Here is a 56,871-nt window from a genome sequence, read left to right as displayed (position 1 = left end):
CCGCTCGCCGAACGGCGGCAGCACCTGCGGCGCGGCGTCGACGAGCACCACCCGCGCCTGGCGGCTGGAGATGTTCTTGAAGTCCTTCTTGAGCGTACGGCGGGCGAGCTCGGCGATCTGCCCGGCGAGCTCCACACCGGTGGGGCCGGCACCGACGACCACGAAGGTGAGCAGCGCCTCGGTGTCCTCGCCCCGCGCGGCAGCGATCTCGGCGAGCTCGAAGGCCCCGAAGATGCGTCCGCGCAGCTCCAGCGCGTCATCGACGCTCTTCATGCCGGGCGCGAACTCGGCGAAGTGGTCGTTGCCGAAGTAGGACTGTCCGGCGCCGGCCGCCACGATCAGCGAGTCGTAGGGGGTCTCCAGGGTGCGGTTGAGCAGTTCGGAGACGACGACCTTGCGCTCCAGGTCGATCGCGGTGACCTCGCCCATGAGCACCGTGGCGTTCTTCTGACCGGAGAGGACCTCGCGGGTCGGAGGAGCGATCTCGCCCTCGGAGAGGATGCCGGTGGCCACCTGATAGAGCAGCGGCTGGAAGAGATGATGACTCGTCTTCGCGATCATCGTGACGTCGACGTCGGCGTCCTTCAACTCCTTGGTGCCGAAGAGGCCGCCGAACCCGGAGCCGATCACGACCACCTGGTGGCGTCCCGAGCTGTTTCCCTCTGCTGCACTGGCTGCCATGCCACACCCTTCCTTGGGTTGGAACCTTCCAAGCCATTGTTGCGCTTCCCGGACCCGCGCGGGTAATCAGGTGACCGCGACCTCACCGAAGACGTCACCGAGGACCTCACCGGATCGAGCGGCGGGGCGGCGTACGAGCTTGTGGTTGAGGTCTCAACAGATACCCAAGATGAGCCGGTTTTGCCGGTGAGGCCGCGGGGTATACCGGACTCAGTCCGCTCTTCACCCCCTCGGAGATCTCACGTGCACACCCCACCCACCCTCGCCCTGGGTTCCGGCCCGGGCGGCGTGCAGCAGGCGCGCCGGTGGGTCGTCGACGCCTGCCGGGGGTTGGGCCGGGCGGATCTCGCCGAGGCCGCCGAGCTCGGCGTCTCCGAGCTGGTGACCAATGCCCTCCTGCACGGGGCGGAGCCGATCGAGCTGCGCCTGCGCGGCACCCGTGAGCACCCGCGGGTCGAGGTCTTCGACAGCTCGACCGAACCCCCCGAGCTACCCGGCGAATCCGACCTGGACGCCTTCGATCTGGACGCCTTCGACCCCGACTCCCCCGTGGACGACGCCGCGCTGCTCACCTTCGGCCGCGGCCTCGCCATCGTCGCGCGCGCCGCCGACGCCTGGGGCGCCGACATCGAGTCGACCGGCAAGGTGGTCTGGTTCTCCCCGGCGGCCGAGATCAGCGAGGACGACGGCGTCGAGGGCGTCGTCACCGGCCTCGACCCCGCACTGCCCGGCGCGCGTCCTGACCTGGTCGACCGCGTCGAGGTCGCCGTCCTGGGCATCCCGCTACCGCTCTACATCGGCTTCCAGCAGCACTTCCGCGAGCTACGCCGCGAGGTCCGTCTGCTCGCCCTCGCCCACGAGGTCGACTACCCCCTGGCCAAGTCCCTGTCCGACCTGTTCGGTGCCCTGGAGCGACAGCTTCGCGGCGGCCTGGGGATCACCGCCTCGGACGCCGCGCTCGCGGGGGCCCGCAGCGTCGCGGATCTGCATGTGCGGATGCCGCGGGAGGCAGCCGGGAGCGTGCAGCGTTTCATCGACCTGCTGGACCTCGCCGACGAGTTCTGCCGGCAGGAGCGTCTCCTGGCGCTCGCCCGCACCCCCGAACAACGCGCCTTCCAGCACTGGTTCCTCGGCGAGTACGTCCGGCAGGCACGTGGCGCACGGCCGACTCCCTGGTTCGACACCACGCCCGCCCGTCGCCACGCCGCACACTGACGGCCACACCCTGCGTCGGAGCCCGTTGGACGATCCGCGGCTGCGGCGCGCCGTCTCGCGCCATCGTCTCCCCGGAGCCCGCTGGAGGATCCGCGCGGCACGCGACGACGGGTGCAGCCGGCAGCGTTCGCCCCGGTCGTGTCGACCCGTCATGCCCTGCACCTCGGCGGCCTCGCCGTCGTACGCCGGCCCCCTCGCGCTCGCCCGCCCTGGTCAGCACTCTCCTAGGCTGCTGCGCGTGACTCATCGCAGGACGCTGGCGCTGGTCGCGCTGGGCGGCGCCCTCGGGTCCCTGGCGCGCTACGCACTGACGGTCGCCCTTCCGCATGAGGACGGCTCCTTCGCGTGGTCCACCGTGCTGGCCAACCTCAGCGGGTCGCTGCTGCTGGGGATCCTGATGGGCCTGCTGGCCACCGTCTGGGCGCATCGGCACTGGCCCCGGCCGCTGCTGGGGGTGGGGGTGCTCGGCGGCTACACCACCTTCTCCACGGCTATGTTCGACCTGCACGCGATGTTGCTGGCCTCACCGCCCACGGCGTTCGCCTACCTCGCTGCGACGATCGCGCTCGGCCTCCTCGCGGCCCTCGCGGGCGTGCTGCTGGGTCGGCAGCTCGGCGCTCGGGCCACTCATCGGCCCGCACCCCGGAGAGGCTCCCCGCGATGACCGTGCTGCTCGTGCTCGCCGGCGGAGCGGTCGGCGCCCCCGCCCGGTGGGCCGTCGACCGCTGGGTGCAAGCGCGGCACGGGACCGGGCTGCCGTGGGGCGTGTTCGTGGTGAACGTGCTCGGCTCGCTGATCCTCGGCCTGGCGGCCGGAGCCGCGGCGGGCGGCGCCCTGGCCGGCTGGGTCCTCACCCTGGTCGGCACCGGCTTCTGCGGCGCGCTGACGACGTACTCGACCTTCGCCTACGAGACCGTCCTCCTGGCCGAGCGCCGCGCCTGGGCCCAGGCCGTCCTCAACGTCGCCCTGTCCCTGGCCGTCGGCCTGGCCGCCTGCTCCTCGGGCTGGTGGGTCGGGCTGACGCTGGCCGATCTCGGCTGATCTCGGCCGGCGGGTGCCAGCGGACCGGGCGATCAGGCGTAGCCGAGCTCGTGCAGGCGGGCGTCGTCGATGCCGAAGTGGTGGGCGACCTCGTGGACGACGGTGATGCGCACCTCCTCGACCAACTCCTCCTCGGAGTCGACGAAGTCCATCAGCGGGCCGCGGAAGACGAAGATGCGCGCAGGGAGCTCGCCACCCTGGGGATCGACGCCGAGCGGTAGTCCGTCGTAGAGCCCGAGCAGATCCGGCGGCTCCCCCTCGGCGGGCTCGTCCTCCACCAGGACCACGAGGTTCTTCACCAGCCGGGCGAGCTCGTCCGGGATCGTGTCGAGGGCGTTGTCGACCAGCGCGTCGAAGCGCTCGGGCGGGATCTCGATCGGCACCCGACCATTGTGCCGGGGCGAGCCCAGCGCACCCGAGGGTGCGCCGGCCGTGACCGCCTGCCGAGCCCGCCCACTCCCCTAGGGCGGGAAATGAGTGAGAGGCTCAGGTCATCGACCTGAGCCTCTCAGCTGCGACCCCGACGGGACTCGAACCCGCGGCCTCCGCCGTGACAGGGCGGCGCGCTAACCAACTGCGCTACGGGGCCTTGCGTGTGCTCCTTGCGAAGCGGTGAAACAGTAACCCACGCCCTGCCGGAACCACCAATCGGGGCCGCACCTCCGCCGTACGACGCCGCCCTCGAGTGGATCCTCGGCCCCGACGCTGTCGACGCCCGCCACCGGATCCCTCCACCTCACGACCTCGAGAAGGACCCGGCGGACCGGGCGGAAGCGTCGGCGGATCGACGCGATCGGACTCGTATCCATAACCCCGCAAACGATTGACAATGCCCGAGCACCGAGCATTAGGTTGGCGTCGAAACGTGATTGGCTTCGATTTCCCCAGATCACGGAGTATCAATTCATCTCGTCGACGAGGAGAGATCAAGGTGCCTGCCTCACCCCTGCCCGAATTGGGTTTCTATGCGCTCGCGGGCGGATCCCTCAATCCGCGAGATGCGATCAACGAGGTGAGGGATGCCGAGGAACTCGGCCTGGGCACCGCTTTCCTCTCCGAGCGCCTCAATGTCAAGGAGAGTTTCACGATCACGGGCGCCCTCGGCGCGACGTCGACCTCGATCGGCATCGCCACCGGGGTCACGAACTTCAACACCCGGCACCCACTGGTGACCGCCGCGCACGGCGCGACCATGCAGGCCCTGACCGGCGGCCGGTACACCCTCGGCATCGGACGCGGCATCGACCTGATGCTCCGCCCGATGGGCCTGCGGATGGCAACCACGGCGCAACTGGAGGACTTCGCCCACCTCATCCGCCGACTCTGCGACGGTGAGGTGATCCAGGACCATCAGGGTCCGGCCGGCTCCTGGCCGCTGCTCCGAGTCTCACCGGCGCCGTCACAGGGGGTTCCGCTTCTCATCACCGCCTTCGGCCCGAACACCCTCAAGCTGGCCGCCCGCGCCTTCGACGCCGTCGTCCTGCACACCTTCTTCTCCGACGAGACCACGCGGCGCTGCGTCCAGACCGTGCGCGAGGAGTGCGAGCGCATCGGGCGGGACCCGGCGTCGGTCCGCATCTGGTCGTGCTACGCCACGGTCCGCAACGACCTCCCCGAGGAGACGTTCCTGCTCAAGACGACCGGCCGGCTCGCCGGCTATCTCCAGGGGTACGGCGACCTCCTGGTCGCCACGAACGACTGGGACCCAGCCCCGCTGGAGCGGTTTCGCGCCGACCCCACGGTCCGGTCGATCCGAGGTCCGATCGACTCACTGGCCACCCCGGCACAACTCGAGCACATCGGTTCACTCCTCCCCGAGGAGTGGCTGGCCTCGGCCGCGATCGGCACCTCGCAGGAGTGCGCGGCCGCCGTCGACGCCCAGTTCGATCTCGGCGTGGACGGGGTCATCATGCATGGCGCGACCCCCGAGGAACTGGCTCCCGTCGTGGACGCCTACCGCGCCGTTCGCCGACATGGACGCGCAAGCGCGTCAGCGGCAGTCACCGCGTGACGTGTCAGGCACGAGTCGACGAGGGCAATTTCCGACAATTGACGAAATGCACTTTTCCGTCAGGACGAGTGCCGAGATATCACCTTGACGCGTGACGTCCGTCACTGTACGTTCGAGCGCGCAACAGGGGCATTTCTCATATATTCGGCACATTTCGCCCAATTCCGCGAATGGCCGGATTATCGGGCGCGACCGGGCACCGGGCGCATCCTTGCGGATAGGGGCGTTGGACATTGCGTGTCACTGAGGTCAACAGCACGTGGCTGGCCGGTTTGCTGGAGCTTCCCGAAAACCACATCGCCGACGTCACCGCGACGCCGGTGGGCACGGGTCAGGTGGCCGACACCTACCGGGTCGCTTTCACCGCCGGTGGCACCCCTCGCTCGCTGATCGCCAAGCTGACCTCCGAGGACGAGGTGAGCAGGGCCACCAGCGCCAACCTCCTCACCTACCTGCGCGAGGTGCGGTTCTATTCCGAGATCGCGCCGATGCTCTCGGTCAACGTCCCGACCTGCCATCACGCGGAGGTCGATGACACGGGGGTCGACTTCGCGCTGGTGATGGGCGACCTCGCGCCTGCCGTCCAGGGCGACCAGTTGGGGAGCAGCACCCTGGCGCAGGCACGCGCCGCACTCGACCAGGCCGGCCGCCTTCACCGGGAGACGTGGAACCGAGGTGACCTCTCCTCCCTCGGGTGGCTGGCGACTCCGCAGGAGGCCGAGGGCGAGGCACCCGACTACCAGCCCCTGCTCGACGAGTACCTGCGGCGCTACCCGCAGCACGACACCGAGGAGTTCACCCTCCCCGCCCGGGCCTTCTTCGCCCGTGCCGAGACCTATCGTCGACGCGCAGCTAACGCGACCCCTCGGGCCCTGGTCCACGGGGACTTCCGGCTCGACAATCTGCTGTTCGATCCCGGCACCGACACGGCGACGGTCGTCGACTGGCAGACCGCGCAGGCCGGATCCCCGATGATCGACGTCGCCTACTTCATCACCACGTCGTTCCCGCCCGCCGCTCGGCGCCTCCATGAGACCGATCTGCTCCGGAGCTACCACCAGGATCTGGTGGCAGCAGGGATCACGGACTACTCCTTCGAGCAGTGCTGGCAGGACTACCAGTGCCACGTGTGGTTCTCCCTGTGGATGGCGGTCGTCTCGGCGGTGCTGGTCAAGAGGACCGACCGCGGCGACGCCATGTTCACCACGATGGCCTCGCGGGCGATCGCGGCGGCGCGCGACCACGATTCCGTCCGGTTCCTCGACTGAACTCCGGACCTCAGCAGAGCCGACTCCCGAAGAAAGGTCAGCACGTGCGCGACTCGATCCAGACGGCACCATCCCTCCGCGTCGACCCGGCCGACGAGGGACCCCATCCCGAGGATCCCGCGGTTCCGCTGTGGAGTGAGAGCTACTACCTCGACGGCATCACCGACGATGGCGCCCTCGGCTTCTACATCCGGGTCGGCGACACCCGCAACCTCGGCACCAGCATGGTCTCCCTGGTCATCGCCCGCCCCGGCCGCCCCTCGATCATCCTGTCCACCCAGGAGGCTCCGCCGCTGGCCCATGAGGGCACCTCGGCCACCGTCACCACACCCGCCTACACCGCGACGTTCGACGTGAAGGATCCTCTGCAGGAGTACGCCATCACCTTCGACGGAACCGCCCAGACCTTCCCCGATGAGGGTGCGATCCTCCGCGGCGAGCAGGGGGAGCCGATCCAGGTGACCGCGGATCTGACCTGGACGACGACAGGGCTGGACTACCGCTGGCCAGGTCTCGCCGACCGTTACGAGATCCCCTGCCGCGTCACCGGCACCATCACGGTGACAGGTGAGGAGTTCCCCTTCGTCGGCAACGGCCAGCGTGACCACTCCTGGGGCAACCGGGACTGGTGGGCCAACTCGTGGATGTGGAACGCGTTCTGGCTCGACGACGGAAGCCGGACCCACTCCGCCGTGGGCCGCGGAGGGGTCTGGGCGCGCGGCTACTGGCAGCGGGGCGAGCGTCTGGTCGACCTCAGCCAGGGCGACTGGGTCGCCGACTACGACGGGGACGGCCGGATGCGCGCGGCGTCGTTCCGCCTCGACGAGGCCGGGGTCGAGGTCACCGTGGAGCCGACCGCCTACGGCAACCTCCTCCTCATCTCACCTGAGGGCACACCCGCTCATTTCGTCCGGGCGATGGCCGACTTCACCACCGCCGACGGCCGGACCGGCCGTGGCTGGATCGAGTGGGAGTGCCTCCTCGGACCTGACGGCGAGATCCACTGACCGCCCCCCTCCGGCCGGCCATCGCCGAATGCGGCGAGCCCGGTCCCGGACTCCCGACCCGCCACCGGTGGCGGGTCGGGAGTGCGGGGCTTCGGCGCCGCGACGTCGGGGCACGATCAGCGGAGAGGGCCGGACTCAGCTGCGAGTTGGTCCGACCTCGATCTGGGCGGCGATGCCGGTGACGTACTGCTCGAGGGTGGTGCGGTCGGGAGCAAGGAACGGCCTGTCCGTCACGAGCACGTAGTGGAGCGCGGCGGTGATGAAGAAGCCGAACGCCTCGACATCGACGTCGCCGCGCACGGTCCCTCGCTGCTGCCCCGCGCGGAGGAATTCGGTCATGACCGTCGCCCACGATCGGGTCGCGCCGTCATCGACGGCCTTCTGGAGGATCTGGCCGCCACGTGAGTCATGGCCGAGGTGCGCCACGAGAGCGGGCGCATCCGAGGCAGATTGCAGGTCGGCGAACTCCATCAACCGGTCGGCGAGCGCCCCGCCCGGTCGTGCAGCCCACTCTTCGATCTGGGCGGCCAGCTCATGCAGCGAGGACCGAGTCAGCTCGCGAAGCAACTCATCGCGCGAGGCGAACGCCTTGTACGACATCCCGACTGCCGTGCCTGCCTGGCCGGCCAGGGACCGCATGGTCAGCCCGTCCACTCCATCGCGGGCGATCACAGCGCGGGCGTGTTCCAGCAACGAGCCGCGCAATGCCTCGGTGTCGGTGGGTGGTCGAGGTGCCATCGGGGACCTTTCAATTGCCGTTGACGAGACATCATAGGTGAACTAGCGTTCATGAACGCGCGTTCACAAATCGCGCGCCTCACCGACTCCCACTTTCCCCTCGGCCACACTCCGCAGGAAAGGCAGGAACCCATGGCGCACTCTCTGCACAGCACCTCGACGCCTCCCGTCGCCGCGGGCGGCGACCGCCACACCCAAGGCTGGCTCAAGGGGTGGCCGACCGTACTGGGACTGGGCACCGCGACCCTGCTCCTGATCACGGGGGCCGCAAGTCGGGACACCCTGGCCATCGGTGCCACCGCAGCGGCGTGGTGCTACCTCGCTGCCGCAGCCTCCGGTCGACCCTGGGTCGCCTGGGTCGCCATACCCGGATCCTCACTCGTGGTCGTCCTCAGCGAAGTGATGGGGATGCCGTGGTGGGCCGGACTGGCCCTCGGGTCGCTGATCCTGGTGGTCGTCGCCCTACGCCGCGAGCGTCCCGACGCTGTCCTTCTCGCTCAAGCGGCGGCGTTCGCCGCGATCGGCCTGCTCGCCGTGCTCGCCCTGAGCCTCGACCCGCGCGCCGGCGTAGTCCTGGCCGGCCTCGTGCTGGCCTCCCATGCCATCTGGGACGCGATCCACCACCACCGGCGGATCGCCGTACCGCGCTCACTGGCCGAGGCGTGCTTCAGCCTCGACCTCCTACTCGGCCTCGGCCTCGTCGCCGTCGTCGTCTTCGCGTGGTAGCCCGACACGTCGCACCCGAACGACCCGCTGACCGGAGTTGCGACCCCGGCGTGACCCTTTGACCGGGGGCATCCGGTCCCGAGCGCTGCGTCGACGTACCGCGGCGCGATGCTCGCCGCGGTACGTCGAATCGATGGTTGACGCCCCTCAAGCCCAAGCCTTTAGTGCTAGGAGCCCAGTCCAATGGAGTGAGAGCGATGATCGAATTCCATCTGGACCCGCGCTCCGGCGTCTCGCCGTACCAGCAGCTCGTCCAGCAGGTCCGCAACGCGCTCCGACTCGGCCTCCTCGAGGATGGCGATCAGCTGCCGACGGTCAAGGACGTGGTCGCCGACCTGGCGATCAACCCCAACACCGTGCTGAGGTCTCGGCCCGCCACACCGACCGGCAGTCGACGTATCTGGTCCGCACCGATCAACCCGTGCGCGATCCCCGCTGGACGGTCGGCAGCCTCGCCCTCGAGGACCTGGTCCTGGCCTAGATGACCGACGCTCGCACATCGGCCCGCCCGGCTCGCCCGAACCTGGAGGTGCTCCGATGATCTGGCTGGCATGGCGCCAGTTCCGGCTCCAGATGGCCATCGTGTACGCCGTCCTGCTCGCGCTCGCGGTCAGCGGCCCGAGGATCGCCGACCTCTACGCCGCGGACGTCGAGACGTTCCTCGACCGGCTCGGGTCCGCGGACGGCGACCGGTTCCTGTATCTCGCAGGGGTCGTGGTGCTCTGGGTCCTTCCCGGCGACGTCGGCGTCTGCTGGGGCGCACCCCTGATCGCTCGCGCACTCGAGGTCGGAACCCGCCCTGCACGGGCTCCAGGCGAGCGGGCCGGGCGAGCCGGTCGACACGCTCCAGGTCCGCCACCACGACTACGGCGGGTGGGTGCTCGACAGCGCCACCGTCAACGCCGCCGGCAAGGGCGTCGCGACCTTCCCGACCTGGGTGGAGCACTGTCTCCCCGACCCCGGGGGATCCCCGAACCCACAGGTCGCCGCCTGCTTCGACCGGCTGGCCCAGGAGGGCTACCAGCAGGAGGTCGTCGCCCACCCGGGCAGCCATTCTGGGCCTTGCAGTGGCGAGACCGGCGTACTCCTCGGACTGACCGCGCTTCTGGGCGGATTCTGCTTCTGGTGGCTCCGACGCCTGTCCCGACTCGGCCCCGGCGAGGAGGGCTCCATCGCCGAGCCACTCCGACATCCCCCGGGACGGCACCGAAGGACGGGCTCCCCTCATCAGAGACATCGACTCGATCGATCACCCTCCGCGGGAGAGGGGGCCCAGGTGCTCGCTGACCCGGCACGCCTTTCACGTCGGCCGTCGCACGCGGACATGCAGGGCTTCAAGGACTTCACGGACTTCACGGACTTCGCCGAGGGGAAGGACACCCGCAAGGCGCGGTGAACCGCGCCGGCAACGGATGCCGACCACAGGGCATCATCGCGGCCCGCGTCAGTGGCGGGAGGGGTACGCCAGTGCCTCGAAGAACAGGCGCCCGACCTCGCGACGCTGATGCTTCGTCGCGTCGACCGGAGCGGCGTCGAACGGCACGAAGTAGACGAAGTAGCGGGGCCGCATGACCTCGATCGCAGTGAGCGCCAGCGGAAAGGGGCTGACCTCGCTCAGGGCGACCTCCTCGTCACCTCGCCACACGCGGGCGAAGTCCTCGTCGAGGGCCAGGAAGGGCACCCGAACGACCAGCCACGTGCCCGGACCGCCGCAGACCGGCACCACCGGGTGCACCCGGTCGAGGAGCTCCTCGACGTGGTGGAGCCTCCCCGGTACGCCCTCGGCCGCGAGCCGGTGATCCAATGCCGCGTTCAGCCGGGCCGGGAGCTCACGGAGCAGCGCGGTCACGGCATCCCGGCTGGCGGGGTTGCGCGGGTGCGCTGCGTCGGTAGGTCCCCCGATCGGGAGTGCCTCGATCAGCCGGGACACCGTCGCGCGGTTCTGGTCGGCCCGGGCCAGGAACTCCTGATAGTTGCGCCAGGCGGGCACGGGTGAGAGCGAGAACGAGTCGCACACGGCGAGCAGGGCGAGCGTGGCCCGTGCCTTCAGAGTCACCGCCGGCTCCTCGGAGGACGCAACGAGCGCCTCGAGCGCGGGCCGAGATCGGCGCAGCCAGGCGAAGCAATCGTGGTCGTCGCTGACGCGATCCCCTGCCCGGTGGCCGTTCCCCGCCGCGGAGAGATAGTCGAGATCGGGTGAGGCTGCGGAGGCGCCCCGGGTCAGTTCGTAGACGTTGCGAACGGCATGCTCCAGGGCGGCGTCGGCCGCTACGACGGCGTAGTGATGGACGACCCAGCGGTACTGCTGTGCCCGTTGCACCAGGAGCGTCTCGAAGGCGGACACGGCCCGGGCGCCCAGCCCGATCCTCCAGCCGCCCTCGGCACGGTGCAGTTCGAGGCTGTGCAGCAGTCGATCGACGTCGATCGCCCCGAACTCGGTGCCGCTGTTGACCGCATCGCGCACGAGATAGTCGAGTCGGTCGACGTCGAACTGTCCGTCGATCAGGTGATGCAGGCTGGAGGCCCAGCCTGTCTCGGAACGGTCCGAGAGCACCCGCCGGATCAGTGTCCGCGGCAGCCACTCGAACACGGACCCGTCGATCGCGTCGAAGATGCGCAGCCCGGCCCACTCGTGGAACTGGACGCGCCCGGACGCGTCGGCGCGGTACTCGGAGAACGACCGCAGCTGATCCTCGCCGAGTATCGCTGAGGCATGCGCCTCGTAGAACGGCTCGAGGATGTGGGAGAACGGCGGATGACCGAGGTCGTGCACGAGGCCCACCGCACCCACCACGAGGCCGATCACGTGCTCGAAGTCCTGCCACAGCTCGGTGTCCTCGGCGTCGGTGGTCTCGCCCGCTTCCACCAGAGCCGCGGTGCGCGGGTCGAGCACCGCGGGGTCCAGCTCCCGCAAGGAGGTGATCACGTCGTGGCGGAAGGCGTCCCTCGTCGCACCAGGCGTGCAGCCGTCCGGCGCGACCGTGTTGCGCCAGCTCGAGCGCCAGCCCCGAACCGCCAGATGCATCGTCCCGAGGGCGTGTTCGAACCGGGAGCCGCCCATGGAGGGGTACCGCACGACGGCCCGCGAGTTCTGCGCGACGTTCCGCAGCCGCTGCACCTCCGGAGCCCGTACCAGGGCGTCGAGTTCGCCCATCACCTCGACGTACCCGAGCACCGGGTCGCGGATGACTCGGGCGCGTGGTCGGGAGTCTGCTGCGGACGGCCCACGCTGCTCCATGACCCTCAGTGTGTCGGAACCGGCGGATGCCATGGGCGAATTCCCGACGGTTACGCCCGCGCTCCCCTAGCATCAGGACATGCTCACCGTGGAGCGGGTGGCCCACCTCCGCCGGGTCGCGCTGTTCTCCGCCACCCCCGACCGGGTGCTGGCCGGTGTCGCGGGGGTGCTGGACGAGGTCTCCTTCGCCAAGGGCGAGGTGTTGATGCACGAAGGCGATATCGAGGACTGGCTCTTCGTCGTCGTGCGCGGCCGGGTCCAGGTGACGCGGGTCGATCGGGTCGTGGAGATGGGCGACGGGTCGGTGGTCGGTGAGCTCGCTGCGCTCGATCCCCGACCGCGGACCGCGACCGTGACCGCACTGGACCCGGTGACGGCGTTCCGGCTGACCAAGCCCGCCTTCGACGAGGCGGTCCGGACACGTCCCGAGATCGCTCTGGGAGTGATCACCGAGTTGGTGCGTCGAATCCGCGAGACCCATCGCCCGCCCGCGAACGGATGAGGCCTCGGCTGCTGCTTCTCGCCGGCCAGACGACCCTCCTCGGGGTGATGGTCGCCTTCCTGGTGGTGCCGGCGAGCGCACTCTTCCTCGCCGAGTACGGCGCGGAAGCCCTCCCCTACGCCTACCTGACGGTGGCGGTGGCAGGGATCGGCGTCTCTGCCGCGATGCGGCGCGCGCAGTCCCGTCTCACGCTGGCGCGGCTGGCGGGGAGCGTGCTGGCTGCGTACGTCGTCGTGGTGGCCCTCGCCTGGGCGGGGCTGGCGCTCTTCGACGGTCTCTGGGCGACGTTCCCGCTGTTGGTGCTGTTCCCCCTCATCATCCCGGTGGGATTCGTCCTCATCGGCAGCCAGGCCGGTCGACTTCTCGACGTCCGGCAGATGAAGGCCCACCTGCCCCGGGTGGTCGCGGGCTTCTCGGTCGGCTTCGCCGTCGGCGGGCTGGCGGCGGCGCTGCTGGTCGGACCGTTCGGCGGGCCGGTGCACCTTCTCGGGATCGATGTCGCCTCCGGGCTGTGCCTGCTGATCCTGGTGGCGGAGACCTCCCGTCGATTCCCCACCGAGTTGCGCGCCGCACCGGCACCACCCGTCGCCGGGCCGGGTCCCCGCAGCACGGCCCGCGCTCTGGTCCGGAGCCGCCTGGTCCTGGTCGTCTTCGGATACCAGGTGTTGTCCGCGGCGGCCACCCAATTGCTCGACTTCCTGGTCTGGGAACAGGCATCGGTCCGCTATCCCGACGCCGCGGACCTGGCACGGTTCCAGGGACTCTTCGGCGCCCTCATCAATGTGGTGTCCATCGTGTTCGTGGTCGTGTTCGCCGGGCGGCTGCTGACCCGATGGGGGGTGGGCTTCGGCCTGGTCGCCAATCCGCTCGCGGTGGTCCTCGCAGTCGCGGCCGGAACCCTCATCGGCTACGGCAGCGGGACCCAGGTCACCGCCTTCTTCGTCATCGTGTGCGTGCAGCAGATCCTCGACATCGCGCTCACCGACGGCATGACCCGGACCTCGATCAATGCGACCTACCAGGCGCTGCCCGCAACGGCACGGCTGCGCGCCCAGACGGCCGTGGAGGGGGCGGGCGTGCCACTCGCTCTGGGTCTGACCGGGGTCTTCCTGCTGCTCCAGCAGGCGTTGGGGCTGGACGTCCGCGTCGTCGAGCTGATCACCCTGCTGGTGGCCGCGACGTGGGTGGCCCTCGGCTGGTGGGCCTATCGGGAGTACGGCGCCGGCCTGCGGGAACTCCTCGGCACCCCCCCATGGACCCCGGTGCAGCCGTGGGGGATGAGCCCCGCGGATCCGGCTCCTGAAGCCGGGCACGAACTCCGGGCCGACCTGCTGACCGAGGCCACCCGGGTACGCCGGGTGCTCCAGGTACTGGACGGTCTCGACGGGGCCGCCGCACTGCAGCCGCTGCGGAGCGCCCTGCGCGACGAGATCGACGCCTGCGCGCAACGCGTCACGGAATCGCTCGCGCGCGCCCACGGACGGGAGCCGATGGTCCGAGCGGTCGCCGCGCTTGCGTCCACGGTCGAGCACGATCGCGGCATCGCACTGGAGATGATCGAGGTGACCTGTGGGCGGTCCGCCCGGATGGTGGTCGCCCTGGTCGACCCGACGCTCGACGAGGACGAGCGCCGGACCCGCCTCGGCGACCCTGCACCGAGGCGACCCGACGACCTCTCCGACCAGATTCGGGAGTTGGTCGCCGACCCCGAGGGCTGGTGGGCCGAGCCGTGGCTGCGGGTCTGCGCGCTCTACGCCGCACCCGTCGTCCTCCGAGATGCCGCAGCGGAGATCGCCGGCGCCTGGGTCGATGATCCGGATCCGGCCGTAGCGGAGACCGCGCGGTGGGTGACACGATGAACCTCAGACCGGGCCCACCGAGGACTCCGGGAGAGCCGGACCTGACAAGCTCGGCGGTTCAGCCCGCTGGCGCCTGCGGCGCTCCTGCTCGCAGCGAGGCGGTGACCATGACCTGTTCGGCGTGCGGTGCGACCATCAGCCGGAGTGCGCGCTTCTGCTCCTCATGTGGCGCTGCCCTGGCCCTGGACGGCGGCGCGCCCGACGTACCGCGGGACGGTTGGACGACGTCCCCCGGGGACGCGAGCAGGCGACTCGCGGCGGCGTACACCCCCCGGCACCTCACCGACGAGGTGCTCACCTCGCCCTTCGCCCTGGAGGGTGAGCGCAAGCAGGTCACCGTGCTGTTCGCCGACCTGATCGGATCCACCGAGCTCGCCTCCAGGGTCGGCGCGGACGCGATGCACACCGTGCTCGACTCTCTCTTCGAGGCGGCGGCCAGGGCCGTCCACCGCTACGAAGGGACGATCAACCAGTTCCTGGGCGACGGGTTCATGGCGCTGTTCGGTGCGCCGATCGCCCACGAGGACCACGCCCGCCGCGGCGTGCACGCCGCTCTGGACCTGCAGGAGGAACTGCGGCGCGCAGACATCCGCGCAGGCGGGATCCATCTCACCGACCTGCCCGTGCGGATCGGTCTCAACACCGGTGTCGTCGTCGTGGGCGCCATCGGCGACGGCAGGCGCATGGACTACACCGCCATCGGCGACACGACCAACCTGGCCGCGCGAGTCATGAGCCTGTCCGGCGCAGGCCAGGTGCTCGCCACCGACACCACGGCGCGTCTGGCCGGCCCGGCTTTCCGCTGGAGCGATCAGGGCAGCCGTCAGGTCAAAGGCATCAAGGAGCCGGTGAGCGTGCGGCTGGCCGCCGGCCGGACCGTCTCCGCGACCACGCCCCGCGCCGACACCTTCGCGCAGACCCGATTCGTGGGTCGCGCCGCGGAACTCGACCTGTTGACGCGCCGGTGCGCCGCGCTGGGCAGCGGCACTGGTGGGTTGGTGAGCCTGGTCGGCGAACCCGGGCTGGGCAAGACCCGGCTGCTCGGCGAGCTGCTGGGTCGGGTCGCGACCCCCGGCTCTGCCGGTCTGGCACCGCTGTGGCTGGAGGGGCGTTCGTTGTCCTTCGGCGAGTCGCTGGGTTACTGGCCCTTCCAGGACATGCTGCGCCGTTGGCTCGGGGTCTCCGAAGGGGATGCGGCCGACGACGTGACGCTCCGGCTCCGCGAGGCGGTCACCGACGTGGCTCCCGAACGGGCCGCACAGATCGTGCCGTACCTCTTGATCCTGCTCGGACTGCCCGTCCCGGACGACCTCGATGACCGGGTGCGCTATCTCGACAACCAAGGCAGCGGCGCGGCCGTCTTCCGCGCGGTGCGCGAACTCGTCGACCGGCTCGCCGCCAAGGGCCCCGTGGTCCTGGTCTTCGAAGACCTGCATTGGGCAGACCCCGCGTCGGTGGAGCTCCTCAAGCATCTGATGCCGCTGGTCCGGACACGTCCGGTGCTCGTGCTGGGGGTGGCCCGCCCGGAGCAGCACAGCCCGGTGGCCTCGTTGAGGAGCCTGGCACTCGAGCAGTTCTCGGACTGCTTCACCGAGGTACGCCTCCGCCCGTTGAGCGACCACGACGGCCTCGAGCTACTCGACGGCCTGCTCACCGGGGATGGACAGCACGCGCTACGGCAACGCATCGTCGAGCGGGCGGAGGGCAATCCCTTCTACGCGGAGGAGATGGTCCGCGCCCTCGCCGCCGAGGGGAGCCTGGTGCGTGACCACGGCGCGCGTGCCTGGCGACTGCACGCCGACCCCCGCGAGATCGCTATCCCCGACTCCGTACAGGCCGCCATCAGCGCCCGCATCGACCGGCTCGACGACGAGGTCAAGCGGGTGCTCAAGGTGGCCGCGGTCATCGGCCGCACCTTCCTCTACCGGATCCTGGAGGCGCTCGCCGATCCGGATGCCGATCTCGCCGACGACGTACGCCACCTCACGCTCGTCGAGCTGATCCGAGAACGACGCAACGATCCCGAACTGGAATTCGCCTTCACGCACGCACTCGTGCAGGAGGCGACCTACGACAGCGTCCTCCTCGAGGCTCGACGTCGGCTGCACCGGCAGGTCGCGGAGTCCGTGGAGAAGATGTTCCACGACCGTCTCGACGAGTTCGCCGGGATCCTCGCCTACCACTACGCGGCTGCCGAACGGTGGGACAAGGCGCAGGAGCACCTGCTCCGAGCCGCTGACAACGCGAGCCGGGTAGCAGCCGACTCGGTGGCTCTCGCGCAGTACCAGCAGGCCATCGAGGCCTACGGGCGCGCCTTCGGCGATCGATGGGATCCACTCGAACGGGCCCGGCTCGAGCGCAAGGTGGCCGATGCGCTCTTCCGGATGGGTCAGCATGGCCGGGCCATCGAGCATGCCCAGGAGGCCTCCCGGCTGCTCGGCACGAGCTACCCATCGACCCGGGGCGGGCTCCGACGGGCGATCGTCCGGCAGGCCCTGGTGCAACTGTGGCACGTGCTCCGCCCGCAGGCGTGGCGGCGCAAGCGGGACGAGCACACCGCAGCCGTCCTGACCGAGCGGTGCGCGCTCGCCGACCTGCTCGGCTGGATGGACTTCTTCCTCGACCCTGAACGGTTCGTGCTCGACGTCCTGCTGAGCCTCAACAACGCGGAGCGCAGCGGTGCCCGGGCGGACATCGTCAACGGAGCCGTCGGTGTCGCGATCGTGCTGTACACCGTCGGCCTCACCCGCTGGGGAGCGAGCTACGTCCGCCGGGCGACCAGGATCGCCGAGGGCCTCGACGATCCCCGTTCGATCGCCTACGCCCTGCTCGGGGAGGCACACCGGGCGTCGTACGAAGGTCTGATCACCAAGGCCAACTCCGTGACCGAGCGGGGCGCGCAGGCGTACCGCAGGATCGGCGACATCCGCAAGGAGAACGCCTGCTCGGCGATGGGCATCCAGTTCGCCCGAATGACCGGCGACATCCGGCTCGCGCAGGAGCGCGGGAAGCATGTCTACAGCGACGGTCTGAACAGCAACGACTCGATGCTGGTGGCCTGGGGGGGACAGAACCTCGGCTTCATCGGCTCCTCGCTGGGCACCATCGACGAGGCTCGCGCGTACCTCGAGGACTCGCTGGCCACCTATCTCACCATCCCCTCCTGGAACTCCGTGTCGGAGGTCCTCGCCGACCTGGCCGTGTGCGACCGGCGCGAGGGGCTCCTCGACGAAGCTCTCGCACGACTCGACGAGGCCGACGGCTACATCAAGGAGTACGGGCTACGCGGTTACAGCGTCGCCTACCCCGTCCTACGCCGTGCCCAGGCCTGGCTCTGCAAGGTGGAGACGAGCGAGGACGCGCAGAGGCGGCAGGCGGTGATGACGGCCAAGGCCGCAGTCAAGGACGCGCGCCGCCTGGCCAAGACGGTGCCGCTCGCGCGGGCCTGGGCGCGGCAACTGGAGGGCACTGCCGCCTGGCTGACCGGCGAGGAGGGCAAGGCGCTCAAGGCGTGGAATGCGGCGCTGGCCGCCGCGACCGAGCTGGAGGCGCCGTACGCCGCCGCGCTGGCGTTGCTCGACCGAGGCCGCTTCACCGGATCGGCGGGCGATCTGCAACGCGCCGCGCGGATCTTCGACGACTGCCTGATGCGGATGGATGCCGACGACGCCCGAGCGGCGCTGGCGAGTCTGGACAGCTCGGAGGAGGCCGCATGAGCTCGACCCCGCCCCTGCCGCTCGGCGCCGATGGGTGCTACCACCCTGCCGAACTCACCGATGTACAGGCACTGACGACCTACGCGACGAGCACCGGGCGGCAGCTTCGGGTGCTCGGCTCGGGTCACTCCGTGCCTGCCGCGATCGGCACCCCAGCCCCGACCGGCCTCAACGTCCGGTTGGACCGGATGACCGCCGTGACGATGTCCTCCGGCGGCATCACCGCGCAGGCGGGCTGCCACTTGGGCCCCGATCCACGCGACCCTGCCTCGACCGTCGCGAACTCGCTGCTGGGCCAGATGACGGCCGCCGGTCTGGGCCTGGCGGACACCGGGGGGATCACCCACCAGACCGTCGGCGGCTTCCTGTCCACCGGGTCGTCGGGTGGCTCGCTCACCCATGCCCTGGAGAGCCAGATCGCGGCGATCACGCTGGTCGACGCGACCGGGCAGGTTCATCACCTCACCTCCGACGCCCCGAGCCCGCCGCGCGCCGACAATCCCTTCTATGCGGCAGGCGTGTCCCTCGGCCTGCTGGGGGTGGTCACCGATGTCACCTTCACCCGGGCGAATGCCTTCCAGATCATCGGTCAGGAGTCCGTGACGACGGAGGCCGACTGCGCCGTCGACCTGTTCGGCCCGGGTGCGGGCGACAAGCCGTCGCTGGCCGGATTCCTGCGCAGCACCGACTACACCCGGCTCACCTGGTGGCCGCAGCGCGAGGTCGGTCGCGTGGCGCTGTGGCGGGCCGAGCCGCTCTCCGGGCCGTTCCCGAAGGGCGCGCCCCAGCCGTACCAGGAGCTGGGGTCCTACTTCGACGTGGCCGGATTGGCAGAGGCGCTGATCGAGGGCTGGCACATGTGGACGCGCCTGCTGTCCAGCCTCGAGCGGCACTGGCCGGAGCTCGAGAAGCGGTACCGGGCCGACGCGACCCGACTCGGCGCGACGGGCGTCGATCTGGCTCGGCAGCTCACCGAGATCCTCCAGGCCGAGACGGACGAGGACAGGCTGAAGGTCCTCGGGATGTTCCTGCTGAACCAGGACCTCCAGCAGGTCCTGGTCGGCCTCTACTTCACGCTCCTGGGCCACCGCTCCGCCGGTGGGCTGTGCGAGCGGATCTTCACCGAGACCTTCGAGAACGAAGGGGTCTTCGAGCAGAAGTGGTCGCCGATCATCATGAACAAGTTGTTCCTCACCCTCGACAAGGACAAGCTCGGAGCGCAGCGCGGACAGCCTCAGCGGTTCTGGGACCATGCCTGGACCGGGCTGCCGATGGACAACCAGATCTCCGACGACCTCATGCCCACCGTGTTCACCGAGCTCTGGATCCCCATCGATCGAGCACAACAGGTGATGACCACGCTGCGCGAGTTCTACGCCGGCGGGGGCTATACCCGCACCGGCACCTATGCCTGCGAGATCTACGGCGCGAAGGCCAGTGACTTCTGGCTCAGCCCGTCCTACGGCACCGACGTCGTGCGCGTCGACCTCTACTACTTCGGCCGCAGCGCGACCCCTCCCGACCAGACGTTCTACCCGCAATTCTGGGCCGATGAGGTGCTGGGGCAATACGCCTACCGCCCCCACTGGGGCAAGTACCTCCCCGCGGGCGAGGATCCTGACTTCGGTGCGGCCTACCTGGCCTCGGCCTACCCGAGGTTCGACGACTTCATGCAACTTCGCCAGGAGTGGGATCCCGACCAGGTCTTCGTCACCGACTACTGGCGATCGCACCTCGGCATCCGCCGGTGACCGGTTACGAGCTCATCGGGGCGCACGAGTCCCGCCTCACGGTGGTGCGGCGGGCTTTGAGCAACCGCGATCTGCGCCGCGCGCTCGTGGCGTACCTGGCCTTCAACATCGCCGAGTGGGCCAGCTACATCTGCCTGCTCGTCTGGGCGTTCGACCGCGGTGGGGTGCGTGCTGCGAGCGTGATGGGACTTGTGCAACTTATCCCCGCCGCGCTGCTCGCCCCGGTGGGCGCGAGCCTCCTCGCGCGGATGACCCGTGCAGGTGCCCTGGCGACGGGCTATGCGGTGCAGACGGCGGCGTTCACGGTGTGCGGATGCATGCTGCTTGCGGAGGCCGGCTATCCGGCGGTGGCGGTGAGCGCAGCGCTGGCGGCGTTCGCCGTCACACTGACCAGGCCCGTGCACAACGCGCTGCTGCCGGAGATCTCGGCCTCCACCGCGGTGCTGACGGGGGGCAACGCTGCGTCCGGCACCATGGAGGCCGTCGCCGTCTTCCTGGGCCCGCTGCTGAGCGGGCTGCTCATCGTGACCCTCGGGCCGGGCGGTGTCCTCCTCGTGCTTGCTGGTCTGACGGCGCTGAGCTGCGTCGGGTGCCTGTTCCTGACCAGGAGGCCGCGGCTCCGACCGCCCCACCGCGGGCCGCCGCAGCCCTCGACGCTGCAGATCGTGGTCAGGGCGCCCGCCGCGCGGCTGTTGCTCCTGGTCGTCGCAGCGGAGTACCTCCTCGTCGGGCTCATCGATATCCTGCTCGTGGTGCTCGCTCTCGACGTCCTCGACATGGGCCTCGGAGGACCAGGCGTACTCAACGCCTCGATGGGGATCGGAGCTCTGGCCGGCGCAGGTCTGGCGGTCCTCCTGGTCGGACGGCGGCGGCTGGCATCTGCCGTCCTGCTCGGCGCGGTCGTGGCCGGCGTCCCCTTGTCCATCGCCGGATCCGCACCCGTCGTGGTGCTCGCCTTCGCCATGCTCGCTCTCTGCGGAGGAGGAAAGCTCTTCTTCGACGTGGCCTTGAGGTCGTTGGTCCAGCGTGCCCTTCCGGACGCTCAGCTCACCGCGGTCTTCGGCGTGAACGAGGCGGTGATGATGACCGGAATCGCCGCGGGTACGGCGATCGCTCCCGGGCTGGTGTTGCTGTTCGGGCCGCAGGGCGCTCTCCTGGCTGCCGGTGTGCTGCTGCCGGTGGTGGCGCTGCTGGCCCTGCCGACCATGCGCCGCCTCGACGCGGAGGCGGCGGTGCCTGCCGCACCGCTCGCCAGGATGTCCCAGGTGCCGTTCCTTTCGATCCTCTCGGGTCGCGTGCTGGAACGGCTGGCAAGGAGCGTCCGGATGGCGACCGTCCCGGCCGGGCACACCGTGATCCGCGAGGGCGAGACCGGCGAAGACTTCTACATCGTGGTCTCCGGTCACGCAGCGGTGCTCATGGGCGGCGAACACATCCGCGAACTCGGTCCTGGCGACTTCTTCGGCGAGCTGGCCCTGCTCCGAGACGTTCCGCGGACGGCCACCGTGCGAGCGACGTCCGAGCTGGAGGTCGATGTCCTGCAGCGGGTGCCCTTCCTCACCGCCGTTCTCGGGACGACGGACGCGGTACGGCGCGCCGAGGAGGCCGCGGAGCACTACCGCTACTCGGGCCCGGGGCGTGGATGAACGGGGGTCGCCGATCCCGATCGCGGGCCAGCCCCCGCCGCGCGGGTCGGTCGGCGCTTCAGCCCGACGCCGCGGCGCGTCCCAGCACTCGATGTCGTTGCCGTACGGTCGGACAACGCCATGCTCTTGAGTCGGCTCGGCTTCGTCCCCCCGGCGTGATCAGCCGCTCCGACTTCGGGCTCGTCTTCAACCTCCCGCCGGACGGCGGCAAGGTCGTCATCGGCGACACGGGCATCCTCGATCAGCGTCCCGGCCGTCCTCACCCCCGAGACCGATCAGGCGTCGTCCCGGGCCGGGCCGCATCCTCGGGCCGGCCTGATGGTCGTGGCCACCCCGGATTCGTCCCGCCGTTCACCTTGCTGAACACCGAGCCGAGCCCAGCACGGTCGAGTTCGCTGCCATCAAGGCGAAGACCTCCTGATCCGCTGGCGCAGGTCAGGAGGTCTTCGTGATGCCGCACCCCCAACCGGATTCGAACCGGCGCTACCGCCGTGAAAGGGCGGGGTCCTAGGCCGCTAGACGATGGGGGCCCGCACACCGGCGTACCGGCGTGCCCGCACATCCTAGGGCGCATCCGCTCTCGCTGCGAAACCGATCCCCCCGCCAAGGCCGCGGGACCCCGATTCGTGATCGTCGCTCCCGTCGGGTAATCTCTCCTCCGCTTGGGCAGGTAGCTCAGTTGGTACGAGCGTCCGCCTGAAAAGTGGAAGGTCGGCGGTTCGACCCCGCCCCTGCCCACAAGCAAAGCCGCAGGCCAGACACCATGTCCGGCCTGCGGCTTCTTTCTTCCCCGGCCGGCCGACAGCCATTTCTGACAGCAACGCAGTCATCCGAGACGCCTCCCGAGCCGGTTGAGCGCCTCGCGCTTCTCATCCAGGGATGCGTGCGCGTAGATGGTCATGGTGACGTCGATGGCACTGTGACCGACGATCTGCTGGACCACGTGCGGTGGTGCGCCCTCGGCCAGGAGAAGGCTCACGCATGTGTGCCGCATGTCGTGGAACCGCGGCGCCGGCTCCCCCAGCACCTTGCGAGCCTCGTACCAGCTGCGCGACAAGTTGTCCGGCTCCATCGGCGTCCCGATCGTCGTCGAGAACACCATGTCTTCGTCACACCAGCGGGGGCCGGCCTTCAGCCGCTCTTCCCCCTGCTTCACCCGGTGCGACTTGAGCGCGTCGACGCACGGAGCCGGCAGCGGGATCGTCCGTCGCGACGACCGGGTCTTGGGTGCCTTGAAGATCAGGTCGCCGTCGACGCGCTGCAGCGTGTGCGTCACGACGAGGAACTCCTGGTTCAGGTCGACGTTGGACCAGCGCAGGCCGAGCAGCTCGCCACGGCGTAGGCCGAGGTAGACGGCCAGCACGTAGAGCGCGTGCAGTCGGTCGCCCTTGCTCTCGCGCATCAAGGTGCGCGCCTGCTCAACCGAGAGCCCGTGGCCGACGTCGTACCGAGGCGTCTTGACCTGCACCAGCTTGGCCACGTTCCGCATCACCAGCTCGTCACGCATGGCGCTCTGCAGCGCGTTGCGGAGTACGGCGTGCACCTGCTGCACACCCCGTGTGGACATGCCGGACTCCTCCAGCGAACCCACCAGCTGGCGCACGTCCGGCACCGACAGCGTGTTCAACCGCTTGCGGCCCAGCTGTGGAACGATGTGGAGCCGCACGATCAGCTCGTAACCCTGGTACGTCTTGGGGGCCCGGTGCGGCTTGACCACGTGCGTCAGCCAGTGCTCGAGGTACTGCCGCACCGACCACTTCTCCTCGGGAACCCGAACACCGCGGTCGAGCTCACGCTGCAGCGCAGTCAGTTTCTGGCGCGCCTGCTCGCGAGTCTTGCCATAGACCGTCACCCGCTTACGACCGCCGTGGTTGGTCGCCGCGTAGACAGCGCCGGCCCACCGACCATCGGACCGCTTCCACAGCGAGCCCTCACCGTTCGCGCGCCGGCTCATGCCACTGCCTCCTCCTCGAGGAGCCGGTCGACCAGCTCACGACAGGCGTCGACCGGGATCCGGCGGCGACTGCCGATCTTGACCGAGCGAAGCAGCCGCATCCGGACCAGGTCGTAGACCGTGGACTTGCCGACGCCGAGAACCTCTGCGGCCTCCTCGACGCTCAACAGGATCTTCTCCATCTCTCTCACTCCTTCTGTCTGTGTGGGCTTCGAACTGACGGCGACTCACTGGTCTGCGCGGGCCATCGCGGCGGAACGTACGGCGGCTGCTGCCTGGTCGAGGTCGAGGTAGCCCTGGCCGGCGAAGATCCAGGAGGAGACGACCTCGAAGCCGTCGGGGACGTCGGTGTCGTCGTCGAGGATCTGGCGGATGTCAGCGTCTGGATCGAGGCCGGGGTCGCGGCGGTAGGCGCGGCGCGAGCGGCGGATCTGGCCGAAGGTGATCGAGTAGGCGTGGGACTTGGTGATGGGGTGCCCGCGATAGCCAAGTGTTGCGAGTCGATCGGCCAGGCGGGTGTAGTCCTGCAGCGTCTCGAGCTGCGTGTGCTGCTGCTGCAGCTCCGCGGGCAGCTTCCCGGGCTCGTCCCCCTCGTCCTTCTGGACGGATGCCCGGTGGGCGGCGATTCGGGCGTCGAGGCGGGTCTGGAGGGGCCGCGCGAGCTGGTCGGCCTGCGCGGCGAGGTCGAGAGCCGCCTGGATGATCCGGACCGCGTGCGGAGAGGCGCCGGCGGCGCGGGCGTGGAGGGAGTTGCGGACCTTGGCGGGGAGGCCGAAGTCCTCGGTCGTCTTGGTGAGGTACTTGGCCAGGTAGGCGGCGACCTGCTCGGGATGAACCCGGGGCGCGGCGCGGTGGGTGTCGCGCTCGGCGTCGCCCGTGATGGAGCGGCAGTCGATCTGGTCGCCCCAGCGCAGCTCGACGCTGACGGGGCCTGAGCGGACACCGTCGCCCAGAGGAAGGGTGCGGTAGCGGACCTGCGCGGCGGCGAATTGGACGGCTTGTTCGAGCAGGCTGGTGGTGACCGGGACCTGTGGGGGTTGCCCGTCCGGACCGTCGGAGCCATCGAGCCGGATGGGCGCGTGGAAGTGCACGATCCCGCGGGCTTGGAACTCGACCACCTTGGAGTAGGCGATCCGGCACCGTTCCCGGAATGCTTTGACGGTAAGGCCGCACAGGTGGGCGAGGTGCCGCTGCAGGGCGATGGTGAACCGGCGCCACAGCTCGGGGGCGTGCCACTGCCACAGCACGTGCCCGGTGTAGTCGTAGCAGTCTAGGCACAGCGGCTCACCGAGTCGGGGGTCGCCGGGTTGGTGGCGGCGGTTGCACCACGCCGGCCGGCCATGAGGGCAGACCGGCTTGTCCCGCCGTGCCCGGCAGGGGCCCTTCTGCCGAATGCCGTGGACCGCCCCGAAGGAGGGGGCGGTGAGGGTGGCGAAGGTGGCGGGCCGGTCCGCGACGTCGGCGGAGATACCGCGGCCGCCGGCCAGGCCGCACATCAGCAGGTGCCACGCGTCGCCCTTGTACTCCCGGCTGCACGAGGGGCACACCGAGGCGCGGCGGTTGCCGCAGCGCACGTAGGTGTACCCGTCCAGCTCGTCATCGGAGGAATAGGCAGTGTGTACCTCCCCGGTGGTGGTGTCGACCAGCATCCGCGACCCGCGCAGCCGGACCGGGTTCGCACACCCACGGGCACGCTGCTCCGCGCGCTCCAGGCCGGCCTCGGCCAGGAACACCGGATGCCTGCCGGGATCCAGGACCGGATCGAGCGCGGGGGCGGTGGTCACGACCAGTATCCCTGCCCGGCGATGACCGACTGCGCCCCATCGAGCATGAGGCCAAGCTCTCGCGCCGCTCGGGCTGCCTGGGTCAGGGCCGTGGACGCGGCCTCAAGGTGGGCAGCCGGGTCGCCGCCGTCGGCCTCGTACAGGTCGTACTCCCTGGGCGAGGCGGCCAACCGGTCGGAGAGTTGCAGTGCCGCCTGTTCCAGGCCGTAGCCGAGCTGGCGCAGCGATCCGAGGACCTCATAGACGCTGGGAGCAGGCAGGGATGGGCCGGTGATGGTGACGTGGTTGATTCCGCGGACCGCCTGCGCGGCGTCGTCGGCCAACCGGGCCAGTCGGTCTTCTCGGGCCTCGAGTGCCTCGCGGTCGCTGCCCATCATGCATCTCCTTTCACCAGTTGCAGCGGCGGCTGGTCAGTGGCCACCGCAGGTGGGGCGAACTCGTCGACCATGCGGGCCAGGTCGTTGTCGTCGATGTGAGCGGCGCGGACCCGCACGGGTTCGCGGATGCCCTCGATGACGACGTAGCCGACTCCGGGCAGGCTGGGCGGGATGCGGTCGCAGGCGGCACCTCGGGCGCGGGCGGAGCGGCCAAGCACCATGTCGATCTGGGTGTCCTCCAGCAGTCGCAGTGCCACCCGGGTCGGGAACAGGTCCCGGTACGGGAGCACGTCCTTGCCGGGGTCCTGCAGAGCGGCCACGACCAGCACGCCGGCTGCGCGGCCCTGGGACAGCAGCAGCTGGAGGGCAGCGTCGGCGCGCTTCTTCAGCTCCCGGTCGCCCACGTAAGCCGTCAGCGAGGCCAGCTCATCGACCAGCACCACCACCAGCGGATCCTCAGGAGTGGGTTGGTGAAGCCGCAGCCCGGCCTGGCGGAGCCGTTCGGAACGGTGCCGCATGAAGGCCACCGCGTCCTCGAGCAGCTCGACCATCGCGGCCGGGCCGGCGTAGGCGAACCACGCGAAGAGCCCGGCGCCGGGGGTCAGCTCCATCCCGCCCTTGGGGTCGACCGCCCACACCTGCACGCTGCGATCCCGGAGCGCCGGGCCCAACGCCCGGATCAGGGACCACAGCACGGAGCCCTTGCCCGAACCGGTCGCGCCCGCGATCAGCAGGTGAGTGCCGAGCAGCCGCAGCGTCCACGGCGTGCCGTCCTCCCGTGTCCCGACCGGTAGCGCGGTCAGGTCGGGCGGCTCGGCCGGCGCCAGGGCGGGCACGACCTCGACGAGAGGGTCGGCGTGGGTGAACTCCAGCCAGATACGGCCCGGTCGATCCGCGACCACCCGGCACTCCGTGGCCTCGAAGGTGTGCGCCAACTGCGAGGTACGGGCCTCGAAGTCCTCCGGTGCCTGCCCGGACAACAGCTCGACCAGCAGCCGGTCCCGGCACGTCTCGGAGACCACCCGGCGGATCTCGGGCAGATACTCCCGCTCTCCCACCGTGGTGGCAAGGCCGCAGGTCACCATGGCCGGTTGCCACAGCCGCCGGTACACCACCAACGCCCGCCACCGCGAGGCCAGCACTCGGCGGAACGAGGCCGGCCAGCGATCCCGCCACACCACCAGCCCCGCTGCCAGCCCGACCGTCCCGGCCAGAAGGACGTGCGCGACGCCGGTGGTGCCGAGCAGGCGCAGCAGCACGACCACCGCCAGCATCGGTCCCGTGACGAGGGGGTGGTGGCACAGCCAGCGCAGCAGCCGCCCGACCAGGCGGGCGGCGTTCACGACGACGACCGTGCCCAGCGTGGGGCGGGGCTGGACCGTCACCAGCTGTGGTGTCTGCCGCCCCCGCATCCCGCCCAGGCCCGTGTTGTGACTCGTGACTCTCATCCCGGCCATCCCAGTCACAGATTCGCTAGCGATTGGTCGACCCAGATGCCGGCCTGCAGAACCGCGGACTGGATCGGCGGCCCCGCCGGCCCGGCGGCCAGCAGGACGCCGAACAGGATGCACACCAGACCCGACATGGGACGCACCCACTTGGCCTTGACGAACAGCGCGATCAACGCGCCGAGGACCACCGCGATCGCGAGCAGAGACATCAGGCCGCCTTCTCCCCACCGGTTGATCGGCCCCCACCGCTGGTGCTGCCGGTGTTGCCCGCCTGACTACCGGACCCGGTGCTCTTGGAGGTCTCCATCAGCCCCTCGGCCGACCAGTACTCCGCGAACCCACCGGCCTTGTTCGTGCGCACCTCCACCCGCAGACCGGTGAACCCGATCGGGGTCAAGGGCGCCACCCTCGGCTCCTCCTCGTGACCTACCGTCACCTTGGCCGTCACCGTCGATCGACGGCCGAATGAGGACTGGACGTAGAGCACCTCCACCGCCCACAGCGGCATCCCGGTGTCCTCGGACCGGGCCTGCACGTCACCCGGACGGCGCCGGCCCTCCGGAGTCTCGACCCACTCCATCACCGGCTCGACGATCCCCGTCCCCGTGAACGGCTGCCGGATGCTGTCAACTGCGTAACTGGGCATCATTTCTGCTCCATTCCTTGCCCTCGTGTGGGGCTGTCGGGTTCACTCATCACCGACGCTAGATACGGCTTTGCTCGGGGACCCGGAAGAAAATTCCGGGGACTGTCGGAGGGCGGTGCGACGCTTACGTCATGCGAGGAATGACGACGCAACTCACGGTCGGCGAGCGAATCGCCTGGTACCGGCGGCGGCGCGGACTCTCGCAGGACGTTCTGGCCGGCCGCGTGGGACGTACTTCGGACTGGCTCAGCAAGATCGAGAACGGTCGCATCGAGCTCGACCGGCTCTCGGTGTTGCGCAATATCGCGCACGCCCTCGACGTGGCTCTCGGCGACTTGGTCGCCGAGCCGTCGCTGATGGAGTGGACGAAAGATTCGGGGCAGCAGACGGTCCCGGCGCTCCGTTCGATTCTCATGGACTACCGCCAGGTGGCCCGACTCGGCGACGGCGGCTCGTCGAGGAGCGAACCGACGTCACTCGACGCGTTGAAGCGTGACATCGACGACGTGTGGAACGCCTACCAGGACGCGCGATTCGGCTACGTGACCCATCGGCTACTGACCGTCATCCCGGCAGCCAAGGAGGCCGTGCGTACCCATGTCGGTGATGAGCAGAGACTCGCGGCCGGCCGGCTAGCCCTGGCGTACCAGGCGGCCGCGAGTGTGCTGACCAAGGTGGGCGAGGCGGACCTCGCCTGGAGCGCATCGCACCGCGGCATCGATGAAGCACACCGCAGCGAGAACCCGGTCATCATCGGGTCGCTTCTCCGCTCAGTAGCACACTCGCTCCTATCGACCGGGGCGTACGGCGACGCCGTCAGGCTCACGCACGAAATCGCGAGCATGCTCGACCCAGACATCCGGAAGGCTGGCCCGACCATGCTGTCGGTCTACGGCACAGCCCTGCTGGTGGGTGCCATGGCCGCGGCCCGCAGCGAGGACCGGCAGTCCGCCCGGGACTTCCTCGACGGAGCTGAGGGGACCGCCGGTCGCCTGGGCTCCGACCAGAACCGGCTTTGGACTGCCTTCGGGCCCACCAACGTCGCGATCCACCGTGTGTCCACGGCGATGGAGCTCGGCGATGTCCAGGTCGCGGTCGACTTGGGACCTGGTATCGACACCACCGCGGTGCCCACCGAAAGACGCGTCCGCCATGCACTCGAGGTCTCCCGGGCGTTCAGCTACTCCAACCAGCGCGACGACGCCCTGGCGACGATCCTCGAGGCGGAGAAGGTCGCTCCCGAGCAAGTGCGCTACCACTTCCTCAGCCGCCACCTCGTCCAGACGTGGATCCGAACCCAGCGCAGTAAGCCGAGCTTCCAACTTGCCGGCTTGGCTGACCGCCTCAACGTGGCCTGACCCCACCCGTCCTAGGGTCGTGGGCATGGTCGCGGAGCAGACACCCCCCATGTCACATCCCAGAGTCGCCGCAGGCGCGCTCTTCTTCGATGATCTGGGCCGGGTCCTGCTCGTGAAGCCGACCTACAAGGAGGGCTGGGAGATCCCCGGCGGCTACGTCGAGCCAGGCGAAACCCCCATCGAAGCCTGCAGGCGCGAGGTCCAGGAGGAACTGGGCCTCGACCGGACCGTCGAAGACCTGCTCGTCGTGGACTGGGCCCCCTCCGACAAAGAGGGCGACAAGATCCTCTTCGTCTTCGATGGCGGCGTACTCGGCCCCGACGACATGACCACGGTTGTGCTCCCACCGGATGAGCTCGAAGCAGCCGAGTTCCACGAGCGCACCGAGCTGCCGTCGCTGCTCATCGATCGGCTCGCGCGCCGCATCCTCGCGGCTCTCGACGCACGCCAGGCCGGCCGAGTCGCCTACCTCGAGCACGGACGTCCGGTCATGACCAGCGAGCCCCGGTAGTACCTACCGAGGCGACCCCAAACGGATCGGGCGAGCGTAACCGCCCGCAGAGCGGCAGATGAGTGCGTTTCTGGCGGCCAGTCGAAGACCAGCGTTCAGACGTAGCGGAGTGCCGTCACGTGAGCCCCTCGGGCGTCACTAGGCAGAAGGGATGGCCGGCGGGATCGGCGTACACACGGAAGCCGATGGGCTTGTCAGACCCGTCCAACAGCGTGCCTCCAAGGCTCAAGACCTGACCTTCGGCATCGTCGAGATTGTCGACGAGGATGTCGAGGTGCATTTGCTGGGGTGGTTCACCAGAAACCCAGTCAGGAGCGCGGAACTTATCCGTGCGCTGCAACGAGAACGACGGGTGACCACCGTCTACTGCGAGAGTCACCCATTCGGCGCTGTCCTCGACCCGCTCCGCGCCGAGTAGCACCTCGTAGAACCCTGCCAGCGCACGAGGTTCAGGGCAGTCGATGACGATGCCCGCGAGCCGTCCAATCATGCCGGGAGTCTCCCACTACCGTCGGACAGGTCCGACGAAGGCGACCGAACATCGGCAGGACCGCACGGAACGCGGCAGAAGAGGACGATCGCGGCGGGACGCGGACCTGGAACTCAGTCTGAACCTGCGGGAGGAGAGGGGTCGGCGGTCTACTCGATCAGCGAGCACGCCTGCCTGTTTCTGTCGGTGCGCCATTCACGGCCAACTCGTCTGTTCGTAGGTCGAATGTCAGCCACAGGAGTCCGCCGAGGCAGGTGGCAGCGGCGCTGGTCAGCGCTGCGGCGGTGCTGAGCGTTGAGGCGATTGTGCCTGCAATTAATGCTGCGACGGGGACAGCGCCGACACCGACGAGGTTGAACAGACTGGACACGCGGCCCAGTAGGTCGTGGGACGTGCGCTCCTGTCGCAGGGTCACCGCGGCGACGTTGTAGATCATGGTCCCGATCCCGAGCAGCACCATCCCGCCGGCTGCGAGGTAGACATCTCTCGCACTGGCGATCAGGAGGAGGCCGGCCGCGCCCACTCCGGCAGCGGCCATGAGGCAGGCGCGCGAGCCGAGTCGGTGGCGGAACGGAGCTGCCAACCAAGCACCGATGACGCTGCCGATCGCGAAGACGGAGAACAGGATGCCGTAGACCAAAGGCGGGGCCCTGAGTACATCGACCACGTGCACCACGAGCACTGCTTGAAGCATCCCGGTGGAGGAGGCCAGCAGGAACGTCGATACCGCCAGCGAGCGCAAGACTCGGTCAGTCAGGGCCACTCGAAGCCCTTCGCCGATGTCTGCACGGACGGTCCGGACGCCAATATCCCGGTCCTCGGCGGGCACGGCTTCTGCTTCCGGCGACGGAAGCTTCCGAAGGCACACCACGGAAGCGAGCAGCGCGGTGGACCGCGCCAGGAACGGCACAGCTGATGCGAGGGGGTACAGGACACTACCCAGCGCCGGCCCCAGGAAGCTCCCAGTCATGACCGAGCCCGTCTGGATGTGCCCGTTCGCCCGCGTCAGGTCATCGGGCGCGACCAGCGCAGGCAGCAGGGCCGGTGACGCTGCGCGGAACGCGACCGTCGCCACCCCCTCGAGGAAAGCGATCGACAGCACGAACGCGACCCCTGCCGCGTCGGAGATGATCAAGGCGACCAAGAGGACCACCAGGACGGCCCGCGATGCGTCGGCAACCCACAACACCGTCCGACGATCGTATCGATCGACAAGCACGCCGGCGTGGAGGCTGAACAGCAACCAGGGCAACCCCATCGCGACGGGAAGCAGTGCGATCAGGAACGGGTCCTCGGTCGCTCCGATCAGGACTAGCGGCAGCGCAGCAGTCGCGATGCCATCGGCCAAGGCACCCGACGTTGTCGAGGCGAGCAGCCAACGAAAGGGTGTGCCCATCGATCCCGCTTTCTGTACGTTTTGTACAGTTGTAGCATATTGGCGTGAAGGAGATACCAGTTACCGAGGCGCGGGCGCAGTTGTCTGATCTGGTCAGCCAGGTGGCCTTCGGAGGCGAACCGGTGATCTTGACCCGTCACGGCAAACAACTGGTCGCGCTTGTCCCCGCCGAACTCCTGACCGAATCCGAGTCGGTGGACACGGAGTCGACCCCGGTAGATGCTCCGTTCGTCCTGGATCTCACCAGCGACCCTGGAGCGACCCGCGAGCGGTTCACGATCGCGGCCCGCGACCGAGATCCTGACCATCCCTGACAGCGGGTCTACCTGTTGGGGTCGCGCACACTTGGGTCGGGGCGCTGGGCCGGCTCGCTACTCTCCCGGCATGGCTGGGTACCGATGGCTCCTCTTCGACGTCGGCGGAGTGCTCTCCACCGTCGATGATTCTCGCTGGCCCGGAGAGTTCTCCGCTCGCTGGGCCGCTCGCCTGGGGCTGTCCGAGGAGGACTACGCGTCCCGACTTTCCGTGGCCGAACTGCCCGAGGCGACAACGCAGATGAATGTTGAGGACGAGTTCTGGTCGCGGTATGGGGCCGCGGTGGGTGCAGGCGGTGAGGCCCTGCTGGAGATGCGGAGGGAGTTCTGGAACGCCTATTGCGGTACTCCGAACACACCGCTCCTTGATTTCGCTCGATCCGTCAAGGGCGAGGTCGGGTTAGCGATCCTGTCTAACTCCGGCGACGGAGCCCATAGGGAGGAAGAGCGCCGCTTCGGCTTCTCGGCCGTCTTCGACCCGATCTGTTACAGCCACGAGATCGGTGTGAACAAGCCCGATCCGAGAGCATTTCGGGCAGCTCTCAGCGCCATGGACACAGCACCCGAGGAGGTCGTCTTCATCGACAACCTAGAGGACAACGTCGCCGCAGCCTCCGAGCTCGGCATGCACAGCATCCTGCACCTGGACAACCGGAGCACCCTCGCCCACATCGGCGCCCAACTCAAGCGCGACTAGCGAGCCCTGGCGCCGATCGCTCATCGGCAGGACCGCACGGAACGCGGCAGAGTCGGGCATCGGAACGGCGTGGCAAAGGCCCAGGCCGCGTTCGCCGGCGGCTTTGAGTGGCGTAAAAGGTGCGAGGGTTGAGGACCGATCAAGTCGAGCGGTTCAGCACTTTCGCCGCTGCCGTAGCGCTCGAATCTTCCATGTGGACTCTCGCGCCGTACACCGTAGGTGGTGTGTGTCAGCCGACGGGGCTGCGAAGCACAGTGAGGCGTGAGGTCGCGCCGGAGCCTAGCTTCGTCGATGTGACCTGTATCCGGGTGAATGAGCGGAGGTGCCGCAGGCCGGGGATCTTGATGAGACCTGCGATCTGCGGGTCGACCCGTCGGGTGACGGTCTTTCGCTGCTTCCCCTTGGGGGTGGTGACCCGGACGGTGACACGGAATCGAGCACGTTCCGTGCCGTACATCGGAAAGACCTTGAGCACCGGCCGCTCTCCCCGCCGCACCAGAACCCCCACGGGGCCGCCCATAGCGGCGAGGTTTGCCCGTCCCAGCCCCACGACACTGGCAAGACATTCCGCACGGCGCGCCTGGCGGTAGATCGCGAAGACGTCCTCGGGACGCTTGACCGGGGAGAGGACGTACTGGCCGAAGCCGCCTGCCTTGGGGCGCCGTGGCGTGTTCAGGTTCACGTCGCTGTCCTGGTCGGTCACGATGCCACCGCGCCATGTGCCCTTGACTCCAGTGACACGTGCCCGGGCGTAGGTGCCGTTCGGGGCGGGACGCGTGGTGAACCGGATCCGTCCCGGCACCGGTCCCAGGTCAGGCCCGTAGCAGCTGCTCTGCACCGTGATCTTCTCTGCATGAGCCGGCGGGGCCGCCTGCGCCGGCGCCGTGGGCATGACGCCGATGATGAGCGCGACCGTGGGAACGGTCGCTGCCAGGGCACGGAGCACCTCGACACCTCCACATTTCGAGCCACCCCGTCGGTAGCTGCTGCCAGATTCAAGCACATTCCCGCAGGGCTGGCAGCCGAACGCGGTGCCCGGGCATAGCTCCTCGAACTCCCCGGAGACCAGACCCAGGTTCCCCAGGTTCCCCCTGATGTCGGCACATCCCCTGTGGGGTCGCGCGGTCAGGTTCCAGAGGCCATATAGGCAGCGAGGATGTAGTTGGGGTGACGGTCGAGGTTCTTGCGTGCCCGGTCGTAGCGCATGGTGGTGCGTGGGTCTGCGTGGCGGGCCGCGATTTGGACGTCACGTAGGTCGACGCCGGCGTCGAGCATGGTGGTGACGAAGGTGTGTCGCAGCATGTGGGGGTGCATCCGCGCGACCGTGAGGCCGGCGGCGGTGGCGAGGGCGTGGAGACGACGGGTGGCGCAGTGACGGTCCATCCTGTGGCCGGTCCGGCTGCGGAGGATTGGCCCGCCGGCGCGGTCGGTGGTGGCACGGGCAACGGCGGGTGGGAGCGGGGCCAGTACGACCTTGCCGCCCTTGCCACGGACTCGGAGCACGCGGTGGCCGTGGACTTCGCTGAGGTCCTCGATATCGGCTCCAGATGCTTCAAAGATCCGCAGCCCCAGCAGGCCCAGCATGGTGACCAGGGCGAAGTCGTTGGGATTGGGGGACTCTCGTGCGGCGGTGAGGAGGGCTTCGAACTGCAAGTGGCTCAGGCCGAGGGTGGGCGACTCGGCTGGTACTCGGGGGCGTCGCACGAACTCGGCAGGTGAATGCTGCAGCACCTCGTCCATGACACAGGTGCGGTAGAAGCCCACCAGCACCGAGAAGCGACGTGAAACTGTCGATGGTTTGTACCGTTGGGTCTCTTGCATCCATCGCAGGTAGAACTCGAGGTGTGGCCGCTGTGCGCGGAGCGGCTCGAGATCGCGATGGCGGCACCAATCGATGAAGCTGCGTAGGTCGGACTCGACGTGGACACGGGACACGCCTTGGTAGCGGGCCAGATAGGCAGCGACCGCGATGTGGAGTCGCTGGTCCTCGAACGAGACAGGCACCAGAACGGCCGGGGATGGAATGTTCATCTTCTCAGTGCCGCCCCCACCGCGCCCACTGTCAACGCGACCTGCCCTGCACATCGGTCCACCGCCGAGCAACAGGTTCCATCGCGGCAGGGTCGGGGCGAGCGTAGCCGCACTCAGAGCGGCAGGAGCGAGCGTGTCGCTGGCAGGATGTCGGCGGCGGAATGACCCACGCCGGCCGCCCCCGGGGAGATACACATCCGCAGATCCGGGCTTCCCCGGGACGCCCGAGCGCAGCTTGGCAATACACCCAGGTCCAGAAGCGCTTGCAGTGGGGCGGTCGTAGGCCAAGGCTGGCTCGTAGCCCGGCCGGCGTCAGAACGGGACGACCGACACTTTGAAGGCCTGGCCCTCTCGCGCCGCGACTCTGTTCAACGACCGTTCGAAGGCCTCGGCGCTCTCGCGCGAGTACGCTTCCAGCGACTCCAAGACGACCTCGGGCCGGGTTTGCCCGGGAGCCGGTGGGTCGGGGTACCTGGTCACCTTGAGTCCGTGTTCCGCCGCGAGGCGGTCCAGCATTTGATGCAGCGCGTGCCGATCCACCGCCCGCTTCTCCCGCCGACGGCGATTCGGGTCGCCGAGCACGTATTCCGGATCTCGGTCGGAGCGGAGCGCGCGGACGTGCAGCAGGATCTCGTCGAGGACGTCCGCCTCGTCGCGCCTCTTCGTGCGCCTGGTGGTGGGATGCTTCGACGCCTTCTCCTTCGCCGCCTCGATTTTCGCTTCCAACTGCGGCCAGTAAACCTCGAACCGCTGTCCCGCGACGCCCTCCTCGATCCCGGCGACGGCTGCGAGTGAGCGAACGACGCTGAGCATCCCCGCCTTCTGGGCGGTCTTCGCCTGGAACTGCGCGAGCGGCCCCGTCAGTTGCGTCGGGCCGCTGAGGTCCACGAGCAGCGGCACCACCCGCTGCTCTACGTCGCCTACGACGGTCTTGCTCAGAGCCCCCGCCTCGAAGTTGAGCCAGGGGGCATGCTGGTTCTCGGCGGTCACGACCACGACGCCGAAGCGCGTGTCCGTCAGCTCAGACTCGATCTGAGCGAGCCCCCGCTGTCCGGCCGCGACGTCAGTGTCCGAGGCCCACGGCCTGACGCGGTCGAACAGCAGCGGCAGCCAGTCCCGCAGCGCGACCGCGATCTCCCTCGCGAGGTCGCCCGACCAACTGATGAAGGCCTTGACGTCGCTCTGCTCTGCCACGGGCGAAGCATATGGGACCTCCGCCGCCTCAAACCGGGTTCTCGCCGAGTCGCTCGCTCTAGCTGCGATCCGCACTCGATCAACTTCTTGCTGTCCGCGCCCAAGCCGCGGAAGCCTGACGGACTGCATAGGTAGTCCGTCATAGTGGGCGGTTCGGCCCCGCATGTAACTCTGGGCGGATCAACGAGTGCCCGCTCATCGGCATGACAGGGCGGATCTGAGCGCAGGATGGAGGCGCTGTTGGTGAGGAATCTCTTCTCTCCGTTAAAGCGCCGGCTGGCGCCGGCACGGGTCGCGACTGCGGGCGGCGCTGGCGCGCCGTCCTCGCCGCAACCGCATAGCGAAGGGACGCCCTGGCCGAGAAGACCACGGCGCCCCTCCACCAGTCGGACGAGCTCCACCCGACTACAGCCGAGCGGCCACCTCACCACCGAGCCGCCGACCCGATCCCTCATCATTTGCACGGCGCAGCCCGGCGTCAAGGCTTCCCTTCGGCGCCTCCGGCGACCTTGACCCCGAGCACCGCCGAGCACGGGCGCTGGTTATCGGATCGGTGGCTCTCCCCTGGCCGACAGCGATCCTGACAGCAACTGTGACAGCAGCCCGGCGGATGATCACGGACAGCCGGCAGACGAGAAGCCGCACGGCAAGCGGGAAGTTTGCTCGTGCGAACCGCTTGGTGTGCCTGAAAAGTGGAAGGTCGGCGGTTCGACCCCGCCCCTGCCCACAAGCAAAGCCGCAGGCCAGACACCATGTCCGGCCTGCGGCTTCTTTCTTCCCCGGTCGGCTGACAGCCCGGTACGACGTCGTACTCCTCGGCAGCCCGATCTGGAACGTCCGTGCACCGATGATCATGTCCACCTTCATCGAAAGCGTCGACCTGTCCGGTAAAATCGTGCTGCCCTTCGTCACCTACGCCGTCAGCGGCCTGAGCGACGTCGACCAGGACTACCGTCGTGCGCTCCCCGACGCCGAGGTCCGCGACGGGATAGCAATCCAGGGCGAGGAAGCCGCCGAGGCCTCCTCGGACCTCGATGCATGGCTCGGCTCGCACGGCCTGCGGTCATGCAGCTGCCAGCGCGGGCCCGGGGACGACAGGACGCCCTCCCACTGTGTTGCATGAGACCTTGCTGTGCTGGTGAGGCAGTCACATCGCCTGCCTTCCGCGTCACCCCGGTGAACTCGACTCGATCCCGTGGCTCGTGCCGATGCTCTCCGTCAGAGTGCCGCCGTGCTTCATCGGCCGCGACCAGGGCGAAGGAGGGAACAGAGTCAGGCGTATTGTCCGGCCGACTCGTCGAACTCGGTCTCGTGACCGGCGTCGACCACCATCGCCGCCGCGACGTGTGACCAGGCCACCACGAAGGTCGCCTCGACCTCGGAGCCTGGGTCGATGATGGTGAGCTGGCTGGTGTCATCGCTTCCGACGCGGGTGATCTCCGATCGAATGCGGTCCTCTTCTCCATGAGGAATCTGGCAGCGCTGGTTCCAGCCGTCGCCGTACAGCAGGAGATAGGCCATGGTTCACACACCGGTCCGGTACGAGGGTGGGATGGGATGTGGCTCCCACCAGGAACCGCCGTCGTCGTTCCAGTGCTGCCACGGGCCGGTGGCAACGTCGGCGCTGACCTCGTCCAGGAGAGCGAACGCGGTATCGGCGGAGCCGTTGACCGCGACCGAGAGCACGTCGTCGGCCCGGTCCGCATCCAGGGACGGCGGGACCACCAGGACCCGCAGCACCGTCCGGTCAGAGGTCTTCAGGTGGATCAGATGGGTGTCGTCCCGAGGGAACGACCCCACCTTGACGTAGCCGCCGGAGACGGCGATGCGTCGAGGAGCAGATTCCCAGTCGGGGGGTGAGAACACGGCGCGGACGATCCGGCCCAGGTGCGGTGGGAAGTGGTCGACCAGGTCGGCCAGTTCGACGGCAAGGTAGCGGCTCTGTGGCCACCAGCCGCCATCGAGCTGGCCCCTGCCGCGCTGCTCGGTCATGCGCAGCCTCAGCTGCTCACGGTCTCCCGGCGCCGGGCCGGTGGGGATGGGACTGATCGACGTCGACATGACGCCCGCCTCTCGACCGGGAAGGCGGCGTCCGCAGGGACCTCGCCGGCCGGTCACCCTCAGCCTACGTCGGACACCCTGACCCGGCGCTTCCGCACGTCCGATGTCACCTGGCTGGCTCCGGACGTGGCCCGTACAAGGCTGCCCGGTCCCGACGGGGCGGCGTTCCCAAGGCCGGTGTCCTCACCGCCGCATGGCCGACCGATGCTCCGGGTACCGACACACCAAGCCCCTGTCATGTGCGCACGTCGCAGGGGCCAGGCGCCGGTCGTTCCCACAAGCAGCGGCCGACGCCGTCGATGACGGCTCCGAGTCACTGCTGACAAACCCGGGATCCGGACGGCTGTCGAGAGACTTCCCTCGACTCGCCGGACGCCGGTCCGTCGGGAGCGCACACACCGGATCCGTCGTGCTGGCGCACCCGGTGCGCCACCCGTGGTCTTTTCCACCGGAGGCTGACTCCACGCCGACTGCGGACGGCGCGGACACTCCCACGAGGGAGGGAGCGAGAATCTTGTGATGGTCACCGCAGGCGGGAAAGATCGGGTTCCGCTGTGCCCGGCTGACGATCGAGGATTGACCCGGGCGACCGTGGCTGGAAGTGGGCAATGCCGTGACTGGTGACCACGCGAAGGGCGTGCCTTCGCGATCGGGTGAGGAACAGCATCCTGGTCCACGTCTGTGGGACGTCGCCATCCGGGTGGTGGTCAGCCTGACGACTGCTGTCGTCGTCCCGGCAGTCCTGTTGTGGTCGATGCTGGAGCTGTTCAACGTCGCCGTGGCCGTGATCGCCGCCCTCGCCTGGATGGTGATCGCCACGGGATGGCGATATGCGACCAAGCGCCCGGTGTCCGGGTTGCTCCTCCTGACCCTGGGAGTCCTGACCATCAAGACGGCCTTCACCCTCGCGACCGGGAACACCTTCGTCTACTTCATCCAGCCGGTCTTCGCCGATCTCGCCGTGGCGGCGATCTTCCTCGGATCGTTGTGGACCACCCGCCCGATCATCGCCCGCCTCGCACCGGAGTTCTACCCCATGAGCGCCGCGGTCGCTGCTCAACCCCGGGTGCGGAACCTCCTACGGAGACTCACCCTGATGTGGGGACTGGTGGTACTCGCCAAGGGAGCTATTACCTTCTCGCTCCTGGTCACACTCTCGACCGCAGACTTCGTCCTGATCAAAGGCGGCGCCATCATCACCCTGACCCTCACCGCCGCCATCGTGACGATCGTCTGGGCCCTCATAGTGGGACGCCAACAAGGACTCATCCAACCCAAGTAGACGACGGATCGTTGCCACCGCGGCTCGTCCGACCTGGCAGCCGACCCGTCCTGCCCAGCACCGTCGCCCGCATCGGCCTTCACGCCATCTTCGCACCGACTGCCATGCCGCGTGCCCCTTCCACAGGCCCACCCCCAGGAACCGCTCACCGGTGATCAACGGATGGGCCGAAAGGGGTCGTATTCGGTCGGGGACCATTCGGTCTGCGGGCGATGTTGCCGAGCGCACCATCGTGGCGGTCTAGCGGCCTTGACCCCGAGCACCACCGAGCAGGGGCGCTGGTTATCGGATCGGTGGCTCTCCCCTGGCCGACAGCGATCCTGACAGCAACCGCGACAGCAGCCGGGTGGACGATCACGGACAGCAGGCAGACGAGGAGTCGCACGGAAAGCGAGAAGTTTGCTCGGGCGAACCGCTTGATGGGCTGAAGAGTGGAAGGTCGGCGGTTCGACCCCGCCCCTGCCCACAAGCACGCGAGGCCCCCGCTGCGGCGGGGGCCTCTCGCATTGGGTCTCTGTGTCACGCGACTCGACCTGCGACTCCGAGCCCGGTCAGTCGCCGTCGCCGTCCCCGCCCTCGGGACCGATCGGCGGGCCCCCGGACTCCACCGCCACGTAGGCCACCGTGGGCACGACCGCGGGGAGCGTCCTGAAACGCGACGTGCGCTGCGGGTCGCCGTTCTCCTCCGCCATCAGGCCACGGTACGCCGATGCGCGCCCCGCCGGCAGGGGCCGGGAATGCCGGCGAGCCTCAGCCCACCGAGACCCGGTTGCCCGCCTCGGTGGAGCGTACGACGACCCGCCTGCCAACCGGCTCCTCGCCGGAGTCCAGGAGCGCCTGGAGGTCCTCGGCCGGCACGGTGGCGAGGAAACGGCCGTCGCCCCGCTCGAGACGACCGACCACGATGCCGAGGCCACCGGTCCGACGGTGGGCGATGGTGAACGCCTCGATCCGAGCCGGACCGTCCGCGACCGCGACCTGCTGGGGCGCAGCCCAGGCGTCGATCTCGCGCTGGAGGGTGGACGAGTCGTCGGGGCGATGCGGGGCGGGCACCGTGGAATAGATGCCGACGGAGTACTTGGACAGGACTCCGCCGTTGGCTCCGACCAGGGCGAAGGAGCCCCGGTCGGCTCGGACCCGGGCGACCGCCTCGGCGATCCCGTGCATCGAGTAGTTGTTGCCCGCGCCACCGAAGAACGGCAGCCCGCCGGTGAGGGTGAGCCCGCGCGGGTCGTCGGCGGCCAACCCGAGCGCGTCGGCCACATTGCTCACCGCGATCGGGAAGCAGCTGTACAGGTCGAGATAGGACAGTTGCTCGACGCCCAGGCCCGCCACGGCGAGCGCGTGCTGCACCGCCATCACCGCCGCAGGGCTCTCTGCCAGGTCAGCCCGGTCCAGCAGGCTCCGCTCGCGCAGGTCCGCATGGCCGCTCAGGTAGACCCACCTGTCCTCGGGTACGCCGAGCCGCCGGGCCGCGCCGACCGAGGCGATCAGCACCGCGGCACCCTGGTTGACCTGGTCCCGTGCGACCAGGTAGCGCGGGTAGGGGTCGGCGATCATCCGGTTGGACTCGGTGACGGCCACCAGTTCCTCGGCGGTGCGCTGCACCGGGGCGGCGGAGAACGGATTGCCCGCCGCGACCCGGGTGAACGGAGCGAAGAGCCGGCCCATGCCGAGCGCCCACTCCTGCGGGGTGACGCCGGCACGGGCACGTCGGGCGTGCTCGCACAGGGCGTACTGCGTCGGCATGTCGACCAGTCCGTGCTCGGCGCCGCCGGGGATCCGCAGGTCCTCGAGTCCGAAGCCGCGGTCCTCCTGGTCCCCGCCGGGGTCATCGGAGAAGTCCGGCCGGTCCCCTCGCCCCGCGAGATGCCGGATCGTGCTGATCGCCTCCGACCCGGCCAGCAGGACCACCTCGTGCCGCCCGGCCGCGATCTCGCCCGCGAACTCGGTGACCAGGTGCTGGGGCGACTGGCCCCCGGCCACCTCGAGGACGGCGCGCCCGGGATCGATCCCGAGCCGGGCGGCGACGGAGCGAGGGAAGTTGGCCGACCGGCCGAGCGGTGCCGGTGCGCCGGGCACCGAGTTCTCGAACTGCCGGGTCGTGGCGATCACCCCGACCGCCTGACCCAACGCCTCGCCGTCGGCCGCTGCGGCGTCCTCCAGGGCGGCCCGGGCGGCACGCACCGCCAGGTCGATCGGCGACAACGCACGGTAGTCCTGGTCGTCGAGCCGCTCGGCGTACTGCCCCACCCCGATCAGGACCGGAGTGGTCTCGGGCAGGGTCTGGCTCGTTGCGGTCATGCGGGTCTCCACGCTCCTTCGCCGGTGTTGCCCGCACTCTGGCAGGACGCGGCGTTCACGTCCATCGCCGCGTGAGCACGACCTCAGCTCTGGGCGTCGTCCCCGGAGTCACCGGAGCCGGTGCCTGTGCCGGAGCCGGAGCCGGAGCCACCACCAGGTCCGCCGCCGGGACCACCGAAACCACCACCGAAGCCACCACCGCTGAACTCACCGGCGGTGACGGTGCCGACCTGGGTGCCGTCCGAGGTCAGCGTGTACGACGCACCGTCCTCCAACCCGTCCACCGAGACGGTGAGGGCCGCGGTCTCCTCGACCGTGTCGTAGGAGGCGATCACGGTGCCGGACGCGCCCTCGACATCGATCGTCCGACCGGCGGGGACCGGGGAATCGAGCGTGGCGACCAGCCATGCCTGGGCCGACTCCTCCCCGGGCGCGACCAGCATCCCGGCACTGCCGCCGGCGAGCAGGCTGCCGCCGTCGACGGTGAGATCGGAAGCGACGTCCAGCGCGCCGTTCCCGCTGCTGGTGGGTCCGTCCACGACGATCTCGCCGCCGGTGATCTCGATCGAGCCGTTCGAGTCGAGACCATCACCCTGGGCGTTCACGTGCACCGTGCCGCCGCTGATGGTCAGGGCACCACCGGTGTCGCCCTCGCCGGGCATGCCGCCCTGGCCGCCGCCCGGCCCCCCGCCCTGACCATCGGCGGGCGGCTCGGGCATCTGCCCGTCCGAGGGGGGCTCGGGCATCTGGCCATCGGCGGGTGGCTCGGGCATCTGGCCGTCCGCCGGCATCTCGGGCATCTCCCCCTGCTGGCCCTGCTGGCCCTGCTGGCCCTGCTGGCCCTGCTGGCCCTGCTGGCCCTGCTGACCCTGCTGACCCTGCTGACCCTGCTGGCCCTGCTGGTCCTGCTGGTCCTGCTCGGAGGAGGTACCGCCGGTGTCCTCCGTCGTGGAGGTCGAGGAGTTCCCCGGCTCGGAGACGTTGATGCCGTCATCGGCGGAGGTCAGGTCGACGCTGCCGCCGGCAATGACGATGTCGCCGCCCTCCATCCCCTCCTCGGACTTGGAGACCGCCACCTTGCCGTCGTTGATCGTGACCGCCCCCTCGGCCTTCACCCCATCGTCGCCGGCCGCGACCTGGAGGGTGCCGCCGTTGACCGCGAGCGAACCGAGTTCGCCCTCGCCGTCGTTGTCGGCCTTGACGCCGTCGTCCTCGGCGGTGACCGCGAGGGAACCGCCCTCGAGGTCGACGTAATCCTTACCGCGCACGCCGTCGTCTGCCGCGGTGACGGAGACGTCGCCGGAGAGCATCACCAGGCCGTCCTTGCTGACGATGCCGTCCGCGCTCACGCCAGTGACGTCGAGCGACCCGTTGCCGGCGATCGTGAGGTCGGCCATCGAGAACAGGGTGGCATTGGGGGTGTCCTCCTCCTCGTCGTCCGCGCCGGATCCCTTGGCGTCGGAGAGGGAGTTGGTGCTGCCGTCGGCGAGGATCACGACCGCCTCGTCCGCCTCGGTGACGACCAGCGGCGAGGACGTGGTCGAGGTGAGGTCGACGCCGTCCAGCACGAGCCGGACCTTCCCGTCGGCGGAGGAGTCGACGACGACCTGACCGTCGCTGAGTCGGCCGCTCAGCACGTAGGTGCCGGGTTCGCTGATGGTGACCACGTCGCCATCGACCGCAACACCGGAACCATCGGTCTCGGTGGCGCCGTCCGCGAGCGAGATGGTGGTGGCCTCCGATGTGTCGTAGTCACCGTCGTCGGCATCGGCATGGGTGCCCTCGAGCCCGGTGACGTAGTTGCTGCTCCCGCGGGAGTCCGCCTGGGCGGTGCCGGTGGAGCCTGCGGCCGCGGGGTCCTCGGTCTCGCTGGCGGCCCCGCACGCGGCGAGGACGGCGACGGCAGCGGCCGCGGACAGGGCGGCGGCGAAGCGGCGACGGCGGGTGGTGTTCAACATGTGCATTCCTCCTGGTGCGGGCTCAGGCGGCCCGAAGCGATGCGGCCCGACAGGGCAGGCCGAGGTGATGGTCGAGGACCCGATGCCACTTCAGACGGGGCAGTTCGGGGTGGAGTGCGGCCAGCCCGGCGCCGTACTTGGAGATCCGCACCGGCCGTTGCCCCAGCCGCCACAGCAACCGGTCGACCGCGCCGGGCGTCGAGCCGGACTTGGTCTCCACGACGGCGAGTCCCTCCAGGACGCCCTCGCGATCGGCCAGGTGGGAGTTCACGGTCAGGCCGGTGTCGATGGTGGCACGGGTCCCTCCCGGCACGAGCAGCGTGCTGCGCAGGTACGACGTGTCCAGAGTCGGTCGCAGTCGGGCGGCCTCGTCGTGGTCGATCAGGGTTGCGGCGTACGCCCGGACGGCGGTGTCCGGGCCTGCGGGCAGTTCGACCCGGTTCTTCACGGTGGTGCCACGCGGGCCGCGGGTCTTGACCTCGACGTAGCTGGTGCCGGTGTCGAGGTAGGTCCGGACCCGGACCTTCCAACGGTTCCGCCGGCCGCGGCCGGCGGCGAAGAAGCTGCTCAGCTCCGGGGTGTCGAGGTAGGTCGAGCGGTAGCCCATCGCGCGGTGACCCTCGATCTCCAGCACCCGGCTCCCCCGCGGCAGGCCGCCGGCCAGGTCTGGCAGGAGTTCGGTCCGGACGAGGTACTTGCGGTCGACCCGGGTCAACAACGCGGCCTCGGCCACCATCCCGCTCAGGTCGATCGGCTCGAGCGAGTCCAGCAGCCTCATCGGGCGGCCTCCGTGAGGGTGGTGGGCGCCGCGGCGACACGGGGTGTGCCGGGGACGTACCGCACCCGCACCAGGGTGGTGTCGTCGGCGAGGTCGAGCCGGATCACCGAGATGTCACGGACGTCGAGCCCGAGCAACTCCTCCACGTGGGCGGTCATCGCGACCGGATCGGCGTGGGCCCGGTCCAGCAGGATCTCCTGGGTCGCGGTCCGCGGCGCCACGGCCGGATGATCCCCCACCGCCACGGCGAGCACCACCGCGGCCATCAGCGTGAAACCGAGCCAGTCCGGAGTGATCGCGAGCCCGCCGAGAAGGCCGAGAGCCAGCGCCGCGAAGTAGTAGGCCACTTCTCGCTGGGCGAGTTCCTCCGAGCGCAACCGGATGATGGACAGGACGCCGAAGAGGCCCAGCCCGAGGCCGGCGCCGATCTCGCTGTTGGCCAGGGCGAGCGTCACACCCAGCACCCCGATGTTGACGGTGAGGTAGGCGACCACCAGTTCCCGACGGCCATCTCGCCGCCAGAACAGTCCGAAGACGAGCACGGCGAGAGCAACCAGGTCGGCGAGCACCATGGGATGAGACATCAGCTGAACTCCAGGGAGACAAGAGGTGAACGGTCTCTCCCATTGCGCCCGATCCGCCTATGCCGTAGGCCTGGCGAACCTGTGCGTCCGCTGTGAGCCCGGTGAACCCGGGGTGACCTGGGCCTCAGACGGCCGTCCGGCCCCTCTCGGCCCGATGCGGACTGCGCCCTTCGCCTTCGCGGATCCCGAAAAATGACCGAGGCCCCCGGTCGGTGACCGGGGGCCTCGGGCCCATGTGGCAGGTGAAGGATTCGAACCTTCGAAGCTTTCGCGACGGATTTACAGTCCGCTCCCATTGGCCGCTCGGGCAACCTGCCGGGCTGTCATCGCACCCCACCGTGGTGCGGGCGACGACGGAACGGAACAATAGCGCAGGCACCACGGCGGACGAAAACCGAGGCCGGGCCCCGCGCCGAGGTCGTAGGCTCCGTGACCGTCGCGCCCGCGCGCGACGAACCTCCCCGTCCCCCACCATCGCCAGGAGTAGCCATGGCCGACAGCTCGTTCGACATCGTCAGCAAGATCGACCGTCAGGAGGTCGACAACGCCCTGGGGCAGACCGCCCGCGAGGTGGCGACCCGCTTCGACTTCAAGGGCACCGGCGCGAGCATCGAGTGGCAGGGCGAGAACGCCATCGAGATCACCGCCTCCGCCGACGACCGGGCCAGCGCCGTCCTCGACGTGTTCAAGGGCAAGCTGATCAAGCGCGGCCAGAGCCTGAAGATCGTGGACGCCTCCGAGCCGCGCCAGTCCGGCCAGCAGTCCAAGATCGGCATCGCGCTCAAGGAGGGGATCAGCTCCGAGGACGCCAAGAAGATCTCCAAGCTGATCCGCGATGAGGGCCCCAAGGGCGTCAAGGCCCAGATCCAGGGAGACGAGCTCCGGGTCTCGGCCAAGAAGCGCGACGACCTCCAGGCCGTCATCGCCCTGGTCAAGGAACAGGACTACGACTTCGCCGTCCAGTTCACCAACTACCGCTAAATCTCGCGTGGACGCGGCGCCCCCGGTCTCACAGGCGTCAGCCTCGGCGGGCCCAGCGGGTCCAGCCGACGCGGTCGTTCGGGTCGCGCATCGCATCGGGGGTGAGGCTGTTGTCGGTCTCCGCCCGCCCGCGGAGCACCTGGGGCTCGCCGAGGCATCGCCGCGGCACGGTGAGCCGAATGCGGTCGTACAGGTTCTCCCGCGTCTTGAGCCGACAGGTCTGCTCCCAACCCTGCCAGCGGGTGTTCTTCGTGACGGTCAACTGTCGCGGCGCGAACTGGGTGGTGGCTACGGTGAAGTCGATCCGTCGGGTCCCCGGCCGGTCGAGGTCGACGAAAAGCGACAGCGGCCACGCATGCCCGCGCACGCGCCCGTCGTAGACCACCGTCATGACCACGCGGTGAGGTTGATATCGCACGATCAGCCGGGCAATGTCGCCGCTCCCCCGGTCGTCGTCGACACGGTCGTGCCGCACGACCCGTTCTGCCTGCGCGGGCGCCAGCAGCGCCACGGGCGCGAGCACCGCCAGCACCGCGACGATCGCCACCCGCATCATCGTCCTCGTCGAACCCATCGGTCCCCCTCGAGCGTGTCGTCGGCCCGCAGCTGCGCGGGCCCCGTCTCCTGATCAGACGCGGTCGCTACCGGTCAGGGTTGCGTTCCGCCCTCGATCCGCGTCGATGCACCCCTCGGATCGCCCGACGCAGGACCTCTCCGTCAGGAGCATCAGGAGGACTGACTGATACCGCGGCCGGCCGTCGATTCGGCGAGACCCTCCGACCTCGCGGCCGGACGGGCCGGCCACCAGAACCGCTCCCCGAGGAGGACGGCGAGTGAGGGGACCAGCACGGTCCGCACCAGCAGCGTGTCGAGCAGGACGCCGAGGCAGACCACCACGCCGAGCTGGGCCAGCACCACCAGCGGGAGGACGCCGAGCACCGCGAACACCGCGCCGAGCAGGATGCCCGCACTGGTGATCACGCCACCGGTGGCGGCGAGGGCACGGAGCATCCCGGTGCGGGTGCCATGCTCGGTGGCCTCCTCACGGGCTCGGGTGACCAGGAAGATGTTGTAGTCGACCCCGAGCGCGACCAGGAACAAGAACGCGTAGAGCGGCACCTGGTTGTCGAGCGCGGAGAAGCCGAGCGGCCCCTGGAACAGCCACCAGGCCGCACCCAGGCTGGCGGCGTAGGTCGCGACCACGGTGGCCACCAGCAGGACCGGCGCCAGCACCGAGCGCAGCAGTACGACCAGCGAGACGAGCACCAGGAGCAGGATGAGCGGCATGATCACCAGCCGGTCCCGGGCGGCCGCGTCGCGCTCGTCGATGGCGGACGCCTCCTGCCCGCCCACGTAGGTCTCCTCGAACCCGCCGACCGCCTCGCGCAGTGCCTGCACCTGCGCCTCGGCCTGGTCCGACCCCGGTGGCGCCTCGAGCACCACGTCGATCTGGGTCATGCCCGAGCCTTGTGCGACCACCTGGGCCGAGACCGCCCCCTCCGATGAGGAGGCGGCGGCCGCGACCTCGGCCGGGTCCGCGGCGGTGACGATCTCGGCCGGCTCCGCCGCCCCGGCCGGGAACGACTGCGCCAGCCGCTCGGCAGCGGCGATGGCCTCGGGCTTCTCGAGGAACTGGTCTGCCTGGTCGAGTCCCACCGAGATCGAGGTGGTGCCACTGGCCAGCACCCCCAGCAGGACCAGCGTGCCGGCCACCAGCCACGCCGGACGTTTCCGGACGACGCCACCGACGCGGCTCCACAGCGTGGTCCGATCGACCAGGGCAGCCTCGCCGACCCGGGGCACCCTGGGCCAGAAGACCCATCGCCCGAAGCAGACCAGTGCGGAGGGGAGTACGACCAGGACGAAGAACGCCGCCACCACCACGCCGATCGCGCAGGCCAGCCCCAGCCCACGCGTGGTGGGGGTCAGCGAGAGGAGCAGGGTCAGCAGCCCCAGGACGACGGTGACCGAACTGGCCAGGACCGCCTCGACCGTGCGGGTCAGTGCGTGCGCCATCGCGGCCCGCCGGTCCGGCGTACGGCGCAGCTCGTCGCGGTAGCGCGAGATCAGCAGCAGCGCGTAGTCCGTGCCCGCACCGAAGACCAGCACCGACAGGATGCCCACGGTGGACTCGTCCCAGGCGACGTCGAGGCGAGCCATCACCTGGGTCGCGAGGACGGCGGCGAACCGGTCGGCGACACCGACCACCGCGAGGGGGATCAGCCAGAGCACCGGACTCCGGTAGGTGATCACCAGCAGGACCGCCACCACCGACGCGGTGGCGAGAAGCAGACGCAGGTCCGCCCCGTCGAAGACGCGGGCGAGGTCTGCCTCCACTCCGGCGGCGCCGGTCACCTGGGCGTCCACCCCGTCCGGCACCTGGTCGTCCAACTGGGCCCGCAGGTCGTCCACCGCTGCGATGGTGGCGGTGGACGACTCGGCCTCGATCGGTACGACGGCCAGCATCGCGCTCCCGTCCTCGGCCACCTGGACCGACGGCGGTACCGCCCCCGCGGATTGCGCGAGCCGGGTCAGGTCCTGCTGCTCTGCCGGGGTCAGCTCGCCCTGCTGGGCGGTGAAGAGCACCAGCGCGGAGCTGTCTCCGTCCTCGGCGAGCGACTCCTGGACCTCGACGACGCGGGTGCTGTCGTAGCCCTCGGGGATGGAGTCGGTGGGGAGGCGGGTGCGCTCCCCTTCGCCGAGGAGGAGGGTCCCGGCGAGGGCGAGCACCAGCGGCACCAACGCCACGAGCCACGCCGTACGCGCTCCGGTGACGAATCGTGCGGCAGGATGGGCGGTGTGCATCGAGGACTCCAGTCTGAGAGTTCGGGGTGCTTAAGCAAGTTAATCATCAAGAAGGTGAAAAAGTGAGCGGGCACGTGTCGACGGATCCCGCAGGCCCGCCCTCCCCCGAGTGGCACGAGGCAACCAGCCTGCGCACGCTGCGCGCCCTGCTCGAGGCCGCCACCCAGGTACGACGGGTGGTCGCCCGCCGGGCGGGTCTCAGCGAGACCGAACTGGCCGCCCTCGAGCAGCTCAGTCACGGACCGATCGGTCCCGCCGCGCTCGCCCGGCGACTCGACGTCACCTCAGCCGCCTCCACCGGCATCGTCGACCGCCTCTCGCACCGCGGTCACGCCGAGCGGCGACCGGATGCCGAGGACCGCCGGCGTACCGAGATCCACCTGACCGCATCGGGCCGGTCGACCGCCTCCCGGGAGTTGGCTCCCATGTTCGTCAGGCTCGCGCGCCTGGAGGACGAGTTCGAACCAGACGAGCTCGACGCCATCAACCGCTACCTGGAGGGGGCGCTCCGGGCCCTGGAGAGCGTGGGGGCGGACCGGTCGCCGGAAGACCCGCAAGGCGACTTCGTCGAGTGATCTGATCGAGTCATCTGACACACTGAGCAGGTGCGAGTATCTGCCAAGTCCGACTACGCCCTGCGCGCACTCATCGAGATGGCCACCCGTGAGGACGCCCGCGCGGTGAGCGCCGAAGAGCTCGGTCGCGTCCAGGACATCCCGCACGGCTTCCTCCAGGCCATCCTCGGCGACCTGCGCAAGGCCGGCGTCGTGATCAGCCAGCGGGGCAAGTCCGGCGGCTGGCGGCTCGCGCGCTCGGCTGCCGAGGTGTCGGTGGCCGACGTGATCCGCGCCGTCGATGGTCCGCTGGTCTCGGTCTACGGGCTCCGACCCGAGAGCGTCAGCTACAACGAGGACGCCGAGGTGCTCCAGCACGTGTGGATCGCGGCCCGCGACTCGCTGCGCGAGGTGTTCGAGCACGTCTCGATCGCCCAGCTCGCCTCCCGGGAGCTGCCGGACGAGGTCACCGTCCGCACCGCCCGCGAGGAGGCCTGGGAGCCGCACTGAGCCCCGGCCCACCGATCCGCCGCCCGCTGCGCGCCGCCAGCCGGGACGCTCGCGAGGGCGACTACCGGCGGATCCATGCTGAGCCAGCGGGTGCCCTCGGACAAGGGCACCCGCAGTCCGCGACCAGCACGTGGACGACCCGGAGGTCAGGCGCCCGCGACCAGCACCGGCTTCGCCGGCTCGAACAACGCGCTGAGGAACACCACCCGACCCTGTTCCAGGGCGAGCCGTCGGGCATGTGGGCGGGTCAGCTCGACGGTCACGACCTCCCCGTCGTCGGTGAGCACGGTGAGGCGCACCTCGAAGCCGATGCGCTGCACCCGCGACACCGTGCCCTCGATCGAGTCCGGGCCGGCGGGCGCGAGGGACACCTCGATGTCATGCGGCCGGACCAGCTGCCCGTCGAGGGTGGTGACCGAGCCCAGGAAGCCCATCACGAAGTCGTTCGCGGGGGCGTCGTAGAGCTGGTCGGGCGTGCCCACCTGCTCCACCCGACCCTCGTTGATCACCACGATCTCGTCCGCCACCTCCAGCGCCTCCTCCTGGTCGTGCGTCACGAACACGGTGGTCACGTGGACCTCCTCATGCAGCCTGCGCAGCCAGTCGCGCAGCTCCTTGCGGACCTTCGCGTCCAGGGCCCCGAACGGCTCGTCGAGCAGGAGCACGGTGGGCTCCACCGCCAGGGCGCGGGCCAGCGCCATCCGCTGACGCTGACCGCCGGAGAGCTGGGAGGGAAGCCGATGGGCGAACTGGGAGAGATGGACGAGTTCGAGCAGTTCCTCCACCCTCGCCTGGATCTCGCCCTTCGGCCGCTTCCTGATCTCCAGACCGAAGGCGACGTTCCTGGCGACGCTCATGTGCTTGAACGCCGCATAGTGCTGGAAGACGAACCCGACATTGCGCTTCTGCACCGCCAGCCGGGTGGCGTCGGTGCCCTCGATCAGGATCGAGCCCGAATCGGCGGTCTCCAGTCCCGCGATCACCCGGAGCAAGGTGGTCTTGCCCCCGCCGCTGGGTCCGAGCAGGGCGGTGAGCCCTCCAGTGGGGATGCTCAGGTTGATGTTCTCGAGCGCGACGAAGTCGCCGTACCGCTTGTTGACACCGGACACTTCGATACTCACTTGTCACTGCCCTTCCGCAGAGAAGCGCCGCGCGCTACGAGCACGCAGCACGAAGACGACGAGGATGCACAGCACCGAGACGCTGGCGAGGAGGAAGGCGACGGCGTAGGCGCCGTCCTGGTCGAAGTTGAGGTACTTCTCCTCGACGGCGAGGGTGGCGGTCCGGGTCTCGCCCAAGACGTTGCCCGAGACCACCTTGACCGCTCCGAACTCGCCGATGGATCGGGCCAGGGTGAGCACCACCCCGTAGATCATCGCCCACTTGATCGCGGGCAGAGTGACCCGCCAGAAGGCCTGCCAGCCACTGGCGCCGAGGCTCCACGCGGCCTGCTCCTGCTCGGTGCCGACCTCTCTGAGCACCGGTTCCACCTCGCGGATCACCAGCGGCAGGGAGACGAACGCCGTGGCCATGATGATCCCGGGGGTGGCGAACACGACCTGGAACCCCCAGCTCTCCAGGGTGGGGCCGAACCAGCCGTCCCGGCCGCCGTACACGAGCACGAGGGCGAGGCCGACGACGATCGGCGAGACCGCCAGCGGCAGGTCCACGAACGCGCTCAGCAACCTCTTGCCGGGGAATTCGCAGCGCACCAGCAGCAGGGAGATCCCCACTCCGAAGACGGTGTTGATCACGGTCGCCACCACCGCTGCGAGGGCGGTGAGACGCAGCGCCGCGACCAGGTCGGGATCTGCGAACAGGGCCTGCAGCGACTCGGTGCCGTGCGCGAAGGTGTGCGTGACCACCAGCAGCAGCGGCCACGCCACCAGGAGCACCAGGTAGACGATGACGAAGGCCCGGAGCAGATACCCGAACGGGCCGTTGCGGACTCGACGAACCTCAGCCACGTCTGGCCACCCTTCGCTGGATGAGATCGAGGAGCAGGATCACGGCCAGCGAGATCAGGAGCAGCAGGGTCGCGATCGACGCCGCGCCACCGGGGTTGTCGTGCTCGATGGCGCTCAGGATGCGCACCGAGGAGACCTCCGACTCGAAGGGCAGGTTGCCCGAGAGCAGGACCAGCGAGCCGTACTCCCCCACCGCACGGGCGAAGGAGAGGGCGGCTCCGGCTGCGATCGCGGGCGCCAGGCTCGGCAGGATGATCCGCCGGAAGGTGGTGACCCGACTGGCACCCAGGGAGGCCGCCGCCTCCTCGACATCGGACTCCAGCTCCTCCAGGACAGGCTGCACGGTGCGTACGACGAAGGGCAGCGTGACGAACAGGAACGCCAGGTAGACCGACCACTGCGTGTTCGCCCAGTGCAGGCCGAGCGGACTCTCGTTGCCGTAGAGCGAGAGCAACACCAGGCCCGCCACGATGGTGGGCAGCGCGAACGGGACGTCGATGATCAACTCCAGCAGGCCCTTGCCGGGGAAGTGGTCGCGGACCAGCACCCACGCGATCGCGGTACCGGTGAAGACGTTGAGCGCGGTGACCACGACCGCCGCGAGCACCGTGAGCCGGATCGAGGCCGCCGTCTGGTCGTTGGTGATCGTGCTCCAGAAGCCGCTCCAGCCGGCCTGGGACGCGGTCACGATCACGGCGGCCAGCGGCAGCAGCACGAGCAGGCTGAACCACAGCATGGTGAGTCCCAGGCCGATGCCCGAGGTGCGCGTCAGGTTGTGGGCGAGGGCCGGCCGGGATGCGGCCGGCCTCGTCCCGATCAGTTCAGCCACGACTCCGCGTCACCCGGTCGCCTTGCCGGACTTCGCGATCGACTCCGTCACGATGCCCAGCGGCTCGCCGTCCTCGCCGGTGCCGAACAGTTCGTCCTTGACGGCGTCCCAGCCGGGGCCGCCGAAGTCCTTCTCCAGGGTCAGCAGGTGTGGCACCGCCGGGAAGGGGTCCTCGGGGTCCGGTGCGCCCTCGATGTCGGCCGGCTCGAGCCCGAGCGCCTCGAAGTCGACCACCCCCGGCTCGGCGGTGTTCACCGGACGGAAGCCGGTCAGGGCGAACTGCTTCTGCCCCTCGGTGCCCAGCACGAAGTCCAACCAGTCCTGGGAGGGAGCGGAGGCGTCCTTCAGCACGGCGCCGGGGTTCTCGATCAGCACGGTGGTCTCCGGGATGACGTACTCGAAGCCTTCGTCGTTCTGCGCCGCCAGGATCGCCTCGTTCTCGTAGGCGAGCAGCACGTCCCCGGTGCCGTCGAGGAACGCCGTGGTGGCGTCCCGACCACTGTTGGTCAGCGACACCACGTTGGCGAACAGCTTGTCCAGGTACGCCGTCCCCTCCGCCTCGGTGCCGCCGTTCTTGACGATGTGACCCCACGCGGCCAGCGCGTTCCACCGGGCCGAGCCCGACGACGCGGGGTTGGGGGTGACGATCTCGACCCCCGGCTTGATCAGGTCATCCCAGCCCTGGATGTTCTTCGGGTTCCCGTCGCGGACCGCGAGGACCACGATCGAGGTGGACACGATGCCCTTGTTCTCACCCTGGTCCCACGAGGGGTCGACCAGGCCCTCCTCCTCCAGCCGGTCGACGTCCGAGCCCACCGACAGGTGGACGTAGTCGGCGTCGAGTCCCTCGACGACGGCACGACTCTGGTCACCCGAGGCGCCGTACGAGGTCCGGAAGCCGACCCCGTCGCCCTCCGGTGTCTGCGTGAACTCGGCGGCGATCGCCTTGTTGGCGGCCTCCGGCACGGCGTAGCCGACGATCGAGATCGTCTCGTCGCCGGACGCGGCACCGTCGGCTCCACCGCACCCGGCGAGCACGAGACCGAGCCCGACGAGACCGGCCACTCCCCATCTTCCTGCGTTCTTCCTCATCGGTCCCACACTCCGTGTCCATTGCTCAGCTTTTCAATCATTTCAGGAATCTCTATGAGACTACTCAACTTAATTGCTCCACTGTCAACAGATCGGCGTGTCGCGCAGAAATCACGAGATCCGGCGGCGCCGCGTGAGACGACACACATGTCCAACCGGGGAGACGGTTCGGTTGACATGGGGGCGCGGACTACCCTGAAGAGTCGGCGGCGCTCTCCAGTACGGGAGTCCGCTGAGACCATCGAGCAAGGGAAGTATCAGGGTGTCCAAGCAGGTCCAGCAGCTTGACCGCGTCATCATCAGGTTCGCCGGTGATTCCGGCGATGGCATGCAGCTCACCGGTGACCGGTTCACCCAGGAGTCCGCCATCTTCGGCAACGACCTGATGACGCTCCCCAACTTCCCCGCCGAGATCCGCGCCCCACAGGGCACCATCCCCGGCGTGTCGTCCTTCCAGGTGCACTTCGCCGACCACCAGATCCTCACCGCCGGCGACGCGCCCGACGTGCTGGTCGCGATGAACCCCGCCGCCCTCAAGGCCAATCTCGGCGACCTGCCCAAGGGCGCCACCGTCATCGTCGACTCCCACGACTTCACCAAGCGCAACCTCTCCAAGGCCGGCTACGACGCCGACCCGCTGGAGTCGATCGGCGACGCCGGCTCGGTGCTGGGCGAGTACGCCGTACACCCCGTCGACCTGACCGGCATGACCGTCGAGGCGGTCAAGGAGTTCGGCCTGTCCCGCAAGGACGCCGCCCGGGCGAAGAACATGTTCGCCCTGGGCCTGCTGTCCTGGATGTACGGCCGCCCGACCGAGCCGACCATCGGCTTCCTGACCAAGCGGTTCGCCAAGGTGCCCGACATCCGCGAGGCCAACATCGCGGCGTTCAAGGCCGGCTGGAACTTCGGCGAGACCACCGAGGCGTTCGCGGTCTCCTATGAGATCAAGCCCGCCCCCATGGCACCGGGCACCTACCGCAACATCTCCGGCAACCTCGCCCTGGCCTACGGCCTGGTGGCCGCCGGCGTCCGCTCCGACCTGCCGGTCTTCCTCGGGTCCTACCCGATCACCCCGGCCTCGGACATCCTGCATGAACTGTCCAAGCACAAGTCCTTCGGCGTCACCACCCTCCAGGCCGAGGACGAGATCGCCGGCATCGGTGCCGCGATCGGCGCCTCCTACGCCGGCGCGCTCGGCGTCACGACCACCTCCGGCCCCGGCATCGCGCTGAAGTCCGAGGCGATCGGCCTGGCCGTGATGACCGAACTGCCGCTGCTGGTGGTCAACGTCCAGCGCGGCGGGCCCTCCACCGGCCTGCCGACCAAGACCGAGCAGGCCGACCTGCTGCAGGCCATGTTCGGCCGGAACGGCGAGGCCCCCGTCGCGATCGTGGCGCCGCAGTCGCCCGGCGACTGCTTCGACGCCGCCCTGGAGGCCGCCCGGATCGCGGTCACCTACCGCACCCCGGTGATGCTGCTCTCCGACGGCTACATCGCCAACGGCTCCGAGCCGTGGCGGATCCCGGAGATCTCCGAACTGCCCACCATCGACCCCGGCTTCGCGACCGCGCCCGCCGTGGGCGAGGACGGATCCACGCCGGAGTTCGAGCCCTATGCCCGCGACCCCGAGACCCTCGCCCGTCCGTGGGCGATCCCCGGCACCGCCGGCCTCGAGCACCGCATCGGCGGCCTGGAGAAGGGCGACGGGCACGGCAACATCTCCTACGACCCGGCCAACCACGACAAGATGGTCCGGCTGCGCCAGGCCAAGATCGACAAGATCGCCGATTCCCTGCCGCCGCTCGAGGTCGACGACCCCTCCGGCCGGGCCCGCGTGCTGGTGATCGGCTGGGGTTCGACCTACGGCCCGATCGGCGCCGGCGTACGACGGGTCCGCAAGGCCGGCTTCAACGTCGCCCAGGCCCACCTGCGCCACCTCAACCCGTTCCCGAAGGATCTCGGCGAGATCCTCCAGGGCTACGACAAGATCCTCGTGCCCGAGATGAACCTCGGCCAGCTCTCCCTGCTCCTGCGCGCGGAGTACCTCGTCGACGCGGTCGGCTTCAACGTCGTGCGCGGTCTGCCGCTCAAGGCCGCCGAGCTCGCCGACGCCATCGCCGAGCTCGTCGGCGAAGCCGAGGGCGTGCCCGTCGACCTCGCCCAGAACATCGATCCCGAGTCCACGACCGATCTGGAGGTTGCCAAGTGACCGCGACCGACGCTTCCACCGAGCTGGGTCTGCCTGCGTTCCGCACCGGCACCGAGCTCGTCCCCGCCCTGCCCGAGGGCCAGACCCAGACCGGCAAGGACTTCACCAGCGACCAGGAGGTCCGCTGGTGCCCCGGCTGCGGTGACTACGCCGTGCTCAAGGCCGTCCAGGGGTTCCTCCCCGACCTCGGCCTGCGCCGGGAGAACATCGTCTTCGTCTCCGGGATCGGCTGCTCCTCGCGCTTCCCGTACTACCTGGACACCTTCGGGATGCACTCGATCCACGGCCGGGCGCCCTCGATCGCGACCGGTCTGGCGACCGCGCGCGAGGACCTCTCGGTGTGGGTGGTCACCGGTGACGGCGACGCCCTCTCGATCGGTGGCAACCATCTCATCCACGCCCTGCGGCGCAACGTCAACATGACGATCCTGCTGTTCAACAACCGCATCTACGGGCTCACCAAGGGTCAGTACTCCCCCACCTCGGAGACCGGCAAGGTCACCAAGTCGACCCCGGTCGGCTCGATCGACCAGCCGTTCAACCCGGTCTCGCTGGCCCTGGGCGCGGAGGCGTCCTTCGTGGCCCGCACCATCGACTCCGACCGCAAGCACCTCACCTCGGTGCTCTCCGCGGCCGCCGCCCACCGGGGCACCTCGCTGGTGGAGATCTACCAGAACTGCCCGATCTTCAACGACGGCGCCTTCGAGGACCTCAAGGGCCGCGACACCAAGGACGAGTCGATCATCCCGCTGGTCCACGGCGAGCCGATCGTCTTCGCCGGCGGTGCCAAGGGCGTCGTCCGCGACCCCGCCACCGGCGGTGTCAAGGTCGCCCAGGTCGAGGAGGTCGGCCTGGACGCCGTGCTCGTCCACGACGCGCACAACACCGACCCCACCGTGGCCTTCGCGATCTCCCGGCTCACCGCGGCCGACTACCTCCACCAGGCTCCGATCGGCATCTTCCGCCAGGTCGAGCGACCGACCTACGACGACCAGGCCCGTGCCCAGGTCAGCGCCGCCGTCGACGCCGCCGCCGCCTCCCCCGATGAGCGCCTCGGTGCCCTCCTCGGCGCGGGCGACACCTGGACCGTCGTCTGACCCAGCGCTACACCTGATCGAGCCGGCGTACTCGTACGCCGGCTCGATCTCGTTGGTCGCGGTCCCGCAGGTCGAGTTGTGGGTTGTGGACGGTCGAGTTGGGCCCTGCCGACCGTTGAGTTGTGGGTTCTGGACGGTCGAGTTGTGGGCCGTGGACGGTTGAGTTGTCGGTTCCGGGAGGACCGTCTCAACGGTCCGGGAGGACCCACTCAACAGTTCGGGAGGACCCACTCAACCGTTCGGGAGGACCCACTCAAC

General features: G+C 69.5%; 54 protein-coding genes and 4 tRNA genes (1 of these 58 running past the window's edge). 26 read left to right on the top strand and 32 right to left on the bottom strand.

Annotated features, from left to right (window positions below):
- Nucleotides 1–681 carry the beginning of an NAD(P)/FAD-dependent oxidoreductase gene (locus tag G515_RS0112565; protein ID WP_028660401.1) on the bottom strand. It extends 807 nt beyond the left edge of the window, so the window shows 681 of its 1,488 coding nt (coding positions 1–681); its start codon is at nt 679–681; its stop codon lies beyond the left edge, outside the window.
- A 243-nt stretch (nt 682–924) separates the two neighbouring features.
- Here G515_RS0112565 and G515_RS21280 point away from each other — a divergent pair, with 243 nt between their 5' ends.
- The 3 genes from G515_RS21280 to crcB all read left to right on the top strand — a co-directional run bounded on the left by G515_RS21280 (nt 925) and on the right by crcB (nt 2,937).
- Nucleotides 925–1,896, top strand: a complete 972-nt coding sequence (locus G515_RS21280) for an ATP-binding protein (protein WP_051218345.1) — start codon at nt 925–927, stop codon at nt 1,894–1,896.
- 238 nt (nt 1,897–2,134) lie between these two features.
- Entirely contained in the window at nt 2,135–2,560 is a 426-nt protein-coding gene (locus G515_RS0112555) for a FluC/FEX family fluoride channel (RefSeq protein WP_245565380.1), read from the top strand.
- Nucleotides 2,557–2,937: a fluoride efflux transporter CrcB gene (gene crcB, locus G515_RS0112550; RefSeq protein WP_028660399.1), complete on the top strand. Its 381-nt coding sequence runs from the start codon at nt 2,557–2,559 to the stop codon at nt 2,935–2,937. Before G515_RS0112555 ends, crcB begins: the two co-directional genes overlap by 4 nt.
- A gap of 32 nt (nt 2,938–2,969) precedes the next feature.
- Here crcB and G515_RS0112545 read toward each other — a convergent pair whose 3' ends face one another.
- The gene (locus G515_RS0112545) at nt 2,970–3,320 is read right to left on the bottom strand and encodes a metallopeptidase family protein (protein WP_028660398.1); all 351 of its coding nucleotides are present in this window, start codon (nt 3,318–3,320) and stop codon (nt 2,970–2,972) included.
- 132 nt (nt 3,321–3,452) lie between these two features.
- A tRNA-Asp gene (locus G515_RS0112540) sits at nt 3,453–3,526 on the bottom strand.
- A 342-nt stretch (nt 3,527–3,868) separates the two neighbouring features.
- Between G515_RS0112540 and G515_RS0112535 the strand changes: the two genes are divergently transcribed.
- The 3 genes from G515_RS0112535 (at nt 3,869) to G515_RS0112525 (ending at nt 7,223) form a co-directional block, all read left to right on the top strand.
- Entirely contained in the window at nt 3,869–4,948 is a 1,080-nt protein-coding gene (locus tag G515_RS0112535) for a TIGR03857 family LLM class F420-dependent oxidoreductase (RefSeq protein ID WP_211221024.1), read from the top strand.
- Nucleotides 4,949–5,181: 233 nt separating this feature from the next.
- A complete protein-coding gene (locus G515_RS21275) occupies nt 5,182–6,216 on the top strand; it encodes a phosphotransferase family protein (protein ID WP_051218344.1) in 1,035 nt (344 codons plus the stop codon).
- Nucleotides 6,217–6,260: 44 nt separating this feature from the next.
- A complete protein-coding gene (locus G515_RS0112525; protein WP_028660396.1) occupies nt 6,261–7,223 on the top strand; it encodes a DUF7064 domain-containing protein in 963 nt (320 codons plus the stop codon).
- Between the two features lie 135 nt (nt 7,224–7,358).
- Here the strand turns inward: G515_RS0112525 and G515_RS0112520 are convergent, their stop codons facing one another.
- Entirely contained in the window at nt 7,359–7,961 is a 603-nt protein-coding gene (locus tag G515_RS0112520) for a TetR/AcrR family transcriptional regulator (protein ID WP_036555496.1), read from the bottom strand.
- Nucleotides 7,962–8,093: 132 nt separating this feature from the next.
- Here G515_RS0112520 and G515_RS21270 point away from each other — a divergent pair, with 132 nt between their 5' ends.
- The 3 genes from G515_RS21270 (at nt 8,094) to G515_RS0112505 (ending at nt 10,083) form a co-directional block, all read left to right on the top strand.
- Nucleotides 8,094–8,687, top strand: a complete 594-nt coding sequence (locus G515_RS21270) for a hypothetical protein (RefSeq protein WP_036555495.1) — start codon at nt 8,094–8,096, stop codon at nt 8,685–8,687.
- Nucleotides 8,688–8,884: 197 nt separating this feature from the next.
- The gene (locus G515_RS23100) at nt 8,885–9,172 is read left to right on the top strand and encodes a GntR family transcriptional regulator (protein WP_084653527.1); all 288 of its coding nucleotides are present in this window, start codon (nt 8,885–8,887) and stop codon (nt 9,170–9,172) included.
- 392 nt (nt 9,173–9,564) lie between these two features.
- Entirely contained in the window at nt 9,565–10,083 is a 519-nt protein-coding gene (locus G515_RS0112505) for a hypothetical protein (RefSeq protein WP_028660394.1), read from the top strand.
- Nucleotides 10,084–10,131: 48 nt separating this feature from the next.
- On the opposite strand, the gene G515_RS0112500 is transcribed toward G515_RS0112505, so the two are convergent.
- Nucleotides 10,132–11,925, bottom strand: coding sequence for an HD domain-containing protein (locus G515_RS0112500; RefSeq protein ID WP_036555494.1), 1,794 nt, complete (start codon nt 11,923–11,925; stop codon nt 10,132–10,134).
- 79 nt (nt 11,926–12,004) lie between these two features.
- On the opposite strand from G515_RS0112500, the gene G515_RS0112495 reads away from it, so the two are divergent.
- The 5 genes from G515_RS0112495 (at nt 12,005) to G515_RS0112475 (ending at nt 21,399) form a co-directional block, all read left to right on the top strand.
- On the top strand, nt 12,005–12,427 hold the full coding sequence (locus G515_RS0112495) for a cyclic nucleotide-binding domain-containing protein (RefSeq protein ID WP_028660392.1): 423 nt from the start codon (nt 12,005–12,007) through the stop codon (nt 12,425–12,427).
- A complete protein-coding gene (locus G515_RS0112490) occupies nt 12,424–14,286 on the top strand; it encodes a hypothetical protein (protein WP_028660391.1) in 1,863 nt (620 codons plus the stop codon). Before G515_RS0112495 ends, G515_RS0112490 begins: the two co-directional genes overlap by 4 nt.
- A gap of 107 nt (nt 14,287–14,393) precedes the next feature.
- Entirely contained in the window at nt 14,394–18,002 is a 3,609-nt protein-coding gene (locus G515_RS0112485) for an adenylate/guanylate cyclase domain-containing protein (RefSeq protein ID WP_028660390.1), read from the top strand.
- Nucleotides 17,999–19,753, top strand: coding sequence for a D-arabinono-1,4-lactone oxidase (locus G515_RS0112480; RefSeq protein ID WP_028660389.1), 1,755 nt, complete (start codon nt 17,999–18,001; stop codon nt 19,751–19,753). Before G515_RS0112485 ends, G515_RS0112480 begins: the two co-directional genes overlap by 4 nt.
- Complete coding sequence (locus G515_RS0112475) at nt 19,750–21,399, top strand: cyclic nucleotide-binding domain-containing protein (RefSeq protein ID WP_028660388.1); 1,650 nt, start codon at nt 19,750–19,752, stop codon at nt 21,397–21,399. Before G515_RS0112480 ends, G515_RS0112475 begins: the two co-directional genes overlap by 4 nt.
- Before the next feature lie 457 nt (nt 21,400–21,856).
- Here the strand turns inward: G515_RS0112475 and G515_RS0112470 are convergent.
- Nucleotides 21,857–21,929: transfer RNA gene (locus tag G515_RS0112470), tRNA-Glu, on the bottom strand.
- 134 nt (nt 21,930–22,063) lie between these two features.
- On the opposite strand from G515_RS0112470, the gene G515_RS0112465 reads away from it, so the two are divergent.
- Nucleotides 22,064–22,137: transfer RNA gene (locus tag G515_RS0112465), tRNA-Phe, on the top strand.
- Nucleotides 22,138–22,225: 88 nt separating this feature from the next.
- On the opposite strand, the gene G515_RS0112460 is transcribed toward G515_RS0112465, so the two are convergent.
- From G515_RS0112460 to G515_RS0112430, 7 genes are read right to left on the bottom strand one after another with little or no spacing between them, the layout of a single operon-like run.
- The gene (locus G515_RS0112460) at nt 22,226–23,353 is read right to left on the bottom strand and encodes a tyrosine-type recombinase/integrase (protein WP_028660387.1); all 1,128 of its coding nucleotides are present in this window, start codon (nt 23,351–23,353) and stop codon (nt 22,226–22,228) included.
- Nucleotides 23,350–23,535 carry a helix-turn-helix domain-containing protein gene (locus tag G515_RS0112455; protein ID WP_028660386.1) on the bottom strand — a complete coding sequence of 62 codons (186 nt, stop codon included), beginning with the start codon at nt 23,533–23,535 and terminating at the stop codon, nt 23,350–23,352. The genes G515_RS0112460 and G515_RS0112455 overlap by 4 nt, the downstream gene beginning before the upstream one ends.
- Nucleotides 23,536–23,580: 45 nt before the next feature.
- Nucleotides 23,581–25,137, bottom strand: coding sequence for a replication initiator (locus tag G515_RS21260; RefSeq protein WP_051218343.1), 1,557 nt, complete (start codon nt 25,135–25,137; stop codon nt 23,581–23,583).
- Entirely contained in the window at nt 25,134–25,514 is a 381-nt protein-coding gene (locus G515_RS21255) for a hypothetical protein (protein WP_157571098.1), read from the bottom strand. The genes G515_RS21260 and G515_RS21255 overlap by 4 nt, the downstream gene beginning before the upstream one ends.
- Nucleotides 25,511–26,962 carry an FtsK/SpoIIIE domain-containing protein gene (locus G515_RS21250; protein WP_169570600.1) on the bottom strand — a complete coding sequence of 484 codons (1,452 nt, stop codon included), beginning with the start codon at nt 26,960–26,962 and terminating at the stop codon, nt 25,511–25,513. The genes G515_RS21255 and G515_RS21250 overlap by 4 nt, the downstream gene beginning before the upstream one ends.
- 14 nt (nt 26,963–26,976) lie before the next feature.
- Nucleotides 26,977–27,174 carry a hypothetical protein gene (locus G515_RS0112435; RefSeq protein WP_028660385.1) on the bottom strand — a complete coding sequence of 66 codons (198 nt, stop codon included), beginning with the start codon at nt 27,172–27,174 and terminating at the stop codon, nt 26,977–26,979.
- Nucleotides 27,174–27,611, bottom strand: a complete 438-nt coding sequence (locus G515_RS0112430; RefSeq protein ID WP_157571096.1) for a hypothetical protein — start codon at nt 27,609–27,611, stop codon at nt 27,174–27,176. The genes G515_RS0112435 and G515_RS0112430 overlap by 1 nt, the downstream gene beginning before the upstream one ends.
- Nucleotides 27,612–27,742: 131 nt before the next feature.
- On the opposite strand from G515_RS0112430, the gene G515_RS0112425 reads away from it, so the two are divergent.
- Entirely contained in the window at nt 27,743–28,969 is a 1,227-nt protein-coding gene (locus G515_RS0112425) for a helix-turn-helix domain-containing protein (protein WP_211221023.1), read from the top strand.
- 49 nt (nt 28,970–29,018) lie between these two features.
- Nucleotides 29,019–29,480, top strand: coding sequence for an NUDIX domain-containing protein (locus tag G515_RS0112420; protein WP_028660382.1), 462 nt, complete (start codon nt 29,019–29,021; stop codon nt 29,478–29,480).
- A gap of 115 nt (nt 29,481–29,595) precedes the next feature.
- On the opposite strand, the gene G515_RS0112415 is transcribed toward G515_RS0112420, so the two are convergent.
- Entirely contained in the window at nt 29,596–29,970 is a 375-nt protein-coding gene (locus G515_RS0112415; RefSeq protein WP_028660381.1) for a VOC family protein, read from the bottom strand.
- Between the two features lie 157 nt (nt 29,971–30,127).
- Nucleotides 30,128–31,366, bottom strand: a complete 1,239-nt coding sequence (locus G515_RS22750; RefSeq protein ID WP_051218340.1) for an MFS transporter — start codon at nt 31,364–31,366, stop codon at nt 30,128–30,130.
- A gap of 44 nt (nt 31,367–31,410) precedes the next feature.
- Between G515_RS22750 and G515_RS0112405 the strand changes: the two genes are divergently transcribed.
- Entirely contained in the window at nt 31,411–31,680 is a 270-nt protein-coding gene (locus tag G515_RS0112405) for a type II toxin-antitoxin system Phd/YefM family antitoxin (RefSeq protein WP_051218339.1), read from the top strand.
- A gap of 70 nt (nt 31,681–31,750) precedes the next feature.
- Complete coding sequence (locus G515_RS0112400; protein ID WP_028660379.1) at nt 31,751–32,377, top strand: HAD-IA family hydrolase; 627 nt, start codon at nt 31,751–31,753, stop codon at nt 32,375–32,377.
- Between the two features lie 229 nt (nt 32,378–32,606).
- On the opposite strand, the gene G515_RS0112395 is transcribed toward G515_RS0112400, so the two are convergent.
- The 3 genes from G515_RS0112395 to G515_RS0112385 all read right to left on the bottom strand — a co-directional run bounded on the left by G515_RS0112395 (nt 32,607) and on the right by G515_RS0112385 (nt 35,602).
- Nucleotides 32,607–33,323 carry a hypothetical protein gene (locus G515_RS0112395; RefSeq protein WP_028660378.1) on the bottom strand — a complete coding sequence of 239 codons (717 nt, stop codon included), beginning with the start codon at nt 33,321–33,323 and terminating at the stop codon, nt 32,607–32,609.
- A 179-nt stretch (nt 33,324–33,502) separates the two neighbouring features.
- Nucleotides 33,503–34,408 (bottom strand): tyrosine-type recombinase/integrase, encoded by a 906-nt coding sequence (locus G515_RS0112390; RefSeq protein WP_157571095.1) that lies wholly within the window; start codon nt 34,406–34,408, stop codon nt 33,503–33,505.
- Nucleotides 34,409–34,720: 312 nt separating this feature from the next.
- Entirely contained in the window at nt 34,721–35,602 is an 882-nt protein-coding gene (locus G515_RS0112385) for a toll/interleukin-1 receptor domain-containing protein (RefSeq protein WP_028660376.1), read from the bottom strand.
- A 610-nt stretch (nt 35,603–36,212) separates the two neighbouring features.
- On the opposite strand from G515_RS0112385, the gene G515_RS23940 reads away from it, so the two are divergent.
- A complete protein-coding gene (locus G515_RS23940; RefSeq protein WP_084653521.1) occupies nt 36,213–36,725 on the top strand; it encodes a flavodoxin in 513 nt (170 codons plus the stop codon).
- A 149-nt stretch (nt 36,726–36,874) separates the two neighbouring features.
- Here G515_RS23940 and G515_RS0112375 read toward each other — a convergent pair whose 3' ends face one another.
- Entirely contained in the window at nt 36,875–37,123 is a 249-nt protein-coding gene (locus G515_RS0112375; protein WP_028660375.1) for a hypothetical protein, read from the bottom strand.
- 3 nt (nt 37,124–37,126) lie between these two features.
- The gene (locus G515_RS21235) at nt 37,127–37,594 is read right to left on the bottom strand and encodes a DUF5994 family protein (protein WP_157571094.1); all 468 of its coding nucleotides are present in this window, start codon (nt 37,592–37,594) and stop codon (nt 37,127–37,129) included.
- Nucleotides 37,595–38,300: 706 nt separating this feature from the next.
- Here G515_RS21235 and G515_RS0112365 point away from each other — a divergent pair.
- Complete coding sequence (locus G515_RS0112365; RefSeq protein ID WP_157571093.1) at nt 38,301–38,945, top strand: VC0807 family protein; 645 nt, start codon at nt 38,301–38,303, stop codon at nt 38,943–38,945.
- A gap of 551 nt (nt 38,946–39,496) precedes the next feature.
- On the opposite strand, the gene G515_RS23350 is transcribed toward G515_RS0112365, so the two are convergent.
- The 6 genes from G515_RS23350 to G515_RS0112335 all read right to left on the bottom strand — a co-directional run bounded on the left by G515_RS23350 (nt 39,497) and on the right by G515_RS0112335 (nt 44,886).
- The gene (locus G515_RS23350) at nt 39,497–39,637 is read right to left on the bottom strand and encodes a hypothetical protein (protein WP_157571092.1); all 141 of its coding nucleotides are present in this window, start codon (nt 39,635–39,637) and stop codon (nt 39,497–39,499) included.
- Nucleotides 39,638–39,695: 58 nt separating this feature from the next.
- Complete coding sequence (locus G515_RS0112355; RefSeq protein ID WP_036555487.1) at nt 39,696–41,249, bottom strand: acetyl-CoA acetyltransferase; 1,554 nt, start codon at nt 41,247–41,249, stop codon at nt 39,696–39,698.
- A gap of 83 nt (nt 41,250–41,332) precedes the next feature.
- Nucleotides 41,333–43,207, bottom strand: a complete 1,875-nt coding sequence (locus tag G515_RS23640; protein WP_051218336.1) for a carbohydrate-binding domain-containing protein — start codon at nt 43,205–43,207, stop codon at nt 41,333–41,335.
- A gap of 22 nt (nt 43,208–43,229) precedes the next feature.
- Nucleotides 43,230–43,985, bottom strand: coding sequence for a polyphosphate polymerase domain-containing protein (locus G515_RS21225; RefSeq protein WP_051218335.1), 756 nt, complete (start codon nt 43,983–43,985; stop codon nt 43,230–43,232).
- Entirely contained in the window at nt 43,982–44,569 is a 588-nt protein-coding gene (locus G515_RS21220) for a DUF4956 domain-containing protein (protein ID WP_036555485.1), read from the bottom strand. Before G515_RS21220 ends, G515_RS21225 begins: the two co-directional genes overlap by 4 nt.
- 236 nt (nt 44,570–44,805) lie before the next feature.
- Nucleotides 44,806–44,886, bottom strand: a tRNA-Tyr gene (locus G515_RS0112335).
- 172 nt (nt 44,887–45,058) lie between these two features.
- On the opposite strand from G515_RS0112335, the gene G515_RS0112330 reads away from it, so the two are divergent.
- Nucleotides 45,059–45,550: a YajQ family cyclic di-GMP-binding protein gene (locus G515_RS0112330; RefSeq protein ID WP_028660372.1), complete on the top strand. Its 492-nt coding sequence runs from the start codon at nt 45,059–45,061 to the stop codon at nt 45,548–45,550.
- 37 nt (nt 45,551–45,587) lie between these two features.
- Here the strand turns inward: G515_RS0112330 and G515_RS0112325 are convergent, their stop codons facing one another.
- Together G515_RS0112325 and G515_RS21215 are read right to left on the bottom strand one after the other, a co-directional pair.
- A complete protein-coding gene (locus G515_RS0112325) occupies nt 45,588–46,097 on the bottom strand; it encodes a hypothetical protein (RefSeq protein ID WP_157571091.1) in 510 nt (169 codons plus the stop codon).
- Nucleotides 46,098–46,276: 179 nt separating this feature from the next.
- Nucleotides 46,277–48,355, bottom strand: coding sequence for an MMPL family transporter (locus tag G515_RS21215; protein ID WP_051218334.1), 2,079 nt, complete (start codon nt 48,353–48,355; stop codon nt 46,277–46,279).
- A 62-nt stretch (nt 48,356–48,417) separates the two neighbouring features.
- On the opposite strand from G515_RS21215, the gene G515_RS22745 reads away from it, so the two are divergent.
- Entirely contained in the window at nt 48,418–48,930 is a 513-nt protein-coding gene (locus tag G515_RS22745) for a MarR family winged helix-turn-helix transcriptional regulator (protein ID WP_157571090.1), read from the top strand.
- 30 nt (nt 48,931–48,960) lie between these two features.
- A complete protein-coding gene (locus G515_RS0112310; RefSeq protein ID WP_028660370.1) occupies nt 48,961–49,419 on the top strand; it encodes an RrF2 family transcriptional regulator in 459 nt (152 codons plus the stop codon).
- A gap of 146 nt (nt 49,420–49,565) precedes the next feature.
- On the opposite strand, the gene G515_RS0112305 is transcribed toward G515_RS0112310, so the two are convergent.
- The 4 genes from G515_RS0112305 to G515_RS0112290 are packed head-to-tail and all read right to left on the bottom strand — an operon-like array spanning nt 49,566 to nt 53,307.
- The gene (locus G515_RS0112305) at nt 49,566–50,540 is read right to left on the bottom strand and encodes a sulfate/molybdate ABC transporter ATP-binding protein (protein ID WP_028660369.1); all 975 of its coding nucleotides are present in this window, start codon (nt 50,538–50,540) and stop codon (nt 49,566–49,568) included.
- Between the two features lie 3 nt (nt 50,541–50,543).
- The gene (locus tag G515_RS0112300; protein WP_028660368.1) at nt 50,544–51,386 is read right to left on the bottom strand and encodes a sulfate ABC transporter permease; all 843 of its coding nucleotides are present in this window, start codon (nt 51,384–51,386) and stop codon (nt 50,544–50,546) included.
- Nucleotides 51,379–52,215 (bottom strand): sulfate ABC transporter permease subunit CysT, encoded by an 837-nt coding sequence (gene cysT / locus G515_RS0112295; protein WP_028660367.1) that lies wholly within the window; start codon nt 52,213–52,215, stop codon nt 51,379–51,381. Before cysT ends, G515_RS0112300 begins: the two co-directional genes overlap by 8 nt.
- Nucleotides 52,216–52,224: 9 nt before the next feature.
- Nucleotides 52,225–53,307: a sulfate ABC transporter substrate-binding protein gene (locus G515_RS0112290; RefSeq protein WP_028660366.1), complete on the bottom strand. Its 1,083-nt coding sequence runs from the start codon at nt 53,305–53,307 to the stop codon at nt 52,225–52,227.
- Between the two features lie 262 nt (nt 53,308–53,569).
- Between G515_RS0112290 and G515_RS0112285 the strand changes: the two genes are divergently transcribed.
- Both G515_RS0112285 and G515_RS0112280 read left to right on the top strand, forming a co-directional pair.
- Complete coding sequence (locus tag G515_RS0112285; RefSeq protein ID WP_028660365.1) at nt 53,570–55,516, top strand: 2-oxoacid:acceptor oxidoreductase subunit alpha; 1,947 nt, start codon at nt 53,570–53,572, stop codon at nt 55,514–55,516.
- A 68-nt stretch (nt 55,517–55,584) separates the two neighbouring features.
- Nucleotides 55,585–56,613 (top strand): 2-oxoacid:ferredoxin oxidoreductase subunit beta, encoded by a 1,029-nt coding sequence (locus G515_RS0112280; RefSeq protein WP_245565420.1) that lies wholly within the window; start codon nt 55,585–55,587, stop codon nt 56,611–56,613.
- The last annotated feature ends 258 nt before the right edge of the window (nt 56,614–56,871 follow it).

It is taken from the genome of Nocardioides insulae DSM 17944, assembly GCF_000422825.1.
GTDB lineage: Bacteria > Actinomycetota > Actinomycetes > Propionibacteriales > Nocardioidaceae > Nocardioides > Nocardioides insulae.
This window is presented reverse-complemented; position numbering and strand designations above follow the sequence as displayed.

Bases quoted from the DNA above. Each gene is read 5' to 3' on its own strand.
- G515_RS0112460 (WP_028660387.1), bottom strand. From the start codon at position 23,353: ATGAGCCGGCGCGCGAACGGTGAGGGCTCGCTGTGGAAGCGGTCCGAT.
- G515_RS0112330 (WP_028660372.1), top strand. From the start codon at position 45,059: ATGGCCGACAGCTCGTTCGACATCGTCAGCAAGATCGACCGTCAGGAG.
- G515_RS21225 (WP_051218335.1), bottom strand. From the start codon at position 43,985: ATGAGGCTGCTGGACTCGCTCGAGCCGATCGACCTGAGCGGGATGGTG.
- G515_RS0112455 (WP_028660386.1), bottom strand. From the start codon at position 23,535: ATGGAGAAGATCCTGTTGAGCGTCGAGGAGGCCGCAGAGGTTCTCGGC.
- G515_RS0112420 (WP_028660382.1), top strand. From the start codon at position 29,019: ATGTCACATCCCAGAGTCGCCGCAGGCGCGCTCTTCTTCGATGATCTG.
- G515_RS0112425 (WP_211221023.1), top strand. From the start codon at position 27,743: ATGCGAGGAATGACGACGCAACTCACGGTCGGCGAGCGAATCGCCTGG.
- G515_RS0112495 (WP_028660392.1), top strand. From the start codon at position 12,005: ATGCTCACCGTGGAGCGGGTGGCCCACCTCCGCCGGGTCGCGCTGTTC.
- G515_RS0112375 (WP_028660375.1), bottom strand. From the start codon at position 37,123: ATGGCCTATCTCCTGCTGTACGGCGACGGCTGGAACCAGCGCTGCCAG.
- G515_RS21255 (WP_157571098.1), bottom strand. From the start codon at position 25,514: ATGATGGGCAGCGACCGCGAGGCACTCGAGGCCCGAGAAGACCGACTG.
- G515_RS22750 (WP_051218340.1), bottom strand. From the start codon at position 31,366: ATGGGCACACCCTTTCGTTGGCTGCTCGCCTCGACAACGTCGGGTGCC.
- G515_RS21215 (WP_051218334.1), bottom strand. From the start codon at position 48,355: ATGCACACCGCCCATCCTGCCGCACGATTCGTCACCGGAGCGCGTACG.
- G515_RS0112430 (WP_157571096.1), bottom strand. From the start codon at position 27,611: ATGCCCAGTTACGCAGTTGACAGCATCCGGCAGCCGTTCACGGGGACG.
- G515_RS0112480 (WP_028660389.1), top strand. From the start codon at position 17,999: ATGAGCTCGACCCCGCCCCTGCCGCTCGGCGCCGATGGGTGCTACCAC.
- G515_RS0112415 (WP_028660381.1), bottom strand. From the start codon at position 29,970: ATGATTGGACGGCTCGCGGGCATCGTCATCGACTGCCCTGAACCTCGT.
- G515_RS23940 (WP_084653521.1), top strand. From the start codon at position 36,213: ATGATCACGGACAGCCGGCAGACGAGAAGCCGCACGGCAAGCGGGAAG.
- crcB (WP_028660399.1), top strand. From the start codon at position 2,557: ATGACCGTGCTGCTCGTGCTCGCCGGCGGAGCGGTCGGCGCCCCCGCC.
- G515_RS21250 (WP_169570600.1), bottom strand. From the start codon at position 26,962: ATGAGAGTCACGAGTCACAACACGGGCCTGGGCGGGATGCGGGGGCGG.
- G515_RS0112435 (WP_028660385.1), bottom strand. From the start codon at position 27,174: ATGTCTCTGCTCGCGATCGCGGTGGTCCTCGGCGCGTTGATCGCGCTG.
- G515_RS0112390 (WP_157571095.1), bottom strand. From the start codon at position 34,408: ATGAACATTCCATCCCCGGCCGTTCTGGTGCCTGTCTCGTTCGAGGAC.
- G515_RS0112490 (WP_028660391.1), top strand. From the start codon at position 12,424: ATGAGGCCTCGGCTGCTGCTTCTCGCCGGCCAGACGACCCTCCTCGGG.
- G515_RS0112500 (WP_036555494.1), bottom strand. From the start codon at position 11,925: ATGGAGCAGCGTGGGCCGTCCGCAGCAGACTCCCGACCACGCGCCCGA.
- G515_RS0112400 (WP_028660379.1), top strand. From the start codon at position 31,751: ATGGCTGGGTACCGATGGCTCCTCTTCGACGTCGGCGGAGTGCTCTCC.
- G515_RS0112355 (WP_036555487.1), bottom strand. From the start codon at position 41,249: ATGACCGCAACGAGCCAGACCCTGCCCGAGACCACTCCGGTCCTGATC.
- G515_RS23100 (WP_084653527.1), top strand. From the start codon at position 8,885: ATGATCGAATTCCATCTGGACCCGCGCTCCGGCGTCTCGCCGTACCAG.
- G515_RS21235 (WP_157571094.1), bottom strand. From the start codon at position 37,594: ATGACCGAGCAGCGCGGCAGGGGCCAGCTCGATGGCGGCTGGTGGCCA.
- G515_RS0112485 (WP_028660390.1), top strand. From the start codon at position 14,394: ATGACCTGTTCGGCGTGCGGTGCGACCATCAGCCGGAGTGCGCGCTTC.
- G515_RS23640 (WP_051218336.1), bottom strand. From the start codon at position 43,207: ATGTTGAACACCACCCGCCGTCGCCGCTTCGCCGCCGCCCTGTCCGCG.
- G515_RS0112290 (WP_028660366.1), bottom strand. From the start codon at position 53,307: ATGAGGAAGAACGCAGGAAGATGGGGAGTGGCCGGTCTCGTCGGGCTC.
- G515_RS23350 (WP_157571092.1), bottom strand. From the start codon at position 39,637: ATGGCGGAGGAGAACGGCGACCCGCAGCGCACGTCGCGTTTCAGGACG.
- G515_RS21220 (WP_036555485.1), bottom strand. From the start codon at position 44,569: ATGTCTCATCCCATGGTGCTCGCCGACCTGGTTGCTCTCGCCGTGCTC.
- G515_RS0112520 (WP_036555496.1), bottom strand. From the start codon at position 7,961: ATGGCACCTCGACCACCCACCGACACCGAGGCATTGCGCGGCTCGTTG.
- G515_RS21270 (WP_036555495.1), top strand. From the start codon at position 8,094: ATGGCGCACTCTCTGCACAGCACCTCGACGCCTCCCGTCGCCGCGGGC.